General features: G+C 41.6%; 57 protein-coding genes and 3 other annotated features (1 of these 60 running past the window's edge). Of the genes, 51 read left to right on the top strand and 6 right to left on the bottom strand.

The features are described from left to right. Positions 1–280, top strand: partial view of a DUF421 domain-containing protein gene (locus EIZ39_RS18845; RefSeq protein ID WP_164985170.1) — the 3' end only. The gene continues 590 nt to the left of window position 1, outside the view; the window shows 280 of its 870 coding nt (coding positions 591–870); its start codon lies beyond the left edge, outside the window; its stop codon occupies positions 278–280. Between the two features lie 9 nt (positions 281–289). Continuing rightward, positions 290–640 (top strand): DUF4363 family protein, encoded by a 351-nt coding sequence (locus EIZ39_RS18840; protein ID WP_129201671.1) that lies wholly within the window; start codon positions 290–292, stop codon positions 638–640. A 28-nt stretch (positions 641–668) separates the two neighbouring features. On the opposite strand, the gene EIZ39_RS18835 is transcribed toward EIZ39_RS18840, so the two are convergent. Continuing rightward, a complete protein-coding gene (locus EIZ39_RS18835) occupies positions 669–875 on the bottom strand; it encodes a DUF1657 domain-containing protein (protein ID WP_129201669.1) in 207 nt (68 codons plus the stop codon). 115 nt (positions 876–990) lie between these two features. Between EIZ39_RS18835 and EIZ39_RS18830 the strand changes: the two genes are divergently transcribed. Continuing rightward, positions 991–1,224 carry a hypothetical protein gene (locus EIZ39_RS18830; RefSeq protein WP_129201667.1) on the top strand — a complete coding sequence of 78 codons (234 nt, stop codon included), beginning with the start codon at positions 991–993 and terminating at the stop codon, positions 1,222–1,224. Between the two features lie 43 nt (positions 1,225–1,267). Here EIZ39_RS18830 and ytvI read toward each other — a convergent pair whose 3' ends face one another. Continuing rightward, positions 1,268–2,395 (bottom strand): sporulation integral membrane protein YtvI, encoded by a 1,128-nt coding sequence (ytvI, locus tag EIZ39_RS18825; protein ID WP_129201665.1) that lies wholly within the window; start codon positions 2,393–2,395, stop codon positions 1,268–1,270. Between the two features lie 155 nt (positions 2,396–2,550). Here ytvI and EIZ39_RS18820 point away from each other — a divergent pair, with 155 nt between their 5' ends. The 7 genes from EIZ39_RS18820 (at position 2,551) to phoU (ending at position 9,329) form a co-directional block, all read left to right on the top strand. Continuing rightward, positions 2,551–3,027 carry a DUF441 domain-containing protein gene (locus EIZ39_RS18820; RefSeq protein WP_129201663.1) on the top strand — a complete coding sequence of 159 codons (477 nt, stop codon included), beginning with the start codon at positions 2,551–2,553 and terminating at the stop codon, positions 3,025–3,027. Positions 3,028–3,224: 197 nt separating this feature from the next. Next, complete coding sequence (gene icd / locus EIZ39_RS18815) at positions 3,225–4,496, top strand: NADP-dependent isocitrate dehydrogenase (RefSeq protein WP_129202017.1); 1,272 nt, start codon at positions 3,225–3,227, stop codon at positions 4,494–4,496. A 32-nt stretch (positions 4,497–4,528) separates the two neighbouring features. Further along, positions 4,529–5,467 (top strand): malate dehydrogenase, encoded by a 939-nt coding sequence (gene mdh / locus EIZ39_RS18810; RefSeq protein WP_129201661.1) that lies wholly within the window; start codon positions 4,529–4,531, stop codon positions 5,465–5,467. Between the two features lie 128 nt (positions 5,468–5,595). Further along, positions 5,596–6,072: a hypothetical protein gene (locus tag EIZ39_RS18805; RefSeq protein WP_129201659.1), complete on the top strand. Its 477-nt coding sequence runs from the start codon at positions 5,596–5,598 to the stop codon at positions 6,070–6,072. A gap of 14 nt (positions 6,073–6,086) precedes the next feature. Continuing rightward, positions 6,087–6,785: a response regulator transcription factor gene (locus EIZ39_RS18800; RefSeq protein ID WP_129201657.1), complete on the top strand. Its 699-nt coding sequence runs from the start codon at positions 6,087–6,089 to the stop codon at positions 6,783–6,785. A 6-nt stretch (positions 6,786–6,791) separates the two neighbouring features. Beyond that, complete coding sequence (gene pnpS / locus EIZ39_RS18795) at positions 6,792–8,567, top strand: two-component system histidine kinase PnpS (protein WP_129201655.1); 1,776 nt, start codon at positions 6,792–6,794, stop codon at positions 8,565–8,567. A gap of 105 nt (positions 8,568–8,672) precedes the next feature. Then, the gene (gene phoU / locus EIZ39_RS18790) at positions 8,673–9,329 is read left to right on the top strand and encodes a phosphate signaling complex protein PhoU (RefSeq protein ID WP_129201653.1); all 657 of its coding nucleotides are present in this window, start codon (positions 8,673–8,675) and stop codon (positions 9,327–9,329) included. A 342-nt stretch (positions 9,330–9,671) separates the two neighbouring features. On the opposite strand, the gene EIZ39_RS18785 is transcribed toward phoU, so the two are convergent. Next, positions 9,672–10,499: a prohibitin family protein gene (locus EIZ39_RS18785; RefSeq protein ID WP_129201651.1), complete on the bottom strand. Its 828-nt coding sequence runs from the start codon at positions 10,497–10,499 to the stop codon at positions 9,672–9,674. 200 nt (positions 10,500–10,699) lie between these two features. On the opposite strand from EIZ39_RS18785, the gene polA reads away from it, so the two are divergent. The 27 genes from polA to leuB all read left to right on the top strand — a co-directional run bounded on the left by polA (position 10,700) and on the right by leuB (position 39,209). Beyond that, complete coding sequence (gene polA / locus EIZ39_RS18780; protein ID WP_240675875.1) at positions 10,700–13,342, top strand: DNA polymerase I; 2,643 nt, start codon at positions 10,700–10,702, stop codon at positions 13,340–13,342. 13 nt (positions 13,343–13,355) lie between these two features. Next, on the top strand, positions 13,356–14,192 hold the full coding sequence (gene mutM, locus EIZ39_RS18775) for a DNA-formamidopyrimidine glycosylase (protein WP_129201647.1): 837 nt from the start codon (positions 13,356–13,358) through the stop codon (positions 14,190–14,192). Between the two features lie 73 nt (positions 14,193–14,265). Then, complete coding sequence (gene ytaF, locus EIZ39_RS18770; RefSeq protein ID WP_129201645.1) at positions 14,266–14,946, top strand: sporulation membrane protein YtaF; 681 nt, start codon at positions 14,266–14,268, stop codon at positions 14,944–14,946. A 25-nt stretch (positions 14,947–14,971) separates the two neighbouring features. Then, complete coding sequence (coaE, locus tag EIZ39_RS18765) at positions 14,972–15,589, top strand: dephospho-CoA kinase (RefSeq protein WP_129202015.1); 618 nt, start codon at positions 14,972–14,974, stop codon at positions 15,587–15,589. Beyond that, entirely contained in the window at positions 15,570–16,127 is a 558-nt protein-coding gene (locus tag EIZ39_RS18760) for a lytic transglycosylase domain-containing protein (RefSeq protein WP_240675874.1), read from the top strand. Before coaE ends, EIZ39_RS18760 begins: the two co-directional genes overlap by 20 nt. A gap of 192 nt (positions 16,128–16,319) precedes the next feature. Further along, positions 16,320–17,354, top strand: a complete 1,035-nt coding sequence (locus EIZ39_RS18755) for a glyceraldehyde-3-phosphate dehydrogenase (protein WP_129201642.1) — start codon at positions 16,320–16,322, stop codon at positions 17,352–17,354. A gap of 183 nt (positions 17,355–17,537) precedes the next feature. Then, positions 17,538–17,933 (top strand): adenosylmethionine decarboxylase, encoded by a 396-nt coding sequence (gene speD, locus EIZ39_RS18750; RefSeq protein WP_129202011.1) that lies wholly within the window; start codon positions 17,538–17,540, stop codon positions 17,931–17,933. A gap of 282 nt (positions 17,934–18,215) precedes the next feature. Continuing rightward, complete coding sequence (gene pstC, locus EIZ39_RS18745) at positions 18,216–19,100, top strand: phosphate ABC transporter permease subunit PstC (protein ID WP_129202009.1); 885 nt, start codon at positions 18,216–18,218, stop codon at positions 19,098–19,100. Next, positions 19,100–19,978 carry a phosphate ABC transporter permease PstA gene (pstA, locus tag EIZ39_RS18740; protein WP_129201640.1) on the top strand — a complete coding sequence of 293 codons (879 nt, stop codon included), beginning with the start codon at positions 19,100–19,102 and terminating at the stop codon, positions 19,976–19,978. The genes pstC and pstA overlap by 1 nt, the downstream gene beginning before the upstream one ends. Positions 19,979–19,993: 15 nt before the next feature. After that, entirely contained in the window at positions 19,994–20,761 is a 768-nt protein-coding gene (pstB, locus tag EIZ39_RS18735) for a phosphate ABC transporter ATP-binding protein PstB (RefSeq protein WP_129201638.1), read from the top strand. 153 nt (positions 20,762–20,914) lie between these two features. Further along, entirely contained in the window at positions 20,915–22,600 is a 1,686-nt protein-coding gene (locus EIZ39_RS18730; protein ID WP_129201636.1) for a methyl-accepting chemotaxis protein, read from the top strand. A gap of 127 nt (positions 22,601–22,727) precedes the next feature. Continuing rightward, complete coding sequence (locus tag EIZ39_RS18725; RefSeq protein ID WP_240675873.1) at positions 22,728–23,717, top strand: PstS family phosphate ABC transporter substrate-binding protein; 990 nt, start codon at positions 22,728–22,730, stop codon at positions 23,715–23,717. A 171-nt stretch (positions 23,718–23,888) separates the two neighbouring features. Then, positions 23,889–24,362, top strand: a complete 474-nt coding sequence (gene nrdR, locus EIZ39_RS18720; RefSeq protein ID WP_129201634.1) for a transcriptional regulator NrdR — start codon at positions 23,889–23,891, stop codon at positions 24,360–24,362. Between the two features lie 75 nt (positions 24,363–24,437). Next, the gene (locus EIZ39_RS18715; protein ID WP_129201632.1) at positions 24,438–25,892 is read left to right on the top strand and encodes a replication initiation and membrane attachment family protein; all 1,455 of its coding nucleotides are present in this window, start codon (positions 24,438–24,440) and stop codon (positions 25,890–25,892) included. A 19-nt stretch (positions 25,893–25,911) separates the two neighbouring features. Next, positions 25,912–26,883: a primosomal protein DnaI gene (gene dnaI / locus EIZ39_RS18710; protein ID WP_129201630.1), complete on the top strand. Its 972-nt coding sequence runs from the start codon at positions 25,912–25,914 to the stop codon at positions 26,881–26,883. Next, the gene (gene mqnC / locus EIZ39_RS18705) at positions 26,873–27,982 is read left to right on the top strand and encodes a cyclic dehypoxanthinyl futalosine synthase (protein WP_129201628.1); all 1,110 of its coding nucleotides are present in this window, start codon (positions 26,873–26,875) and stop codon (positions 27,980–27,982) included. The genes dnaI and mqnC overlap by 11 nt, the downstream gene beginning before the upstream one ends. Positions 27,983–28,338: 356 nt before the next feature. Next, entirely contained in the window at positions 28,339–29,262 is a 924-nt protein-coding gene (gene ytxC, locus EIZ39_RS18700) for a putative sporulation protein YtxC (protein WP_129201626.1), read from the top strand. A 60-nt stretch (positions 29,263–29,322) separates the two neighbouring features. Continuing rightward, positions 29,323–29,455 (top strand) — a sequence feature (ribosomal protein L20 leader region). Between the two features lie 60 nt (positions 29,456–29,515). After that, on the top strand, positions 29,516–30,049 hold the full coding sequence (gene infC, locus EIZ39_RS18695) for a translation initiation factor IF-3 (protein ID WP_240675881.1): 534 nt from the start codon (positions 29,516–29,518) through the stop codon (positions 30,047–30,049). Positions 30,050–30,078: 29 nt separating this feature from the next. Continuing rightward, a complete protein-coding gene (gene rpmI, locus EIZ39_RS18690) occupies positions 30,079–30,276 on the top strand; it encodes a 50S ribosomal protein L35 (protein WP_129201622.1) in 198 nt (65 codons plus the stop codon). Positions 30,277–30,327: 51 nt separating this feature from the next. Next, the gene (gene rplT, locus EIZ39_RS18685; protein ID WP_129201620.1) at positions 30,328–30,687 is read left to right on the top strand and encodes a 50S ribosomal protein L20; all 360 of its coding nucleotides are present in this window, start codon (positions 30,328–30,330) and stop codon (positions 30,685–30,687) included. A gap of 146 nt (positions 30,688–30,833) precedes the next feature. Continuing rightward, positions 30,834–31,529, top strand: a complete 696-nt coding sequence (locus EIZ39_RS18680) for a phosphoadenylyl-sulfate reductase (RefSeq protein WP_129201618.1) — start codon at positions 30,834–30,836, stop codon at positions 31,527–31,529. Between the two features lie 3 nt (positions 31,530–31,532). Next, positions 31,533–32,687 carry a sulfate adenylyltransferase gene (gene sat / locus EIZ39_RS18675; RefSeq protein ID WP_129201616.1) on the top strand — a complete coding sequence of 385 codons (1,155 nt, stop codon included), beginning with the start codon at positions 31,533–31,535 and terminating at the stop codon, positions 32,685–32,687. A 180-nt stretch (positions 32,688–32,867) separates the two neighbouring features. Next, positions 32,868–33,112: a binding site (T-box leader), on the top strand. Positions 33,113–33,222: 110 nt separating this feature from the next. Then, positions 33,223–34,959, top strand: a complete 1,737-nt coding sequence (gene ilvB, locus EIZ39_RS18670; protein ID WP_129201614.1) for a biosynthetic-type acetolactate synthase large subunit — start codon at positions 33,223–33,225, stop codon at positions 34,957–34,959. Beyond that, complete coding sequence (gene ilvN / locus EIZ39_RS18665; protein ID WP_129201612.1) at positions 34,960–35,454, top strand: acetolactate synthase small subunit; 495 nt, start codon at positions 34,960–34,962, stop codon at positions 35,452–35,454. 72 nt (positions 35,455–35,526) lie between these two features. Further along, positions 35,527–36,516 carry a ketol-acid reductoisomerase gene (gene ilvC, locus EIZ39_RS18660; RefSeq protein ID WP_129201610.1) on the top strand — a complete coding sequence of 330 codons (990 nt, stop codon included), beginning with the start codon at positions 35,527–35,529 and terminating at the stop codon, positions 36,514–36,516. A 28-nt stretch (positions 36,517–36,544) separates the two neighbouring features. Beyond that, entirely contained in the window at positions 36,545–38,104 is a 1,560-nt protein-coding gene (locus tag EIZ39_RS18655) for a 2-isopropylmalate synthase (RefSeq protein ID WP_129201609.1), read from the top strand. 25 nt (positions 38,105–38,129) lie between these two features. Beyond that, positions 38,130–39,209 carry a 3-isopropylmalate dehydrogenase gene (gene leuB, locus EIZ39_RS18650; protein WP_483296057.1) on the top strand — a complete coding sequence of 360 codons (1,080 nt, stop codon included), beginning with the start codon at positions 38,130–38,132 and terminating at the stop codon, positions 39,207–39,209. Positions 39,210–39,266: 57 nt separating this feature from the next. Here the strand turns inward: leuB and EIZ39_RS18645 are convergent, their stop codons facing one another. Then, positions 39,267–39,656, bottom strand: coding sequence for a sigma-w pathway protein ysdB (locus EIZ39_RS18645; protein ID WP_129201607.1), 390 nt, complete (start codon positions 39,654–39,656; stop codon positions 39,267–39,269). Positions 39,657–39,869: 213 nt separating this feature from the next. On the opposite strand from EIZ39_RS18645, the gene EIZ39_RS18640 reads away from it, so the two are divergent. Together EIZ39_RS18640 and EIZ39_RS18635 are read left to right on the top strand one after the other, a co-directional pair. Further along, on the top strand, positions 39,870–41,630 hold the full coding sequence (locus tag EIZ39_RS18640) for a B12-binding domain-containing radical SAM protein (RefSeq protein ID WP_129201606.1): 1,761 nt from the start codon (positions 39,870–39,872) through the stop codon (positions 41,628–41,630). Positions 41,631–41,693: 63 nt separating this feature from the next. Then, entirely contained in the window at positions 41,694–42,773 is a 1,080-nt protein-coding gene (locus EIZ39_RS18635; RefSeq protein WP_129201605.1) for a M42 family metallopeptidase, read from the top strand. A 56-nt stretch (positions 42,774–42,829) separates the two neighbouring features. Here the strand turns inward: EIZ39_RS18635 and sspI are convergent, their stop codons facing one another. Continuing rightward, the gene (sspI, locus tag EIZ39_RS18630; protein ID WP_129201604.1) at positions 42,830–43,051 is read right to left on the bottom strand and encodes a small acid-soluble spore protein SspI; all 222 of its coding nucleotides are present in this window, start codon (positions 43,049–43,051) and stop codon (positions 42,830–42,832) included. A 134-nt stretch (positions 43,052–43,185) separates the two neighbouring features. On the opposite strand from sspI, the gene EIZ39_RS18625 reads away from it, so the two are divergent. The 7 genes from EIZ39_RS18625 (at position 43,186) to EIZ39_RS18595 (ending at position 49,762) form a co-directional block, all read left to right on the top strand. Then, positions 43,186–43,845, top strand: a complete 660-nt coding sequence (locus tag EIZ39_RS18625; protein ID WP_255434002.1) for a potassium channel family protein — start codon at positions 43,186–43,188, stop codon at positions 43,843–43,845. A gap of 7 nt (positions 43,846–43,852) precedes the next feature. Next, positions 43,853–44,644 (top strand): TrmH family RNA methyltransferase, encoded by a 792-nt coding sequence (locus tag EIZ39_RS18620; protein WP_129201603.1) that lies wholly within the window; start codon positions 43,853–43,855, stop codon positions 44,642–44,644. Positions 44,645–44,699: 55 nt separating this feature from the next. Beyond that, positions 44,700–44,967: a binding site (T-box leader), on the top strand. A 48-nt stretch (positions 44,968–45,015) separates the two neighbouring features. Next, positions 45,016–46,050, top strand: coding sequence for a phenylalanine--tRNA ligase subunit alpha (gene pheS, locus EIZ39_RS18615; protein ID WP_129201602.1), 1,035 nt, complete (start codon positions 45,016–45,018; stop codon positions 46,048–46,050). 13 nt (positions 46,051–46,063) lie between these two features. Continuing rightward, positions 46,064–48,490 (top strand): phenylalanine--tRNA ligase subunit beta, encoded by a 2,427-nt coding sequence (pheT, locus tag EIZ39_RS18610; protein WP_129201601.1) that lies wholly within the window; start codon positions 46,064–46,066, stop codon positions 48,488–48,490. Positions 48,491–48,644: 154 nt separating this feature from the next. Next, the gene (gene zapA, locus EIZ39_RS18605) at positions 48,645–48,914 is read left to right on the top strand and encodes a cell division protein ZapA (RefSeq protein WP_129201600.1); all 270 of its coding nucleotides are present in this window, start codon (positions 48,645–48,647) and stop codon (positions 48,912–48,914) included. After that, a complete protein-coding gene (locus EIZ39_RS18600; RefSeq protein ID WP_129201599.1) occupies positions 48,911–49,474 on the top strand; it encodes a CvpA family protein in 564 nt (187 codons plus the stop codon). Before zapA ends, EIZ39_RS18600 begins: the two co-directional genes overlap by 4 nt. 87 nt (positions 49,475–49,561) lie before the next feature. Next, positions 49,562–49,762, top strand: coding sequence for an alpha/beta-type small acid-soluble spore protein (locus EIZ39_RS18595; protein ID WP_129201598.1), 201 nt, complete (start codon positions 49,562–49,564; stop codon positions 49,760–49,762). Positions 49,763–49,826: 64 nt separating this feature from the next. Here EIZ39_RS18595 and EIZ39_RS18590 read toward each other — a convergent pair whose 3' ends face one another. Beyond that, complete coding sequence (locus tag EIZ39_RS18590; RefSeq protein WP_129202003.1) at positions 49,827–50,174, bottom strand: phage holin family protein; 348 nt, start codon at positions 50,172–50,174, stop codon at positions 49,827–49,829. A 124-nt stretch (positions 50,175–50,298) separates the two neighbouring features. Here EIZ39_RS18590 and EIZ39_RS18585 point away from each other — a divergent pair, with 124 nt between their 5' ends. The 5 genes from EIZ39_RS18585 (at position 50,299) to EIZ39_RS18565 (ending at position 57,626) form a co-directional block, all read left to right on the top strand. Continuing rightward, a complete protein-coding gene (locus EIZ39_RS18585; RefSeq protein ID WP_129201597.1) occupies positions 50,299–52,653 on the top strand; it encodes an endonuclease MutS2 in 2,355 nt (784 codons plus the stop codon). A 77-nt stretch (positions 52,654–52,730) separates the two neighbouring features. After that, a complete protein-coding gene (locus tag EIZ39_RS18580; protein WP_129201596.1) occupies positions 52,731–53,138 on the top strand; it encodes a DUF350 domain-containing protein in 408 nt (135 codons plus the stop codon). Between the two features lie 313 nt (positions 53,139–53,451). Beyond that, on the top strand, positions 53,452–54,753 hold the full coding sequence (locus EIZ39_RS18575; protein ID WP_129201595.1) for a nucleotide sugar dehydrogenase: 1,302 nt from the start codon (positions 53,452–53,454) through the stop codon (positions 54,751–54,753). Positions 54,754–54,770: 17 nt separating this feature from the next. Next, positions 54,771–56,117, top strand: coding sequence for a glycosyltransferase family 4 protein (locus tag EIZ39_RS18570; RefSeq protein WP_129201594.1), 1,347 nt, complete (start codon positions 54,771–54,773; stop codon positions 56,115–56,117). A 102-nt stretch (positions 56,118–56,219) separates the two neighbouring features. After that, positions 56,220–57,626, top strand: a complete 1,407-nt coding sequence (locus tag EIZ39_RS18565) for a hypothetical protein (RefSeq protein ID WP_129201593.1) — start codon at positions 56,220–56,222, stop codon at positions 57,624–57,626. Positions 57,627–57,671 lie beyond the last annotated feature (45 nt).

The raw sequence follows: 57,671 nt of genomic DNA, 5'->3' as shown, positions 1-57,671 counted from the left end.
GCTTAGAGAACAAGGAATACAAGATGAAAAGGAAGTATTCCTTGCCCAACTTGATAGCCATGATCAATTCTTTGTTGACCGCAAGGAGGATTGGAGAGAAAACTTAAATCCTGGATATGAGCATATCTTAAGTCAATTTTATCAATTGCATGCAGACTTTCATCAATTCAGCTTACTTACGGAGGATGAAAAAGTGAAGAAGGATTATTATAAAATGAAACGGCAACTAGATAAAATGATTCGTCAAGTGGAAACTCATATTTCCAAAGTTAAGAGTTAGGTGATCACCTTGAGGAGATTAAGCATATTACTTGTTCTATTAATGTTGTTAGTGTCTTGTGTGAATCCATTTAAGGTACCTATGACCGAACAGCAAGATATAAAAAGTTGGATTTTAAAGGCTGAGAAAGAAATTTCAAAAGATAATTGGAGAGAAGCCCAAAAAATTGGCAATGAACTATCTGATGGGTGGGGGTCAATCCGAAAAAGAATTAGTCTAAATGCGAGCTCAGATGAAATGACACAGATGGACATTGCCATCGAACAATTTAAGGTCTATGTCAAGGAGGAAGATAAGACGGTGGCTTTAGCTGAAGTAGAAAGATTAAAACAGCTTTGGCAAACCCTTGCTAGTCTATAGCAAACTAGGGGCATGGGCCCCTAATTAATTATTGCTGTTTATATTGGGGTTCTTGTTGCTCCACGTAACTTACCCGATCCTTTAGAGTGGTAACGATATTTTCCATCGATTGGGCTAACTGACTATACATTTGTTTGGCCTGTTGATCATTGGTTTCTAGCGCAAATGAGGTAAGGTTGGCCTTAACTCCTTCTGCACTAGCAAGGGTTTGCTGAATTTTGGTACCTACTGTCATCTATGAACCACCTCCAGGATTAGTTTGCTTGTATCAGCGTATTTTTAGCATTGGAATAAACCAGCAATATAGACTCCTTCCTTGATAAGCAAACTAAGAGTCAGGAGGTGAGCATATGTTGCCTACAAGCTCAAAAATGGGGATGATGGTCTTTACCTTCCTACTCTTCGCAGTAAGTCTAACCTCATGCGGTTATGCGGACGGTCGAGCCACGACCCAAAATAATAATCAAACGTACACAGACCAACCCTATCAAAATCCTTATGATTACCGCACGGTAAATGACCCTGATCTAGATAACATTCATGATAGTCCTTTTATGAAGGCACAACAGTTGAGAGCCCGATAAATGCGCAAGGAGAATGGAGCTAATTGTCCATTCTCCTTATGCTTTATATAGGTTCACCTTTAATATACTTCCATAGATCTTCGAATACGTGCGCATTAATCAAGGCATTAAGAATGACAACCGTTACGGGGCCTAGGATTAAGCCAGCTACCCCAAATAATTTCAGACCGACAAAAAGTGAAATAAGAGTGACAAGGGGATCTAAGCCAATGTTTTCAGCGACGATTTTAGGTTCCATAATCTGCCTCTGAACGATAACGATTCCATACAAAATAGAGAGTCCGATGACAAGACTGAAGTTCCCTTTAATAAATAAATAGATGATCCAAGGGACAAACACAAAACCTGTACCAAGGAGGGGAAGCAAGTCCAATATTCCTGTGATGATTCCAATCGTAAAGGCATATTCCACCCTTAAGACAATTAAACCAATGACCACAATAAAGCCGGTAATGCTTACAAGTGTTACTTGAGCCTTTACAAAGCCAAACAAGGCCTTCTTCAAGTCATTGAAGATAACAGCAAGCCTGGCCTTAAAAACCTGAGGAAGCCAATTAGCAATTTTATGTTTTAGGCGATAAAAATCATTACTGATAAAGAAAGCAGCAAGCAATGAAATGACTAGAACAGTTGCTGCATTGGGCAGCGATGTGAGAAAAATTTGCAATCCATTTAGCAAAGAATTGACAAGAAATGTTCCTGCAGCAGCTATTTTTGTTAAACCAAGACCAATGTTTTCTCCGATTTTTTCTTTGTAACCCTCATCTAAAGACTGATAGTAATGTTGAATGTTATCGTAAAAATTAGTGACAATCTCTTGAGTAATAAACTGATTAAGGTAGTTTGTCGCATCTTGAATATAAACAGGCATAAGAGCAATTAGATGGGTAATCTCAATTACTAATTGCGTAATCAGCAGAGTGAAGGCTCCAAAAACAATAACGATTAAGAAGACTAAGACAATCGATACGGCTGCCCAACGTGGCAATTTTGTCTTTCCTTCGAGGGCATTAACAGGTCGGTTTATGATTAACGCAATAATGAGTCCTATAATAAAAGGATATATTAAGGGTATAACAAAACCTAATAACCAAATCGCAGCCACAATAAAAAATAGGACAATAAATAGTCGAATGAGTTGGAAAACTGTTGTTTTCCAATGTTGTTCCATAGAAACAACTCCTTTTCGTTTATTACTCATTTTGACCAAAAATGGTAAAATGAAGTCTTTCCAATCTTTCTACCCTTAGGTTATGATAAATAAGGTTAAGAAAGCAATATTTGGTGTAATGGAATTGGAAAATAGAAAGGAGGAGAGAATGAGCAGTGTTAAGCGTTCAACCTTATCTCCTTCTGCTGGTCTTATTAGTAATTGGGCTTATTGGAAAGAATCAATCCATAGTGATTGCCTCTTCTGTCCTTATTGCCATGAAGCTATTTCATCTAGATAAGTGGATATTCCCACCGTTGCAGAAGAATGGAATTAATTGGGGAGTGACCATTCTCATGATTGCTGTATTGGTTCCTATAGCCACTGGAGCGATAGGTTTCCAAGAATTATGGCAGTCGGTTACATCACCAGCCGGTGTTATTGCGTTAGTAGCAGGGATAGTTGCTGCGGTTATCCCTATTCCAGGGATCTCGCTCTTGAAGGATAATCCAACTATAACTACGGCCATTGTGGCGGGAACGATACTTAGTGTTTCATTGTTCAAGGGCATACCCGTAGGACCATTGATAGCTGCTGGGTTGGCTGCCTTTTTTATTCAAGGTTACAACCTGTTCAGTCAATTTTTTAGATAGTCATTCACAAAAGTAGCTAATTATTCTATAATTATGAAGTGCTTTATTTTAAATGAATAGCCATTCAGCAATACATTCACACCCGTAAAAGCCATTGTGGTGAATTTTCAGGAGTTCTTCACAATGCTTTAATATGCTTCAACAACAAGTATACATATTTAGGAGGGGTAAAGGTGTCATTATTTCAACGCTATGAGATGCCCACAAGTGGAGAGAAAATTACAGTTGAGAACGGAAAGTTAAATGTACCAAACAATCCTATCATTCCTTTCATTGAAGGGGATGGAACAGGCCCAGATATCTGGAACGCTTCTGTTCGAGTTCTAGATGCAGCAGTAGAAAAGGCATATAATGGTGAAAAGAAGATCGCTTGGTATGAAGTATTTGCTGGAGAAAAAGCCTATAACGCCTATGGTGAATGGTTGCCTCAAGATACTTTGACTGCGGTCACAGAATACTTGGTTGCTATTAAAGGACCTTTAACAACTCCGGTTGGTGGAGGAATCCGCTCTATTAACGTTGCTCTTCGTCAAGAGTTAGATCTATATGCATGCCTTCGTCCTGTTCAATACTTTGAAGGAGTTCCGTCTCCGGTGAAGCATCCTGAACTTACAGACATGGTGATCTTCCGTGAGAACACAGAGGATATCTATGCAGGTATCGAGTGGGCTGAAGGATCTGAAGAGGTGAAGAAAGTTCTTGCTTTCTTACAGAATGAGATGGGAGTCAAGAAAATTCGTTTCCCAGAAACTTCTGGTCTTGGTATCAAGCCTGTTTCTAAGGAAGGGACTAGCCGTTTAGTACGTGCAGCTATCCAGTATGCTATTGATAACAACCGTAAGAGTGTAACTCTTGTTCATAAAGGTAACATCATGAAGTTTACTGAAGGAGCTTTCAAGACTTGGGGTTATGAGCTAGCTGAAGCTGAGTTCGCCGACAAGGTATTCACTTGGGCTCAATATGACCGTATTAAGGATGAGCAGGGAACAGATGCGGCAAACAAGGCTCAATCTGATGCTGAAGCAGCAGGAAAGATCATTGTGAAGGATGTCATCGCTGACGCTTTCTTACAACAGATTCTTACTCGTCCTGCGGAATACGATGTTGTTGCCACTTTGAACTTGAACGGAGATTATATCTCTGATGCACTTGCAGCTCAAGTAGGTGGAATCGGTATTGCACCAGGTGCAAACGTAAACTATGTAACCGGGCATGCAATCTTCGAAGCGACTCATGGTACAGCTCCTAAATATGCTGGATTAGATAAAGTTAACCCTTCTTCTGTCATCTTATCTGGTGAGATGATGCTTCGTCACCTTGGTTGGACAGAGGCAGCTGACCTTATCATTAATTCTATCGAGAAGACAATCTCGAGCAAGCGAGTTACTTATGACTTCGCTCGTTTAATGGAAGGTGCCACTGAGTTGAAGGCCTCCGAGTTCGGAGATGAACTAATCAAGAATATGTAATTAGTAATTAAAATTGAGTGGGGGGTATTATAATGGCTTTCAAACGTAGAAAAGTTGCTGTTATCGGCGCCGGTTTTACTGGTGCAACTACCGCTTTAATGTTGGCTCAAAAGGAATTAGGGGATGTTGTGTTGTTGGATATCCCTCAACTTGAAAATCCAACAAAGGGTAAAGCTCTAGATATGCTTGAAGCAAGCCCCGTACAAGGTTTTGATTCTAACATCATTGGTACTTCTAGCTATGAGGATATCCAAGATGCAGACATGGTTATTATTACAGCTGGGATCGCTCGTAAGCCAGGAATGAGCCGTGATGACCTAGTCAACACAAACGCTGGCATTATGAAGTCTGTTGCTGAGAATGTAGCGAAATATGCCCCAAACAGCTATATCATCGTTCTTAGCAATCCTGTCGATGCAATGACTTATGTTTGTTATAAGACAACTGGATTCCCTAAGAACCGTGTAATCGGGCAATCGGGTGTACTCGACACGGCACGCTTTAACACATTTGTATCTCAAGAGTTGAACGTATCCGTTGAAGATGTGTCTGGATTTGTTCTAGGTGGACACGGAGACGATATGGTACCGCTTGTACGTTACTCTTATGCAGGAGGAATTCCTCTAGAGAAGTTAATTCCTGCTGATCGCTTAGAGGCGATCGTTGAGCGTACACGTAAGGGTGGCGGAGAGATCGTTAACCTATTGGGTAACGGAAGTGCTTATTATGCTCCAGCTGCTTCTCTTGTACAAATGGCAGAAGCTATACTTAAGGATAAGAAGCGCATCTTGCCATCTGTTGCCTACCTAGAAGGAGAATATGGCTACAACGACCTTTACCTCGGTGTACCTACTATCCTAGGTGGAGACGGTATTGAAAAGATTCTTGAACTAGAATTAACAGAACAAGAAAAGGCTGCACTTGATAAGTCAGCTGATTCTGTTAGAAATGTAATGTCTATCTTAAGATAAAGTTTGAAACATCTAAGCCCAGGAACTTCCTGGGCTTTTGTGTATTCATAAATAACATCTTAACATTAGGTTAACAATTAATTTACAAAAGTTATGATATCATTAGTAAGAATAGATAGGAGGCAACTATGAATAAAAGAAAAGGTCTGATAATCACCTTCCTAGTTTTATGGACGCTAACCGGCTGCAGCATATTCCAAGCTTCGCCTGAGGAGATTGAACAATATAAGAGTGAATTTATAGCCCTTGTAGATGAAGCAGCAATAGAAGCAGAAAATGGACAAAAGGTGTTAGAAGAAGTGAGAAATAAGGTGGACAAAGAAGGGTTAAAAAAGACGAAAGCGCAAAATACGATCCTGAATGGAGTTTCTATTAGTAAGGCGATAAAGGAAGATGTAATTAAAGCTCAGATTCCAGAGGAGATGGAGCCGGTTCGGGAGAAGCTTCTTGCTTCCTTGAATAAGAGGATAGAGGCTTATGATCAGTTGTTTAAGTACTATGATTTTTTGGATGAGAAGCATCGGGTAAGCGGAGATGCTTTACTTGAAGAATCGTTTGAGTTATTTAGTGAAGTTTTACAAGATATTCAACAATTTAAACAATAGGAGACCCTTTTAAGATGGAAAAAATCTTAGTGGTTGAAGACGAATTATCGATTTCTACCTTAATCAAGTTTAACTTAGAGAAAGCAGGCTACACAGTCACGACGGCTATGGATGGCAAAGAAGGACTAGAAATAGCGAGAAGAGAGCTTCCTGATCTGATCGTGCTGGACTTAATGCTTCCTTTGATGGATGGCATGGAAGTATGCAAGACGTTAAGAATGGAGAAGAATAATACGCCGATCTTGATGCTTACCGCAAAGGATGAAGAATTAGACAAGATTCTAGGATTAGAATTAGGTGCAGATGACTACATGACGAAGCCCTTTAGTCCGCGAGAGGTGTTAGCAAGGGTAAGGGCTATATTGAGAAGATCAAAACAAACTCCAAACATGGCTGCTGAAACGGTAGAAGAGCAAGTATTTAGTATGGGGCCGTTACAAATCTTTCCTGAAAAATATGAAGCTACCTTCCATAATGAGAAATTAGAGCTTACCCCTAAGGAATTTGAGCTGTTGCTTTACTTGGCAAAAAATCAGGGGAGAGTAATGACCAGGGATCAGTTGCTCAATGCTGTATGGAATTATGATTATGTAGGGGATTCGCGTATTGTGGATGTCCATATATCCCATTTGCGTGAAAAGATTGAAGAAGACACGAAGCAGCCTAAGCACATTAAGACGGTACGTGGATTAGGCTATAAGTTTGAAGGGTAACGAACTATGCAATCTTTTAGCGTACGCTTAAATACCATTATTATTTCTATTATGGCCCTTATTCTCTTTCTTGTAGGCTTTTATGTTGCTGGGCTTATGGAGAAGGTCTACATTGATACACTGTCTGATCGTCTATCAAGAGAAGCTGATATTATTGCAGCCTCAATTGAATCGCATAAGGATCTTACGGATTTCTCCCCTATGGAATTACAGTCATTAGTGAATCGGTTCGCTGATGCCGGAACTTCCAGAGTCACCATAGTGGATTTAACCGGTCGAGTCTTGGCTGATTCAGAGGCAAATGCAAATCGTATGGATAACCATGCGACACGGCCAGAGATTGTGGATGCTCTTACGAATGGGAGAGGCCAATCTGTCCGTTTCAGTCATACGATTAATACGGACATGATCTATGTTGCCCATGTGGTTGGATACTCTGAGGGACAACCACGTGGAGTAGTAAGATTAAGTCTTTCCATTGTGAAGATTAATGACTTTATTCATAACTTGTGGTTTAGCTTAGCTGTGGGTATGGGAGCAGCCCTTCTATTAACCGTTATCGTGAGTTTGCTTGTATCTCGGCATATAACCAGACCTATTGTGGAGATTACGTCCGTAGCAAGAGAAATAACGAAGAAAAAATATGAGAGCCGGGTTCATATTAAGACGGAAGGCGAAGTTGGCCAATTAGCAAGTGCTCTTAATTATATGGCCTCAAGCTTAGAATCACAAATGAATGAAATTAAAGAGAACGAAGAAAAATTATTTGGTGTCCTTAACAATATGGTGAGTGGAGTCATTCTGATTGGGGAATCTAGAAGAATCCTATTAGTCAACCCTGCAATTGAAGGGTTTCTTGGCTATTCTGAGAAGTCCTTGATAGGAAAACTGCATATTGAAGCCGGTCTTAATTTCGGTTTAAGTCAGCTTATTGACCGTTGTTTCAAGACAGGAGAAAAAATCCGGGATGAAGTCCATATCTACTACCCGCATGAGAAAATTGTAGATGCCAATCTAGCCCCTTATACAACTGTTCACGGTGAAGTGAAGGGTGTTGTTGTTGTATTACATGATATTACATCGATTCGTAGACTGGAGAATTTGCGAAGTGAGTTTGTTGCGAATGTTTCTCATGAGCTGAAGACCCCTATAACGTCTATTAAGGGCTTCTCTGAGACGCTTTTGGACGGGGCCATGGAAGATAAAGATATTCTAAAACAATTCCTTGAAATCATAAATTCGGAAAGTGAACGATTGCATCGTCTGATCAATGATATTTTAGATTTGTCAAAGATTGAACAGAAACGCCTTCCACTGCAGATCAATACGGTTGACATTGCAAGCTTACTGAATACGATTTATCAAAATCTGCAAGATAAAGTAACTAAGAAGCGTATAAAAGTAGAACTCCCGACGATTAAGGTTCTTGAAGTGGAAGCAGACCGTGATCGTCTGCAACAGGTAGTTATCAATTTAATTGATAATGCTATAACTTATACGCCAGAAGGAGGAGCGATTACGATTGATCTTCTAGATCATGGAGACAGTATCGAGCTTTCCGTAAAAGATAATGGAATTGGAATACCCGATAGTGAAATTCACCGCATTTTTGAACGGTTTTACCGAGTAGATAAGGGGCGGGCCAGAAACTCAGGCGGGACTGGTTTAGGGTTGGCCATCGTAAAGCATCTAGTTGAATCTCATCATGGGAAGGTTATGGTGACAAGTAAAGAAGGGCAGGGAAGTACGTTTACCCTTACCTTACCGAAGTGTCAACCTTAACATAAATTAAATATTTTATTCATGTCAGCTTAATAATGATCCTCTATAATTGTTGAGAATGGAATATTGGATGATTCCTTAAATAATATAAGGGGATGACTTTCAGTGAAAAGACAATCTTTTGATGATCATCTTGAACATTTGCATCGAACACTTTTATCAATGGCTACACTAGTGGAAGAAAATGTATTCAAGTCCGTTAAATCTTTAGTCGATCAAAATGATGTATTAGCACATCATGTTATTAAACAAGATGAAGTGATTAATTCACTTGAACTTGAGATAGAAATGGGTTGTTTCCGAACGATTGCCCTACAGCAACCAGTTGGTTCAGATTTAAGAAAGATTGGCTCCATGTTAAAAATATCGGCCGATCTTGAGCGAATGGGCGATTACGCAACGAGCATCTCAAAGACGGCCATCCGTTTGCGAAGTGAGGAGTATGTAAAACCTCTTATTGATATCCCAAAAATGGCAACATACGTAAGCGAAATGGTGCGTGACGCTCTGAATGCTTATGTTGCCAGTGATCAGGAAGAGGCGTTGAAAATTGCGAAGCGGGATGATGTGGTGGATAAGTACTACTCCACTATTTTTGATGATTTGATTATGGTTATGCAACAGGATTCGAAGAATATCCACCAAGGAAGTCACTTGCTGCTTGTCGCGCAATATTTAGAGCGTATTGCGGATCATGTGACCAATATATGTGAATGGATCGTTTATATGAAGACTGGGGAAATTAAAGCACTAAATATTTAAAAAAGGTATTGTCCGGGATGTAAACGGACAATACCTTTTTTTCTTTAAGATTGAAACCATTGGAACGTAAAATAACAGATTCGACCTATAATATAAATCAAAATAAGCGAGAAGAGAATCTTCTTAGGGGCGCTTAAATTTTTAATGTATTCTTTAAGATTAGGGGATTCCTCATTGGGATTCATCATTTTGGTTTCTAATTCCTTTCTTATTCGACAGTTTCCTGGGAAATGTTCATAAGTTCGACTGCGTTACTTTCATAATACAGGATAGAAAGAAAAACAAAAAGGCAATCACCTAAAGTCGTTCATATCAACTTTAGAGATCGCCTTTTTCGTATGATTATTGTCCTACATTAATGAATGGGGTTGCACCGCCTGTAACGTTTGGCAATTTACCATCCCATTTTTGTATAGCTTGTAGTTGAGCTTCAATTTGACGTAATTGAATCAATTCTTGAGTTACTTCTTGTTTCTGTAGTCTTAGAGCTTCAGCTTGTGCTTGTGCTCTTGTGATCTCTTGCTCTTTTTCAATCTTAATTCTTTCAAGGTCAAGTTTAGATTTTAACGCTTGTTGTTCAGCAATTTGTTTTGCTTCAATAGCTCGGTTGTAGTCTTCACTAAACTCAAATGTGGTAATATTAATTTCATCGAGAACCATGTTGTAGACGCCTAGTTTACCGGATAATACTTCTTTTACTTTAGCACTCACTTCAGAACGCTTAGAGATTAATTCTTCTGCTGTATATTGAGCTGTAACTGCTTTCAACGCTTCACCAATGGCTGGATCTACAATACGAGTTTGATATTGAAGACCTACACGTTGATAAAGACTATTTACTCCTTCAGGAGATAAGTGGTAGTTAACAGCGATCGTAGTTGAAACGGTTTGAAGATCTCGTGAAGCGGAAACCTGCGCCGATTCGGTCTTCTGTACACGTACTTCAACAGGTACTATGGTTTGGATAAAAGGAATTTTAAAGTGCAAACCCTCGTTTAGTACTTTTGGTTGTACGGCTCCTAACTGTAAAACTACGCCTCTGTGACCAGCTTCAACAATGACAAAGGATTGGAATGCAAGGATAACTAAAAGAGCTAAAATAACAATACCAGTTACACCTTTAGACAAGTTCTGAGGGTTCGGATATTGAACCACGTTTTTATCGTCCATCTATTGAATCTCCTTTCACTTATTTAGAATTTATTTTACACACGACTATATACGTAACCTCTAGGCAATAAGTTTCATTTTTTATTTCGAATTTTACTTACCTATTTAGGAAATTTAATGGTATTGAAGGTTTTTGCTAGCTTTACTTCGCTTATGTTAAGATGAGGAAATGGAATGAAAAAGCTTGGGGGAATGAAGCATTGGATAAAAAGTTGGTTGTTATTGATGGGAACAGTATTGCTAATCGGGCATTTTATGCGTTGCCTCCACTAAGTAATGCCAGTGGTATGCATACGAATGCAGTATATGGATTTACCACCATGTTGTTAAGAGTGCTCGAAGAACAAAAGCCTACACACCTGCTCGTCGCCTTCGATGCTGGCAAAGTTGTATTCCGTCACCAAGACTATCAAGATTATAAAGGCGGGAGACAAAAGACGCCGGGGGAACTATCGGAACAGTTTCCTTACATGAAGGAGCTCCTCGATGCGTTCGGTATTGTCCGATACGAACTTGCTGGATATGAGGCTGATGATATCATCGGGACTCTGACTAAGCAAGCTGATGAAGAGGACATTCCAGCTATCGTAGTAACAGGGGATAAGGATATGCTTCAGCTGGTCTCCGATCATGTGCACGTGGCACTAACACGTAAGGGTATAAGTGAAGTGGAATGGTTTACACCAGACAGTATAAAAGAAAAGTATGGATTGTCCCCAAGTCAAATTATTGATTTAAAAGGACTTATGGGAGACGCATCAGATAATATACCGGGAATTCCAGGTGTTGGTGAAAAAACGGCCCTCAAGCTTTTACATGAATACGGGAACGTAGAAAGTGTACTTGAACATGTGGATGATATATCAGGTAAGAAGCTAAAAGAAAAGATTAAGGAACATCGAGATGATGCAGTTAAAAGTAAGGAACTAGCGACCATTTTGCGAAGCGCTCCCATTGAAATTGATTTAGACTCCACCGAGTATAAAGATTATGACCAGAACAAGGTGTTAGATATATTCAAGAAGTTTGAGTTTAAGTCCCTTATGGAACGATTAGGTTCTGTAGAAGACACCCAAGAGATTTTAGAAGAAGATTTTGAGTTTACTATTGTCACTCTAGGTAACCTAGAATCGTATGAGCGGTACCTTACCGAGCCTTGCGCCCTCCATGTTGAATTAGACGGTGAAAATTACCACCGGAGTAGGATTATAGGCATAGGAGTAACATGTGGAGATACAAGCTTTTATGTACCCGAATCGGTAATTCATAAGTGGTCTGTTTTTCAAGATTGGCTGCAAGGATCGAGTCCTAAGGTAATCCATGATGTCAAAAGGGCTGCTGTCTCCTTAAAGTGGCATGACCTCATACTGAACGGTATTTCCTTTGATGTAAAGCTTGCTTCGTACCTATTGAATCCATCAGAAACGGACTTTAGCTTAAGAGAAGTAGCCAAGCGATCTATTGGTATGGCTTTACCTGCCGATGATTCCATCTACAAAAAATTGTCCGGGAAGAAGGGCCAATTGTCGGAAACCGAAGTGGCAGAACAGAACGCAAAGAGGTCTCTGGCTGTTCAGAAGTGTTCGGACAGACTGCGCTCTAAGATTGAAGAGGATCAAATGAGTTCCTTATATTATGAACTCGAACTTCCTTTGTCGTTTGTTCTAGGTGAGATGGAGCATACAGGCATATCCGTAGACAAGGATAAGTTAGAGAAGATGGGTCATGAGTTAGATGAACAACTCCGGAAGTTAACAAAGGAAATACATCTTCTTGCAGGAGTAGAGTTTAATATTAATTCGCCCAAACAATTAGGAGAAATTTTGTTTGATAAATTACAACTACCTGTCATAAAAAAGACGAAGACAGGTTATTCAACCAATGCAGAGGTTTTAGAGAAGCTTCATGACCGTCACGAGATCGTGCCTAAAATTCTTCACTTCAGACAACTAGGGAAGTTGTATTCTACTTATATTGAGGGGTTAATGAAGGAGATTAATCCTAAAACCCACAAGATTCATACTTCCTATAACCAAGCCACTACGGCTACGGGAAGATTGAGCAGTACAGAGCCTAATCTTCAAAACATTCCTATTCGACTAGAAGAGGGTAAAAGAATCCGCCAGGCTTTTATCCCAACGAATCCAGATTGGGTCATCCTAGCAGCAGACTATTCACAGATTGAATTGAGGGTGCTAGCTCATATTGCAGATGACGAAAATCTAAAAGAAGCTTTCTTACAAGGAGCAGATATTCATACCAAAACGGCAATGGATGTATTCGGTGTATCTGCTGACCAAGTTAATTCGGATATGAGAAGGCAGGCTAAGGCAGTTAACTTTGGGATTGTGTATGGGATTAGCGATTACGGCTTATCTCAGAACTTAAACATTACACGAAAAGAAGCAGCATCGTTTATTGAAAAATATTTCGATGTGTTCACGGGTGTACAGCATTATATGGACGACATCGTTAAAAAGGCGAGGAAAGACGGTTACGTCACTACTCTGTTAAACCGGAGGAGATATCTTCCCGAGATTAACCATAGTAATTTTAATATTAGGAGCTTTGCTGAGCGTACAGCCATGAATACTCCGATACAAGGAACAGCTGCCGATATTATTAAATTGGCTATGGTTAATATGAGAGCAGTTTTAAAGGACAAGCAACTAAAAAGCAAAATGCTCTTACAAGTACACGATGAATTAGTATTTGAGGTGCCAAAGGAAGAGCTTGAGCTTATGAGAAACCTTGTACCTGAAGTGATGGAACAGGCGATGGAACTGAATGTGCCACTTAAGGCTGATGTGAGCGATGGAGAAACATGGTATGATGCCAAATAGGGGGTAGCCGAAGGTGCCTGAACTTCCAGAGGTGGAAACAGTACGAAGAACGCTAAGCAAATTAGTAGCAGGAAAGAAAATTGGCAATGTAAGTGTATTCTTACCTCGAATTATTCGCAGACCACATGATATTTTCGAATTTAATTTATTATTAGAGGGACAAGTCATTGAGGATGTGGCACGCAGAGGGAAATTTCTTAAAATCGTGTTTCAAGATGTTGTGCTCGTTTCCCACTTGCGAATGGAAGGAAGATATGGAATATATCAACAGGATGAGCCCGTTGAAAAGCATACCCATGTGATTTTTCATTTCACAGATGGTACGGAACTGCGTTATCGAGACGTGCGGCAATTTGGAACTATGGAAATTTGGCCACGGGGGGAAGAGGAAGTTCATCCCCCATTGAGTAAGCTTGGTCCAGAACCATTAGATCAAGAATTCACCTTAGAACGATTCAAAGCTTTGATTAAAGGAAAAAAAACAAAAATCAAGCCTTTATTACTGAACCAGGAATTCATTGTAGGACTAGGGAATATTTATGTTGATGAAGCTCTTTATGAGTCGAAGATCCATCCTGAGACGGAAGCACACCAACTTTCTGCAAGAAGAATAGCAGACCTCTATAGAGCAATTAGAGAGACACTTGATGAAGCCGTTCAGCTTGGGGGAAGTTCCATTAAATCCTATGTCAACGGGCAAGGGGAAATGGGGATGTTCCAACAACAGCTTAAGGCTTATGGGCGAAACGGGCAACCATGTCTTCGTTGTGGAGAAGAGTTAAGGAAAACAGTTGTCGGAGGGAGAGGGACTCATTTTTGTCCCAAGTGCCAAAAGAGACCTAAAACTTAAATTCTAGGCACAGCCTATTTTCTTCGCCATATCATAGTTATATGTTGCTATGGTAAGGAGGGAAGACACGCAAATGGAGTTTTTTTCCCTATTTGCACTGGCTTTTGCAGTGAGTCTAGATAGTTTTGGAGTAGGGATTAGTTATGGACTAAGAAGAATAAAGATACCTATTCTCTCTATACTTATTATTACAAGCTGTTCTGCTGTTCTTGTGCTGGTTTCTATGCAGCTTGGCAAGTGGTTTTCAGGATTCATTAGTATGGGCACTGCCAATCTCATTGGGGCTTTCATATTGATTGGAATAGGATGCTGGGCGATATTTAATTTGTATCTTAATCGAGAAACGAATCAGATAGAACCCCCTTTAACATCATCAACAACTCAAGTAGATACGTTAGATTCTTCCGAGCCACGCCAAGTCTTAAATATTGAGATTAAGACTTTAGGTTTAGTAATTCATATACTAAAAAAGCCTACTGCAGCAGACGTCGACCGATCTGGGACGATTACTGGAGCGGAGGCAGCGGTGCTAGGTGTTGCCCTATCTTTAGATGGGTTTGGAGCAGGAATTGGTGCAGCTCTTATGGGGTATTCTCCATGGTTAACTGCGGTATTGTTTTCTGTATTATGTACAACTTTCATTCTTATGGGGTTGAGGCTTGGTTTTGTTTACTCGAATAGTCAATGGATTAAAAGAATGTCTTTTATCCCTGGAGTGATCTTAATATTGTTTGGAATATCAAAAATTTTGTAGAGAGATCGAGAGGAAAGATTTGGCCATGATCGTCGGTTTAACAGGTGGAATTGCTTGTGGTAAAAGTACTGTAGCTAGAATGTTTGAACAGCTTGGATGTGTTATTATTGATGCAGATCAAGTGGCTCGTGAGGTAGTGGCACCTGGGGAGGAAGGTCTTGAAGCGGTAGTTCGTCGCTTCGGACCCTCTGTCCTAAATGAAGATGGTACGCTAGATCGAAAATCTCTCGGAGATCTTGTCTTCAAGGAAGAAAAGGCTCGTCAAGACCTCAATGCCATTCTGCACCCTCTTATACGTAAGAGAATGAATCAGAAGAAAGAAAAAGCACTGAAGGATCATCCCCCGCTTATTATTATGGATATTCCTCTACTGTATGAATCCAAGCAGGAGCAGACGGTTGAGGCTGTCATAGTTGTCTATGTTTCTCCTGATGAGCAATTGAGGAGATTGATGGAAAGAGATCATCTTACATATGATGATGCCAAGAGACGGATCAACTCGCAATGGTCCATTGAAGAAAAAAAACAACGTGCAGATTATCTAGTTGACAACAGTGGATCATTATTCGAAACAAGGGAGCAGGTTGAATCGCTATTTTTTAAATTAGTTAAGGAAATTGGGAATGATGGAATTAAATCTTAATCGGAAGTTCACCTTGTTAGTTCTTCTACTAATATTGTTTTATCTGTTAAACAGCCCCCCATTCTGGAAGGCTATGTATCCCGTTTATTATGAAGACCTGGTAAATGATGCAACAGAACAATATCAGGTAGACCCAAACTTGGTGTATGCAATCATACAGATAGAAAGTAATTTTAAGCAGGAGCGAGTATCTAACAAGGGCGCCACAGGTTTAATGCAAATTATGCCGGACACAGCTGCTTGGGTTATTCAACAAGCTCAAATGCCCGAAGAGTACATTCATCGCATAAACGACCCTAAGATAAACATTCAGATTGGTTCATGGTATCTTGCTTTTCTAGAGAGAAAGTTTCATCGGAATCATTATGCAGTTATCGCGTCATATAATGCAGGACCAGGGAATGTAGAGAGATGGTTGCGTGAAAACACATGGGATGGAACGTATCAGAACTTAAGTGAAATTCCATTTGGAGAGACTAGACATTATATACAAAGGGTATTATATTTTTATGGTAAGTATCAAGAGGTATATCAATAAGACAAGTTGAAGTCATGATAAATGGCTTTTTTTTTTTTTGTATAGTAGCAAAAAGGGGGGCTAATTGACTTTGTCAATTAGCTGAAAATTTAGAATTAAGTTATTTTGTATTAACCGATTGAAAAATGTGTCATACTTATTATAATAAATAAGAGAAATAGTGTGTGATAAATCTGGAAGGGGAACGGATTAATGATAACAAAAATAGGGATAAATGGATTTGGGCGAATTGGCAGAATGGTGTTTCGGAAGGCCATCTCTGACCCGAATATTGAAGTTGTGGCAATTAATGCTAGTTACCCTGCAGAAACTCTAGCCCATCTTATAAAGTATGACACAATACACGGAACGATTGCAGATCAGATTGAAGTGAAAGACAATGCAATCATCGTAAATGGAAAAGAAACCAAACTTTTAAGTGATAGAGATCCTAGCCATCTTCCTTGGGGTGAGCTTGGGGTAGAGGTGGTTGTAGAAGCAACTGGTAAGTTCATTGATAAAGAAGGAGCTGGGAAGCATATTGCTGCCGGTGCTAAGAAAGTTGTTATTACAGCGCCAGGGAAAAATGAAGATGTTACAATCGTAATGGGAGTGAACGAGAACGACTTTGACTATGAGTCCCACACGGTTATCTCCAATGCTTCTTGTACAACGAATTGCTTAGCTCCTGTAGCTAAGGTGCTAGATGAAGCGTTTGGAATCGAGTATGGTATGATGACGACAGTCCATTCCTATACGAACGATCAGAAGAATCTAGATAACCCTCATAAGGACTTAAGAAGAGCTCGAGCTTGTGCTCAAGCGATCATCCCTACTTCTACAGGTGCTGCAAAAGCAGTAGGTAAGGTTCTTCCACACCTTAAGGGTAAGTTGAATGGATTAGCTCTACGTGTACCAACTCCTAATGTTTCTATTGTGGATCTTGTTGTGAACGTGAAGAAGTCCGTTACGTTAGAAGAAGTTAATCGTGTGCTTAAAGAAGCAGCAGAAGGCCCGATGAAGAATTATATTGAATACACTGAGGCTCCTCTTGTATCAAGCGATTTTAATGGAAACGAACATTCTTCCATTGTAGATGGTCTTTCCACTATGGTCATGAACGATCAACAAGTAAAAGTTCTTATCTGGTATGATAACGAGTGGGGATATTCTTGCCGTGTATTAGACTTGGTGAAGCATGTATCTCAAGCCGTAAATGAAAAGAAAAAGCAAGAAATGACCGTGTAGTCTAATATTATAAAGCTGTTCCTTTGGATTTTGTTAATCCTAATGGAACAGCTTTTTCCTTTTTATCCCTTATTGTGGTACTGTTTGGTATGCACTCCTAAATAGCATGAAACAAAGGAAATAGGAAACGATAAGTACAAGGCCAAAGGGGGGAATGTAATGAATCAGGTGGAACAGTATTCAATGGAAACCCTAGGAAAGCACGTCATCGCTGAATTATGGGGATGCAATCCAAACATGTTGGATAATCTCGAGATGACAGAAAAAGTGATGGTGGATGCCGCTCTTGAGGCTGGAGCCGAGGTAAGAGAAGTAACCTTTCATAAATTCAATCCTCAAGGAATTAGTGGTGTCGTTGTCATTTCTGAGTCCCATTTAACCATACACACGTTTCCAGAACATGGTTATGCAAGTGTAGACGTTTATACCTGTGGAGAAACTATTGACCCGAAGGTTGCGGCCCAAGCAATCGCTGAGTACTTAGAAGCCAAAACCATTGACAGCATTGAAATCCCAAGAGGTCAGGGTCCGCTTCCGAAATTGGTTCAATCTCCCGTAAGAGAGTATACACGAGTATAAAATAAATCATCGTCTTACTTTGTTTATCCCTAGGAGGAACAGGTGAGGCGTTTTTTTTGTATATTGGTGTCGAAAATCTTAACAATAAATTTACAATGTCTTAAAGTAAACTCAACATTCCTTCTATAAAATCAGTAATTGAGTTCCGAAATAAATCACAACAAGATTTGACAAGGTCGTTTATTTAAAGGAGGAAACCACGTGTTAGAAACTGCTCCTGTAGATGGGACAGCCACCCAGTTAAAGTCCCAAGCGTCGCATAACTTTGATCGTGTTTCAAACATAAAGAAGAAGCCGCCTATCAGTGAGAGGATTGTTCCGGCCATACTACTACTCTGTGCGCTTGTTTCAGTATTTACAACGATAGGTATTATAGGTACTTTATTGTTGGAAACCATAGAGTTCTTCAAAGTAGTTAGCGTTATTGAATTTTTTACAGGTACGAAATGGGCTCCATTATTTAAGCCACAGTATTTTGGTATTCTTCCTTTAATTACAGGTACCTTACTTATTGCTTTCATAGCCAGTTTAGTTGCCGTTCCAATTGGACTTGCTAGCGCGATATATTTAAGTGAATATGCACCACCAAAAGTAAGAAAGACAGTCAAGCCAATATTAGAGATCTTGGCTGGTATACCAACGATAGTTTATGGATTTTTTGCTCTTACCTTGGTCACCCCTTTAATACGATTTTTCTTACCTGGAACAGATTTTTTTAATGCACTAAGTGCAGGAATTGTTGTTGGGATTATGATTATTCCAATGGTGGCATCCCTTAGTGAAGATGCGATGACAGCTGTACCTCGCTCCTTGAGAGAAGGTGCTTTAGCTCTTGGTGCAACCAAGCTAGAAACTTCATTGAAGGTTGTTGTTCCTGCTGCGCTTTCGGGAATTGTTGCCTCTGTCGTGCTTTCTCTTTCTCGTGCGGTAGGGGAGACGATGATTGTAACTCTTGCTGCTGGTGCTACCCCTAAGATGGCCTTTAATCCATTAGAGAGTATTCAGACAATGACGGCATATATCGTTCAGATTAGTCATGGAGATGCTCCGTTTGGTACTATTGAATATTTATCTCTTTATGCTGTAGGATCTACATTGTTTGTCATGACATTGGTTATGAATATGCTAGCTCAATATATCAGTCGTAAATATAGGGAGGAATACTAATGAAATCTTCCTTCACAGCAGAAAACAAACAAATTGAAGCTAGAAAACGTAAAGATAAAGGTTATAAGTTACTATTTCTTTCTGCCACAATGTTCGGGGTAATAGTACTTGCTATATTAATTTTGGATGTATTACAGAAGGGCTCTGGGGCAATAAATATGAATTTTTTAAGTAATTTCCCATCCCGTTTTGCTGAGAAGGCTGGATTGAAATCTGCCTTGTTTGGGACGCTGTGGATGATCGGTCTTACAGCACCGATGGCCTTTATCTTAGGAGTAGGAACGGCGTTATATTTAGAGGAGTACGCTAAGAAGAACTGGCTGACTAGGTTAATTCAGACCAACATTTCTAATCTTGCTGGTGTTCCATCTATTGTATACGGACTTTTAGGTTTAACTATATTTGTTCGAATGTTTTCTTTAGACGGCAGTGTGATGGCTGGAGCACTTACAATGACCTTGCTCATCCTTCCAGTCATTATCGTTGCGTCACAAGAAGCATTGCGCAGTGTTTCTGATTCTCTTCGACATGCGTCGTTTGCATTAGGAGCCACAAAATGGCAGACCATCTTGCGCGTCATTTTACCTTCAGCGTTGCCTGGAATTATTACAGGAAATATCCTTGCTCTTTCTCGTGCTATTGGTGAAACCGCACCGTTAGTAGTTGTAGGGGCAGCAGCCTTTATTGCCTTTACACCGCAAAGCCCAATGGATCCTTTTACCGTGTTGCCTATTCAGATCTATAACTGGGTGTCGAGACCTCAAGAAGCTTTCCATGCGTTAGCAGCAGGTGGAATCATTGTATTATTAGTGGTTTTATTATCGATGAACGCAGTTGCTGTGATGATCCGTAATAAGTTTCAGAAAAAGATGGACTAGTGGGAGGGTACAAACATGATAGCTACTAATCAATATGTATTTAATATAGAAAACCTTAAGCTCTGGTATGGGGAAGATCTTGCGCTTAAGAATATCAATATGAATATAAAGAAAAATGAAGTAACAGCGATTATAGGACCGTCTGGCTGTGGGAAGTCAACCTTACTAAAAACGTTTAATAGAATGGTTGACCTAGTGCCTGGTGTAAAAGTAGAAGGAAAGATTAATTACCATGGTGTGAATATCTATGATAGAGACATCAATTTAGAGCAACTTAGAACGACAGTAGGTATGGTATTCCAAAAGCCTAATCCATTTCCAAAGTCCATTTATGAGAATGTAGTTTTTGGTCAGAGAATCCATGGAAATAATAAAAAGTCTGAGCTTGATGAAATTGTTGAAAAGAGCTTGAAGGGTGTAGCCCTTTGGGACGAGGTAAAGGATCGTCTACACGAACCGGCCACTGGTCTTTCTGGAGGACAACAACAAAGATTATGTATTGCTCGATGCATTGCTGTTGAACCGGATGTCATTCTCATGGATGAACCAACATCTGCACTTGATCCCATATCTACAATGAAGATTGAAGAATTGCTTCACGACCTAAAAGAAAGATTTAGTATTGTTATTGTAACTCATAATATGCAGCAAGCTGCTCGTTCCTCGGATCAGACGGCGTTTATGTTAACTGGTGAGCTTGTAGAATTTGAAAAGACGGAGAAGCTTTTCACTAACCCTACAGATAAAAGAACAGAAGATTACGTAATGGGTCGATTTGGTTGATTTTCTACAAATGCGAGATGGAGAATTACGCGAGGCAGGGTACTTACCCTGCTCTTTTTTTATATCTTTATACTTCCTTAAAACATAATTAATATTCGTTTGATAGCATTAAACCGAAAATACATAATCGTTTGGCGGAGCTGGAGGTAAAGGATGAATAGGAAAAATTCGATACAAAGAATTGTAGAATCTGTGGGACTTAGCTGGAGGATCATTTTCCCGTTTTCTCTACTAATTCTTTTATCTACTGCGATTGTTGGTGGAATCGCTTATCAACAAGCGACCACGAATACGAAGAGGCTGATTGAAAATCAGTTAATAGAAGAAGCAAGAAAAATGACGGAGAAAGTTTCGTTGCTGCATTTTGCCTTGGATGAGAAGCAATTTGAAAAAAGGTTTAAATATGAATTGAAACAGCAAAGAGCAGCTTTAGCTAATCAAGGTCTTCATATTGAGCAGTATGCTCTTAAGCAGGGGAGTGGGCAACGAGCCTATCCAGGAGTAACGATCGAGATGATTCCTCTTAGTGCGGAATTGGTTAATCGAATACTAGAGAATGAGGAAGGGGTTATTAGTCAACGGATTCAAGGGCTAAATTATACGATCTCCTTCGTAAAGTCCCATGAACGCCAAGAGATCTACACGATTGTTGTAGCTGATAAGGATTATATGACGCCTCTTAATAAAATAAAAAACACCGTGCTTTATTCTTTTTTAGGTTGCATTCTCATTTCGTTTTTATTAGGAACACTCATTGTTAGAATGATCCTTCTTCCTATTCGAAATCTGTTGGATGCCATGAAGGAAGTCCAGAGTGGAAACCTATCCAATCGGCTCGAATTGCCTTTTGCTAGTCCGGAACTTATTCGTCTTTCTCATCATTTCAATGACATGCTTGATGAAATGTCAAATATGATTCAACAGGTTAAAACATCAGTTACGCAACTAGGTGAAACGAGTAACCAGTTGCACCTTTCATCTGATGAATCAATGGAGTCCGCGTTCCACTTAAGGAAAGCTATTCAAATCGTGAGCGATGGCGCTGAAGAGACAGCGGTATCGACAGAAAAAACGAATCTAGCTTTTCAATCCATGAAAGAAGTAGTTACGTCTTTATTAAGCGAGATCCATGTATCCACAGAGTATAGTAATAAAATGGTAGTTACAGCAGAGAGTGGTCATCAGCATATAAACGATGTTCGAACAAGCAACGAATTATTACAAAGAGAAATGCAGCAAGTAAGTGATAGCATGCTCCAGCTTAGGAGACAATCAGATGATATCGAGAAGATCTTAGGAATGATTGGACAACTCTCTGAACAAACGAAATTACTGGCTTTGAATGCTGCCATTGAGGCTGCGCGTGCTGGTGAGGCGGGAAAAGGGTTCGCTGTAGTAGCGGATGAGGTTCGTAAACTTGCTGATGAATCTACCCAAGCGACAAGGGAGATTTCTTCCATGATTGTTGATATTCAAATGGTAACGAAAGAAACAAATAATAAGACGAGTATGGTTTCTGATCGTGTAGAGGAAGGAAGCAGGCTAGCCCTGAAGGCAGAAGAGGCCTTTACTGACATGATTCAAGGGATTCAATTTGCAGATCAAAGAATGAAAACAATGGCCCTAGATATAGATCAGATTTCATATGGGTTGAAAGAAGCAGAGGACAAGCTCGTCTTTTTTACAGGAATCGCTCAAGAAACAGCCGCGAGTACCGAGCAAATGGATGCTTCTGCACAGCAACAACTTGGTCTTTCTGAAAAGTCAAAAGAACTGTCTACTCAGATTTTGAATTTACAGCAAAAGCTAGGTCACATGGTTGAAAAATTTAAATGCTAGAGTCATAGTTTCTAGGAACTTTACATTTTCTTAACATTTATCACATAATGGCTCAATAAAAGCTTGTTATTATAATTCTTGTGAAGGAAACATATAAAACACAAAAATAGAGTTGGAGGGTTTAATCGTGAAGCTTCTAAAAAAATCTGGAATTCTAATGTCAACACTAGTGCTCGCAGCGTCCTTGATGACTGGATGTGGTGGAAATCAACAACCAAGTGCTGCACAACAGCCGAGTACAGATAAGCCTGCTGAACAACCTGCTAAGGAGAGTGCTCTTAGCGGTACCGTATTAGTAGATGGGTCTTCTACTGTATTCCCCATTACCGAAGCAGTAGCAGAAGAATTTCAAGCCGCAAATCCTGATGTTCGAGTGACTGTTGGAGTTTCTGGAACAAGTGGTGGATTTAAGAAGTTTATTCCAGGTGAAACTGATATCAATAACGCTTCCCGTAAGATTAAGGATAAAGAAGTAGAAACTATTAAGGCTAACGGTTTCGAAGCTATCGAGCTTCCAGTTGCTTATGATGGTATTACAGTTGTCGTAAACAAGGAGAATGATTGGGTTGACTTCTTGACTGTGGAAGAATTAAACAAGATTTGGGCGCCTGACAGCCAAGTGAAAACATGGGCTGAAGTACGTGAAGGCTGGCCAGCAGAACCAATTAAGTTATACGGACCAGGAACTGACTCTGGTACATTCGGATATTTTACTGAAGCCATCAATGGGGAAGAAGGAGCAAGTCGTTCTGACTATACAGCTTCCGAGGATGATAATGTATTGGTACAAGGTGTAGCTGGTGATAAGAGTGCTCTTGGATACTTTGGGTTTGCTTATTATATCGAAAACACAGACAAAATGAAGCCTGTGCCGATTAAAGAAAATGCCGATGCTCCTGCTATAGAGCCTACAATGGAAACTATTAATAACGGAACATACAAGCCATTGTCTCGTTACCTTTATATCTATGTTAGCAGCAAGGCTTTAGCTGAGAAGCCTGAGTTGAAAGCTTTCGCACAATATTATATTGATGTTGCTCCTGAGATGTCTGAAGCAGTAGGATATATTCCACTACCTGCAGATCAATACGAAGCTGCTAAAAAATTAATCCAATAATTAAATAGTGAATGTAGAGGGTATCCCTTAAAGGTTGGTAAAACCGACTCTAGGGGTACCCTCTTTTACTTTTCTTACTGGGTGATTGTAAGCAGGAGAAGCATAGGTTGTCTTATCTAATTCAGATTATGATAAAATAATACTAGTTAAAAAGAAAGGGAGCTGATAGTCATGCGTTGTCCTCTTTGTCAGCATAATGGGACTCGCGTGCTGGATTCTAGGCCGGTCAATGAGGCGAAATCCATTCGTCGCAGAAGAGAATGTGAAGCATGCAGTCATCGCTTTACCACATTTGAGATGGTAGAGGAAACTCCGCTTCTCGTCATTAAAAAGGACGGAGCTCGTGAAGAATTCAGCCGTGAGAAGATCTTAAGAGGTTTAGTAAGGGCCTGTGAGAAGAGACCCGTATCATTGGATACATTGGAAAAGATCGTAGAGAAAATTGGCCAGGAACTCAGAGGGTCAGGTAAAGTAGAAATTCCAAGCCAAGAGATCGGGGAACTAGTGATGAAGGCCATTTATGATGTGGATGAGGTCGCCTATGTTCGATTTGCCTCTGTGTATAGACAGTTTAAAGATATCAATGTCTTCATTAAGGAACTCGAGGAATTATTAAACTACAACAAAAACAAAACCATTCCTTGAAATTTTTTCGTATAGTTGGCTTTAGAGTCACAATGATATAATGGGGAGATCATGCAATAAGGGAGCTTAGATGCGATGGGGTTTGCTTGGAAAGAAATTGTTCCTGGGGACAATTATACACTTGGCATGACTGGGGAGATGTCTTTCATTGAGTTTACAGCGATTACGCATCTCTACCAGCCTTTAATTGGACCTCATTCCGTTAGTTTATATATGACTTTATATCATGAGTGGTTACTACATGCGAAGGAATCCTCTTGGAGCAGTCATCGGGGACTAATGAGTGTAATGGGATTGTCCCTCAAAGAGATTGTCCAGGCGAGAGAGGGTTTAGAAGCGATTGGCCTCCTTCGTACCCTTAAGGTTGAAGATGAACAAGGGAATCGACACTACGAATATATTTTACAACCCCCTATAAGTGCCTCTTCTTTTTTTGGGGATGATATGTTGAGCATTATTTTACTAAACCGTATAGGTAAGGTGAAGTATGAACATCTAAGGAGAAGCATGGTCGGACCTAGCTTAGAGGGGATAGTTTATGGAGAGCGAAACGAAATAACAAAGAGTTTTGATGAGGTATTTCGTCATATATCTTCATCAGAAATTATGGTTACCCCGGGATCTGAGACAGAGCAGTTCCTTCATCAGATGGACAGCCTCTATCCAGTAAGTAAAGGGGATTCTACGGAACCTCGACAACAGTTAAGCTTCAGTCATATTGAGCCGGATTTTGCTTTTCTTGAAGCCTCTTTACCGAAATCGGTTCAACGAAGAAGATTGTCTAAAGATCAACGGGATGCTATTAAGGAGTTAGTTTTCTATTATCAATTACAGGATATGCAATTATCTTATTTTCTACAGGATCCTTTTGTTTATTCTGATGACAATGAACTCGACCTAGACCGATTGAGGAAATTAGCGAAAGATTGGTATACTGCTCAACATAACGGACAGATGCCGGAGGTAATACGACCTACACCAACGAATCAAGCTGCGGGAGTTTCTCCGGCGCCATCTGCTAAACCATCCATAGAAGATGAGCATAGAGAAGCATTAGTACGTCTATCCCCGCTTGCCTTACTAGAGCAATATCAAGGGGGGAGTAAGGTTTCTCCTGCTGATATGAAAATTGTAGAAGAATTATCTCGAAATTATAGCTTGTCTCCAGGGGTCATAAACGTTTTATTAGAATATGTGATGCTAACGAATAATAAGCAGTTGCCACCAGCATTAATTTATAAAATCGCCACCCACTGGAAAAGGCTTGCAATTGGGTCCGTTGATCAGGCTCTAGAACAAGCAAAGAAACTCTATCAAGACTCGAAAACGAGAAGCAGTAGTCCGAAGCAGGATGGATCCGCGAAGTCTAACTCGAACACCAAGCGTAATGCATGGAACAATAAAAAAGACGAGTTACCTGAGTGGGTGGTAAAACAAATGAACGAAACGCCTAAACCTGCCGGAGAATTAGACGAGAAACAGAAAAAACAGGCACTTGAGCTATTGAAGGCGTTGGGGGAAATAGAATAGATAGAGAGGGAGGGTTTAAATGGAGCCGATTAGTAAAACCCTGTCTAATATAAGGTGGAAACAGCCATTAGGCATACCATCTCTTGATGTGATTAGAGATAACATTCTTCACCATCGATTGGTTGTAGAATTTTGTGAGAATCATCAGGATGTAACAGAAGAGATGCTTGATCGTTCCTTGGTAAAGTTAGATCAAGCGATTCTTGAGCATAAAAATTGCCAGGTATGCACAGAACTTCAAGCGTGTCCTAACTTAGTAAAAGGGCACCAGGGAAAGTTAACGATGGCTTTGTCATATATTGATATCGTTCATGTTCCATGTGCGAAATGGAATCAGCATCAAGAACAAAAGCGAAGAGAGAATCTTATCAAATCACACTATATACCTAAGGATGTGCTAGCGGGCAGCTTTCAGCAATTTGTTCAGGATCCGCAGAGATTTGAGGCTTTCCGTGCCTTGATGGAATTTTGTCTGAAGGTGGAGCCAGGCAGCAAGGATCGTAAGATGAAGGGGATTTATCTCTATGGTCCTTTAGGAGTAGGGAAGAGTTATCTATTAGCAGCTACTGCTAGGAAGTTATCTACTCGCGGAATATCCTCGCTGATGGTCTATACACCTGATTTCTTTAGAGAAGTGAAGGAATCTCTACAAGACCATTCCTTACAACAAAAACTAGAGACCTTGAAGAAGGTTCCTATTCTGATTTTAGATGATATTGGGGCTGAATCTTTGTCGCCTTGGGCCAGAGATGAAGTTTTAGGGGCTATTCTGCAGTATCGAATCTCCGAAAACTTGCCGACCTTATTTTCTTCTAATTATGATTATTCCATGCTTGAAGAACACTTGTCCCACTCAGCGAAAGGCGGAATGGAGACGATGAAAGCCAAGCGAATTATGGAAAGAATCATTCATTATACAGACGCTTATTTTGTTAGTGGTATAAATCGACGGATGCAGCAGAATGAAGGAGGAGACGTATATGAGTATTGATCATATTCTTGATCGGGCTCTTAAGGGAGAACGCTTAACGCTAGAAGATGGTATTCGATTGTATGAGAGTCCGGAACTGGAGAAAATTGGCCATGCAGCGAATGAGATAATGAAGAAGTGGCATCCTGAACCTATTACTACCTTTGTCATTGGCCGTAATATTAACTATACCAATGTATGTGATACGTATTGCCGTTTCTGCGCCTTCTATCGACCTCCAGGCCATGAAGAGGGCTATGTGTTGTCTGATGATGAGATTCTGCAAAAAATACAGGAAACTGTTGATGTCAAGGGGACGGAGATTCTCATGCAAGGAGGAACTCATCCCGGCCTTAAGTTAGATTACTATACCAACCTTCTGCGAAAAATAAAGGCCAGATTCCCTCAAATTCAAATGCATTCCTTATCTGTTGCTGAGATTGTTAGAATTGCAGAAGTTTCTGAGCTTCCTGTTGAAACAGTTTTACACGAGTTGCATGTAGCCGGCCTCGATTCTTTGCCTGGTGCAGGAGCTGAGATCTTAGATGACCGTACGAGAATGAAAATAAGCCGTAAGAAAGGTTCCTGGAAAGAATGGATCGAGGTCATGAAGGCGGCTAATCGCGAGGGATTGCATACAACAGCCACAATGGTTATTGGTTTCGGGGAGACGTATGAAGAAAGAATTCTGTCTTTACTTCGTATTCGGGAAGCGCAAGATGAAACCAAAGGTTTCAAGGCGTTTATTTCTTGGACTTTTCAACCAGATAACACCAACCTGAAAGCTGAAAAGGTGACTGCGGAGGAGTATCTAAAGACAGTGGCAATTAGTCGTCTCATGCTTGATAATATCGCTAATTTCCAATCTTCATGGGTAACAATGGGGCCGGTTGTTGGAAAACAGTCACTAAGCTATGGATGTAATGATTTTGGATCAACCATGATGGAAGAGAACGTAGTATCGGCCGCCGCATGTACGCACAAGGTAAATACGAATGAAATCTTACGATTGATCCGCGAAGCTGGGAAAATCCCAGCACAACGTAATACAAAATATGAGATCCTGCAAGTTTTCAACGAAGGAGAATGGGCAGAAACAGACTTTGTTATGCAAAATTAAGCAAGGGTAGGGTTTAAAAAATGGGCTGGGGATTTATTTTATTTACACAAATTGTTATCGCTCTAGTCGTACTTGTTTTACTAGGCTGGTCCTTGATCGTAGTGGTACGTTCTCTGACGAAAAAAAATAGAAAATAAGGTTTATTTTATAAAAAAATGGGTAATCATGATATTGAAGACTAGAGCTTCACTATTATGTTTCTCTCTCCCTTTTACCAACCACTTGACTTCAAGTGGTTTTTTTTATTGGCTTTGGAATTGAAGTATCATAATCTTACGTATAACCCCTACAAGTGTTCATATACTATGAAATAAAGGACATAATATCCATAAAATTCTAAGTAGGGGAGGTGGACCATGAAACTGATTCAAATTTCTGTGCCCAAAAGTGAAAAAAGCATATCCCCTTTTCGGGTTTTATTACATAGCAAGCTTAAGCCATTGCAGAAATTGCTGATTAACCACCAGGTAGTTGAGCTAGAGGATCAAGATAGACTCTATTTTCGTTGCCAATTCTGGCCGGTGTATGAACATACGGTGGATACATTTGATACAATTCGTGAACATATAAGCTTAGTATTAGCTGAGTTTATCGTGCAATATAAAGAAAAAGATATCCTGCGGGAAATCCTTGTTCAGGATTTTAGTATAGAGTGTGAGCGAGAAATCGAGGACATTTCAAATTACACTTTTTTCTTGCTGAATATAGATGAACATGGAGAAGAGGTAGAAGAGGGAAGAAAGGATCTTCTTAAAGATGCGATTATGGAAAAAGCAATGGACTATTTTATGTTGGAGAACCAGTTGTCCCTAGAGGGGTTCATTCGATTTCGGTTAAAAGATCAGTGGGAAGCTTGGAGATTAGTCATCGAGCATGCTATTGATGAATACTGGATGGAAAGAGAGAATAAGGAGTTTATCTGCTTATTGAGGCATTTCTTGTCTACAAAAGAAAAACTGCATCCGCTTATTCATCTCGTTCATATTGATGATCGAAATTTATTATTGTATGATGAGCATTGGTCTGAGATTTCTCCTACTGCGGTTGAGGGAATTCCTATAGAGATGGCAAGGCAGCAGGTTAGTTACGAAGACGTCCTATTGCATGCTTTAATTGCTTTGGCTCCACAGAAAGTCATCCTACATACGGAACAGCAGAATCACCACATTATCTACATGATAAAACGAATCTTTGATCCACATGCTCATGTTTGTTCTCAATGCAAGCATTGTGAAGGATGGCTGGCGAATGGCCAACCTTCGTTTACAAATAAATATTAAAGGTGTTGACTTTTCTTTTTACTTTGCTATAATTAGAAATTGTTAAGCTTGAATAACGGGTAATCAAAGCAGAAGCGTCCGCTTCTCACCTGATTCGACGCCTCTACAGGTTGTTGACAGGTCAATGAAATGAGTTCTTACTTACGAGGACTATTAATGCGGACGCCTATGGTGTCTGCATTTTTGCTTTGTTTCCGTTGGCTTGATTCTTATGTAATGAGGAATAGCAAGATTCACACATCTTGCAAAAAAACTGTGGAGGTGGCAGGCAATTAGTAAGGAACATTTAATCAATGAGGCGATTCGCGCAAGGGAAGTTCGGGTTGTTGGTGCTAATGGTGAACAAGTTGGTATTATTCCTTTAAGAGAAGCTTTGCAAATGGCTCAAGAGGCTAATCTTGATTTGGTTGCAGTGGCGCCGACGGCAAAACCGCCTGTATGTCGCGTTATGGACTACGGAAAATTCAGATATGAGCAGAGCAAGAAAGATAAGGAAGCACGTAAAAACCAAAAGGTGATCAGCATCAAAGAAGTCCGCTTGTCGCCAACAATTGAAGAACATGACTTTCAAACTAAATTGCGCCATGTTCAGAAGTTCTTGGAACAAGGTGATAAAGTGAAGCTAAGCATCCGTTTTCGTGGACGCGCGATTACTCATTCTGAAATAGGCAAGAACGTTTTGGAAAAGCTGGCCGAGCAGGTGAAGGAACTCTGTATCGTGGAGCGTTCACCTAAGATGGAAGGACGCAGCATGCTTATGATTCTAGCACCAAAGGCCGATAAATAGGTTCATCTGTAGACGGGAGGATATTTCAAATGCCAAAGATGAAAACCCATAAGGGAGCTCAAAAACGCTTTAAGAAGACCGGATCTGGTAAACTTCGTCGTCATCATGCTTACACTAGCCACTTGTTAGAGAGCAAGACTTCTAAGCGCAAGCGTAAGCTTCGCAAGGGCGCATTGGTAAGCAAGGGCGACCAAAAACGCATTGAACAAATGTTAACTTATCTTTAATTAACCATTGATCGATCCTTTTTCATGTATAGATTCTAGGAGGGAAATGTTATGCCAAGAGTTAAAGGTGGTACCGTTACTCGTAAACGCCGCAAAAAGGTCCTTAAATTAGCTAAAGGATACTTCGGTTCTAAACACCGTTTATTTAAAACTGCAAAAGCTCAAGTCATGAAGTCTTTGCTATATGCATACCGTGACCGTCGTCAGCGCAAGCGTGATTTCCGCAAATTGTGGATCACTCGTATTAACGCTGCTGCTCGCATCAACGGATTGTCTTATAGCAAGATGATGCACGGATTGAAAGAAGCGGGTGTTGATGTTAACCGTAAGATGCTTGCTGATCTTGCTGTAAACGATAAGGCTGCTTTTGCTGAACTTGCAACTGTTGCTAAGCAAAAAGTAAATGCTTAAATGTTGAATTAAGAAGAGGAGACGAATTTTCGTCTCCTCTTTTTTGGGCTTATCTTCCCTAAAAATCGACAAGGTGATGGGTATCAACCCACCGGTACCTATGCATAGAATAGGTACGGATAAGACGATAACAGGGGAGGGGTCTTATGGAAACCCTTGATTTTTCGATAAAGGAAATGAATTTGGCTATGAGGGATGAATCTCCTCATAAATTGCTGAAATGGGCCTACCAACAGTTTGGCGAGAAGATGATCCTTGCTTGTAGTTTTGGAGCGGAAGACGTAGCGTTGGTGGATATGCTGTGCAAGGTTGTGGAGAAACCTAGAATCTTTTATCTGGATACAAATAAGCATTTTCATGAGACGTACGAGACGAGAGATCGGCTCTCGGAGAAATACAGAATCGATTTTATTCAGATGTTGCCTGCCCTGACTTTAGAACAACAGGCTGACAAGTTTGGCGATGAATTGTGGTTAACGGATCCTAATCAATGCTGTGCGATTAGAAAAGTTGAGCCTTTGACCAGAGTTCTGAAGAATGAAGGGGCATGGATCACGGGGATACGTCGTCAACAATCTGCAACCCGAGCGCACTCAGAACAGATTGAGTGGGATGAGAAATTTCAATTGGTTAAGATTAATCCTCTGGTTTATTGGACACTCGAAGATGTATGGAATTATATTCATCTTTTCGAGGTCCCGTATAATTCACTTCATGACCAGAACTACCCTAGTATTGGCTGCGCTGTCTGTACGAAACCGGTTAAGCCCGGGGAGGACCCACGCTCAGGTAGGTGGACTGGATTCTCTAAAACCGAATGCGGCTTGCACAAGGGGGATTAGAGTATGGTTACTACTGCTTCTCATGGAGGAGACTTGGTGAATCGAATACTTCCTGAAGAAGATAGGGAATTCTACAGAAAGAAGGCTAAGAGTTTAGCTAGCGTTAGTTTAGACTCGTGGGCAATATCAGATATACAATGTATCGGTATTGGTGCTTTTTCCCCGATAACCGGATTTTTGAACGAACGAGATTATCATAGTGTAGTCAAGCGAATGCGCTTAGAGGATGGCACAGTATGGAGTTTGCCGATTACCCTTGCGATAGATGTAGAGGAAGCAAAACATATACGACTGGGAGATCGGATTGCCCTTAAGAGTAAGCATGGGGAACTCCAGGCCCTGATGGATGTAGAAAGTATGTATGAAGCTGATAAACAGACGGAAGCAAAAGAAGTATATAAAACAACAGAGGATGCCCACCCAGGAGTAGCTAATCTATATCGACGCCCGAGCATTTATTTGGGGGGGACAGTGAGCGTTCTTGAAAGCCCGTCAGGAGGCGAATTTAAGCGTTACTATTATACTCCTGTACAGACGCGTGAAATCTTTGCGAGGAACGGCTGGAAGACCATTGTAGGCTTTCAAACACGCAATCCGGTTCATCGTGCTCATGAATATATTCAAAAGGCAGCAATGGAAGTCGTAGATGGGTTATTTCTTAACCCATTAGTAGGAGAAACAAAACCGGACGACATTCCTGCACAGGTGAGGATGGAAAGCTATGAGGTCATGCTGCAAAACTACTACCCTAAGAACCGTACATTCCTAGGTGTATTCCCCGCTGCCATGCGCTATGCAGGACCGCGTGAAGCTGTTTTTCATGCTATGGTAAGGAAAAACTATGGTTGTACCCATTTTATAGTAGGGAGAGATCATGCGGGAGTAGGCGATTACTACGGAACCTACGAAGCTCAAGAGATCTTTCGACAGTTTTCTCCTGAGGAATTGGGAATAAACTTGTTATTCTTTGAACATAGTTTTTATTGCCGGAAATGTGCGGGGATGGCCTCGTATAAAACTTGCCCGCATAGTGCGCAAGAGCATATTATTTTATCCGGTACAAAAGTTCGAAAAATGTTAAGTGAAGGAATTATGCCCCCACCAGAATTTTCCCGCCCCGAAGTTGTTCGAGTGCTGATCAACGGACTTCGAAAATAGCATATAATTAGACAAATAGCTACGAAATTCAAATTTTCGTGGCTATTTTTTTGTGAATGTATAAAAGGTAAGAAAAAGCAAAACAATAATTCTGAAAATGGTTGACGAATCACGTCCGTATTACTATAATAACTCCTAACATCATAATTTTTTGTTTTGAGTTTTTTGACTTATTTGTTTATACAGGCACTGATGAGGACATAGATTAAGAGTCTTTGCTTACAGAGAGTCCGGGATGGTGGAAACCGGATAGCGATCCCTTTATCTGCTCACCTCTGAGCCGCTTCTCTGAACGATCATTTTAGTAGGAGAAGACGTCTAGCACGCGTTAAGTGCGATGGTGCATGTTGGTAATGCACCTACTGAGGCTGTCACCGCGAGGTGATAGTGAATTTGGGTGGTACGCGAACCTTTTCGCCCCAAGAAATGCGCCAAACGGTGCAGGGGTGAAAAGGCTTTCTTTTTGTTTAAAACTTTTTACCCGTCAGCTTGTTTGGATTTGAAATTACGACTTTTATATCCAGGAGGAGAGAACATGAGCAGAGATGTGGCTATGGTTGTAGGCAGACCTGAAATTCCCCCGATTGAACAAGGGGAAGTCATTACAGGATCCGATGCTTTGTTAAGATGTTTGCTGCTGGAAAACGTTGAGTATGTATTCGGCTATCCAGGAGGAGCAGTACTGCCTATTTACGATTCTCTTTACAGCAGCCATCTTAAGCACATTTTAACTAGACATGAACAAGGAGCAATTCACGCGGCTGACGGTTTTGCAAGATCCACTGGTAAGCCTGGGGTCGTTATTGCTACATCTGGTCCAGGGGCTACCAATTTAGTAACTGGAATTGCAACAGCTTATATGGATTCTATCCCCATGGTTATCATTACGGGTAACGTTGCACAGTCACTCATCGGAACGGACGCCTTCCAAGAAGCAGATATCACAGGGATTACGTTGCCTATTACGAAACACAACTTCTTCGTTCGTGATGTATTGGAACTTCCTCGCATCATTAAGGAAGCTTTCCATATTGCTACGACGGGTCGTCCGGGTCCAGTGCTGATTGATATTCCTAAGGATGTCAACAATGCAACTGCTCCGTTCTTCTATCCGGAGACAGTAAACTTAAGAGGCTATAATCCAGCGGTTAAACCAAACAAGATGCAGGTTGATCGCTTGATTAAGGCGATTTCCGAAGCGAAGAAGCCTGTGATCATGGCTGGTGGGGGGGTCATCTCAGCTAGTGCTGAAAAGGAGCTCATTGCCTTCGCCGAGAAGACACAAATTCCTGTTATCTGCACATTGATGGGACTAGGGAGCTTTCCGGGAACTCATCCACTCGCTTTAGGGTGGCCGGGGATGCACGGAAACTTTGTATCCAACCAGGCGATACTCAATTGCGATCTTCTTATTGGGATCGGTAATCGTTTTGATGATCGTATTACGATGGGGAGAACAAAGGAATTCGCACCTAATGCTAAGATTATTCATATTGACGTCGATCCAGCTGAAATTGGAAAAAATGTCGAAACCATGATTCCGTTGGTTGGAGATGTGAAACTAGTGTTAGAAGCAGCATTGCCTAAGGCAGCTCAAGCGGACACATCAGACTGGTTAATCCAGTTGAATGAGTGGAAGGAGAAGCATCCATTCTCCTACAAGAAGAATGGAAACCTCAAGCCTCAAGCGGTGATTGAGATGATCTATGAAACAACAGCTGGAGAAGCTATAGTAACTACGGATGTTGGCCAGCATCAGATGTGGGCTGCACAGTATTACAAGTTTAAGCATCCTCGCTCTCTCATTTCATCCGGCGGGTTAGGGACGATGGGCTTTGGATTCCCTTCAGCGATCGGTGCACAATTTGCTCATCCGGATCGCACAGTCGTATCCATTAACGGTGATGGTGGATTCCAGATGAATTCACAAGAGTTAGCGGTAGTTTCTCAGCACAATGTTCCAGTGAAAATCGTCATCATCAATAACAAGTGTCTGGGGATGGTGAGACAGTGGCAAGAGATCTTCTATGATAACCGTTATAGCCATATTGACTTATCTCACAGCCCTGACTTTGTTAAATTAGCCGAAGCCTACGGGGTGAAAGGCCTTCGCGCCCAGTCCGAGAGCGAAGCTCGCCAAGTATGGCAAGAAGCATTAGAACATAATGGACCAGTTGTGGTTGAATTTGTCGTAGAGCCGGAGGAAAACGTCTATCCGATGGTTGCGTCCGGTTGTACATTGGATCAGATGACAATGGGAGATGAGGAGTAGATGCAAAAACATACCATATCCGTATTGGTAAATGATCAGCCAGGGGTCTTAGCCCGGGTAGCGAATTTATTTGGACGTCGTGGCTTCAATATTGACAGCATCACTGTAGGGAACTCGGAAGAAAAAGGGCTCTCCCGCATGGTCATCGTTACCACGGGTGATGAGAAGACACTTGAGCAAGTCATGAAACAGCTTCATAAGCTCATAGACGTTATTAAAGTTCAACATCTTAGCACTGGTTCTATGGTTGCTCGTGAAATTGTTCTCATCAAGGTGGATGCAGGACCTACAACTCGAATGGAGATCTCCGGGATTGTAGAACCATTCCGTGCTGCCATTGTTGATGTTGGACCACAGTCCGTTATTGTTCAAGCAACAGGGGACTCTGATAAGATTGATGCTCTAACAGAACTGCTTCGCCCTTATGGGATACGAGAGTTGACTCGTACAGGTCTTACAGCGATGGCTAGAAGTATGGCCGCAGTGAAAGTATAAAAAACTGGAATGCAATTTATCCATCAATGCGAAAGAAAATCTAACAATAAAATTTCCTAGGAGGAATAAATCATGGTAACTATGTACTACGAAAAGGATGTAAATCGTCAGGTATTGGAAGGAAAAACAATCGCTGTAATCGGATACGGAAGTCAAGGTCATTCTCAAGCTCAAAACTTAAGAGATAGCGGATTTAAGGTTATCATCGGACTTCGTCCAGGACGTTCTTGGAATCAAGCTGAACAAGACGGATTTCAAGTATATCCAGTAGCTGAAGCTGTAGCTCAAGCTGACCTAGTTCAAATCCTTCTTCCAGATGAAACACAAGCTAAAGTCTACAAAGAAGACATCGAACCAAACTTAAAGAAGGGTGCAGCTCTATTCTTCTCTCACGGATTCAACATCCACTTCGGGCAGATCAAGCCTCCTGCAGATGTAGACGTAGTTATGGTAGCGCCAAAGGGACCTGGTCACCTTGTACGCCGCGTTTATGTGGAAGGATTCGGAGTACCTGGATTAATCGCAATCGAACAAAACGCATCTGGTCAAGCTAAAGAAATCGGATTGGCTTATGCGAGCGGAGTAGGTGCAACACGTGCAGGGGTTATCGAAACGACTTTCCGTGAGGAAACAGAAACCGATCTTTTCGGAGAGCAAGCTGTACTTTGCGGAGGAACAGCTGAATTGGTGAAGGCTGGTTTCGAAACATTGGTTGAAGCCGGCTATAAGCCAGAGATTGCTTATTTCGAGTGTCTGCATGAATTAAAGTTAATCGTTGACTTAATGTATGAAGGCGGATTGGAGTATATGAGATATTCCATCAGTGATACTGCAGAGTTCGGAGATTACAGCACAGGTAAAAGAATCGTAAACGAGAATACAAAAGCTGAAATGAAGAAAGTACTTGCAGAGATTCAAGATGGTACGTTTGCTCGCAACTGGATCTTAGAAAACCAATCTAATCGTGCAGCTTTCACTGCTCGTCGTCGCATTGAAGGGGAACATCAATTAGAGCAAGTAGGTAAGCAATTAAGAGAAATGATGGCTTGGATCAAGAAGTAATAAAATTAACCGTGGAGGGGGTAGCAATATGCGAAAAATTGAGATCTTTGATACAACCTTACGTGACGGAGAGCAATCTCCGGGCGTAAATTTAAGTACGGACGAGAAGATCGAAATTGCTCTGCAACTAGAAAGACTAGGTGTCACAAGGATGGAAGCAGGATTTGCTGCTGCTTCCCCCGGTGATTTAAAGTCTGTACAAGAAATCGCGAGAAGAATTAAGAATTCAACCGTGGTCAGTCTTTCTCGCTCCGTTCAGAGCGATATTGATAAAGCTTGGGAAGCTTTACGAGAAGCTGAGAGTGCTTGTCTGCACGTTTTCTTAGCTACGTCTCCCATCCATAGGCAACATAAGCTCCGCTTGAGCAAAGAACAAGTGATTGAACAGGCTGTAGCAGCCATTCAATACGGCAAGAAGTACTTCTCGCAGATTGAGTTCTCAGCAGAAGATGCTGCACGGACAGAAATTGATTACTTATGTGAAGTTGTTGAAGCTGCTATTAAAGCTGGTGCGAATATCATCAATATTCCTGATACAGTAGGCTACATGACTCCAGAAGGGTATGGCAATATTTTCAGACAGCTAAGAGCGAACGTACAGGGCATTGAAGATGTGAAACTAAGCTGCCATTGTCACGATGATTTAGGTATGGCTGTTGCCAATAGCATGGCTGCTATTGAAGCCGGGGCTACCCAAGTTGAAGGGACGATTAACGGAATCGGTGAGCGGGCAGGGAATGCTGCGATAGAAGAAGTTGCTTTGGCACTTGAAACGCGGAAGGACTTTTACCAAGCGACGACTGACCTTCGTTTAGTCGAGATCGCCCGTACGAGTAAGCTCGTAAGCCGCCTGACAGGGATGATTGTTCCTGCTAATAAGGCTATTGTGGGAGCTAATGCTTTTGCACACGAATCAGGCATCCACCAAGACGGAGTCTTAAAAGAGATTACGACCTATGAAATTATCCGTCCAGAAACGGTTGGAATTAAGTCCAATAAATTGGTTATGGGTAAACACTCGGGTCGCCATGCTTTTAAAGATAAACTATCTGAGCTTGGCTATAGCCTTGATCAAGCACAGTTGGATGAAGCATTCAAGAAGTTCAAGGATTTATGTGATAAGAAGAAGGAAGTATCCGACGAGGATATCGTGGCGTTATTAGATTCCAAAATCGTTGAAATTCCTGAAACGTATGTACTTGAGTCTTTGCAGCTTTCTTATGGGAATCTATCTGTACCAACAGCAAGTGTACGAGTGAGACTTGCAGACGGTGAATTGAAAGAAGAGGCTTCCGTAGGTAATGGTTCCGTTGATTCAATTTACAAAGCCATCGATCGTGTAACTGGGGAAGAAGTAACATTAGATGATTATAAAATTGTTTCGGTTACGCACGGTAAGGACGCTCTCGGGGAAGTCTACGTCAGACTAAGTCAGAACGGGGTTACAGTTCAAGGACGTGGAGTCAGCACAGACGTGTTAGAAGCAAGTGCGAAGGCTTATATCCGTGCCATTAATAAGATTATTGCCAAGCGTGGGGATGCCGCTGCGATCTCTGACGTAGAGCCGGTAAGCACTACATTAAGCTAGGTATAAGAGAGGCTGGAAAAGAGTGATGAGAGAATTTAAAATTGCTGTCCTACCGGGAGACGGAATTGGACCAGAGGTTATCGAGCAAGCGATTAAGGTCTTAGATGTTATTGCTGAACAAGAACAGGTTACATTTAATTATGAGTACGGTCGTCTTGGAGGATGTGCAATTGATGAGGACGGTACGCCTCTTCCTCAAGCTACCCTTGACATTTCCAAGAATGCTGATGCGGTTTTACTCGGAGCCGTTGGCGGACCTAAATGGGATAATAATCCTGGACATCTTCGCCCAGAGACCGGATTACTCGGCATCCGTAAAGCGCTAGGACTCTACGCTAATTTACGTCCTGCTATGATGTTTGAATGTATGGCTAAGGCTTCTTCATTGAAAGAGGAAGTCGTAGCAGGGGTAGATTTAATGGTTGTTCGCGAACTAACGGGGGGTATCTATTTCGGAGAGAAAAAGAGATACCAAGACGAGAACGGTCGCGATGTAGCTGTTGATACCCTTATCTACAATGAAGATGAAGTGGAACGTATTGCAAGAACAGCTTTTGAGATTGCACGTAAGCGCAGCAATCGACTTGTATCCGTTGATAAGGCCAATGTTTTGGAGAGTTCCCGTTTATGGAGAAGTGTCGTTGAGCGTGTTGCTGTAGATTATCCAGATGTAGAGCTTAGCCATATGCTAGTAGATGCATGTGCCATGCAACTAGTTCGCGCTCCTAAACAATTTGATGTCATCGTTACAGAAAATATGTTTGGAGATATCCTAAGCGATGAGGCTGCCATGCTTACGGGCTCTATTGGAATGTTAGCGTCAGCTAGCTTAAGTGATGGCCGTCTAGGGTTGTATGAACCGGTTCATGGTTCAGCCCCTGATATCGCAGGAAAAGGAATCGCCAACCCAATTGCTACCATCCTATCTACTGCCCTCATGCTTCGCTATTCTCTAGGCTTAGATGCCGCTGCGAAGAGAATTGAAGATGCTGTAGAGACTGTTTTGAATAACGGTTTGAGAACAGGGGATATTGCTGAAGAGAAGGAAACAGCGATTGGAACGCAAGAGATGACTAATGCTATTATTGAAGTTATTAAGCAATAATAACTCATCTTATTCAAAACAGGCTGACTCGTAATAGAGTCAGCCTGTTTCTTTAGTTTATGGTAATCGATCTTGCAGAAACTCTTTAATAGGGCTTTTCCAGGTTATCTCCGCAAAAGGATATCTTCCCTGGACAATTTGTTTTAATTCCTCAAAATCTTTTTTCTCCAACCCCACAAGCCGCTGATGATCTCTGGGCCAAATATGAATTTTTATGATCTGAAAAGCATCTGGTGTAGTGCCCATATACTTCTCACCTTCAAACAGAACTCCTTTATAAGCAATCAATATATTTCGATGGACGCTGCTCTTATCGTCCATGATTAATGTGCGCTTTTCTTCTAAGGCTTGAGCCAATTTCCGCTGGGGATTGAGAAAGAATCGAAAGCACCAATAGAACGCAATGGCAATGAGAATAAACAGAAGCGCGCGAAAAATAAGAACCATGAATCTTCCTCCAAACGTGAAGATATTTAACATAATATATATACGTAATGAAGACCAAAATGGATTCATTGAATTTTATCTTCAAAGTAGGATAAAATGAAATGATTGTTACCTGGTTACTTAACTAGTGCTAACTTGCACTTAGGGTAAAAAATTTATACGATTATAGGCAACAATAATAGGAAGAAGCATACAGGAAGGAGGTCAACCTAAATGAATACCGTGATTGCAACGTTGAATGCAAAGTACATTCATATGTCATTAGCTCTTCGTTATCTGAAGTCCTACTGTGAAAAGGATTTTCCAATTGAGATAAGGGAGTTCACGATAAAGGATACACCAATGAATATTGTCACGGATATCTTTTTACATCAGCCAGATGTAGTCGGTTTTTCCTGCTATATATGGAATATAGAAGAAACGATCATTGTGATAGATATGTTAAAAAAGATAAAGCCAGACATTCAAATCGTATTAGGGGGACCGGAGGTTTCCTACGATGTAGAGTACTGGATGAATCGCTTGTCTGGTGTGGATTTTATTGTCGTGGGTGAAGGAGAGGAGACGTTTCATCATTTATTACAGGAAATCTCCGGTGACAAGAAGTATCACCTGGTTTTTGGCGTCGCCTATCGGAAAGATGGGGTTCCCGTCATCAATCCCCCACGTCCCAAGTTAGATCTAAACAATATTCCCTCTCCGTTCCAAGACTTTCCTGATCTTCCCGAACTGAGAAACCGAGTGGTCTATTTTGAAACCTCAAGAGGATGTCCTTTCTCCTGTAGCTTCTGTCTCTCATCTATTGAGGTCGGAGTACGTTATTTTGACATTGAACGGACCAAACAGGAATTGAAGTATCTCATCGACAATGGGGTTAAGCTTATTAAGTTTGTAGATCGCACCTTTAATATTAAGAGGGACTATGCATTAGAAATCTTTGAATTCCTTATTCAAAACCATAAGGGCACCGTTTTCCAGTTTGAGATTACGGCTGATATCATGCGTCCGGAGGTGTTAGATTACTTAGCGAAGCATGCACCACCTGGAGTATTTCGATTTGAAATTGGTGTCCAATCCACGAGAGATGAAACCAACCTGATTGTGAACCGGAGACAAAATTTCGAAAAATTAAGCTATACGGTACGAACGATTAAGGAAGCCAAAAATATTGATCAACACCTAGATTTAATTGCAGGATTACCAGAGGAGGATTATTTATCCTTCCGCAAAACCTTTAATGATGTTTTTGCCCTGCGTCCAGAAGAGCTTCAGTTAGGTTTCTTAAAGATGTTGAGAGGAACTGGGGTAAGGTTGAATGCTGAGAAATACGGCTATGTTTGGATGGAACATTCCCCCTATGAAATACTAGGAAATAATGTTCTCCCCTTCAGCGACATTGTCAAGATAAAAAGGGTAGAGGATGTATTAGAAAAGTACTGGAACGCTCATCGGATGGATCACACGTTAGAATTCCTTGTCTCTCGTGTGTTTGAAACTCCTTTTGACTTCTTCCAGCAATTCGGAGACTATTGGGAAGAACGTGGGTGGCAAAGAATTGGACATCAGCTCGAGGATTTATTTGTAAGATTGTATGATTTTCTAGAACAATCAAAAGTGGATCAGTTGCCTGTTATCAAGGGGTTAATGCAACTCGATTATTTCCTTACTCAGAAGAATAAGCCAAGAAAAACTTGGTGGACATTCGATATGGGCAAACAAGAACAACAAAGATATATGCGTCTAGTTGCAGAGAATCCAGCTTGGTTAGGGAACGACTTTGCTGCACTAAGGCTGGATGAAAAGGATCTTCATAAACATGCGGTCCTAGAAGTGATTCCTTTTGATTTGTCCTTGTATATTCAAAAAGGAGAAATTCAGGAAGAGCCCAGCATGTTAATTGTCTATTATGAAGTAGGGAAGGGTCCTGCCTATTTTTCTGGGCCGCTTGCTAAAGTGAAAATTTTGGAATTTTAAGTTATAATAAACGAAATGGGGGCATATAATGCCCCAACACTCACTGATAAGGAGGGACACAAGATGGAAGACAAAACCTTAGAGATGTTTAAAGAACTAACCGAGACACCAGGAGCCCCTGGACACGAAGGGCCAGTAAGGGAAGTCATGAAAAAATACATAGCTCCTTATGCGGATGAGGTTTATACCGATAATCTAGGGAGTTTGATCGCCAAGCGTACAGGAAATGTTGAAGGTCCTAAGGTTATGGTTGCAGGACACTTAGATGAAGTGGCCTTCATGATTACGATGATTACGGATAAAGGCTTCTTGCGTTTTCAACCACTAGGTGGCTGGTGGGAGCAAGTGATGCTAGCGCAAAGAGTAACGATATTAACGCGGAAAGGTCCAATTGAAGGAGTCATTGGTTCTACGCCTCCTCATATCCTTTCTCCAGAAGCTAGAAGAAAACCAGTGGATAAGAAGAATATGTTTATCGATATCGGAGCTTCAAGTAGGGAGGAAGCCGAAGATTTCGGAGTCAGACCGGGAGATACGGTTGTACCGATTTGTCCTTTCACCGTTATGAAAAATGAAAAGCTGATGATGGCTAAGGCTTGGGATAATCGAATTGGTTGTGCGATTGCGATCGAGGTTCTAAGACGTCTTAAAGAAGAAGAGCATCCGAATGTAGTTTTTGGAGTCGGAACCGTGCAAGAAGAAGTGGGACTGCGTGGTGCGCAGACTTCGGTTCATGCGGTTGGACCCGATATCGCTTTTGCTGTAGATGTCGGTATTGCAGGGGATACACCAGGTATTAAGAAGGAAGATGCGCAATCAAGGCTTGGGGGCGGACCGCAGCTCTTGCTGTTTGATGCGTCTATGATTCCTCATCGAGGATTACGGGACTTTGTCATTGATACAGCTGATGAATTAGGAATTCCTTATCAGTTTGATACAGTTGCTGGCGGAGGTACTGATGCTGGAAGACTTCACCTTCATAATAAGGGAGTCCCGTCGATGGTTGTGAGTATAGCTACACGATACATTCATAGCCATGCTGCAATCCTACATCGAGATGACTTCGAGAACGCAGTGAAACTTTTGGTCGAAGTCATCAAGCGATTGGATCAAGCAAAGTTAGAAGAAATTAAACAAGTGTAATAGAAAGACGATATAAAAAGCTTCCTTGAATGTCATTTCAGGGAAGCTTTTTTTCCTCACTTTTGTCCCAATCCCTGATGTAACAGTTGAAGAATCTCTCCCTGTTTGGAAGGATCTGCTTGATTCCAGAGAACTTCGAATAAAACCCCGAGGCCGGGAAGAGTCTTGTCCTCTCTGCTTTCAATCGCGTCCATAATGGTGCTTCGCAATTCACCTAGGGAAGAATCAGAAACATTGGCCATAACCGCTTCCCGTAAATTAACCTGGCTGATATTCATGTGCAACGCTCCTCCTCAATTAAAGGGTTATTTTCTTTGGTATTGTTTGCGGAGAGGATCATTTTTACCCAAACTTGAAATGGATATACTATGTTATAATGGATGGAAAAATCGGGTACTGGGGGAGACAAGCATTGGCTGCGAGAACGTTTGCGGTTATAGGAATGGGGCGGTTTGGCTCAAGTGTCGCGAAGACGCTTTATGAGATGGGATATGATGTAATGGCCATCGACTCCAATGAAGAGAAGATTCAGGAGCATATCCAATATGTTACCTACGCGGTTCAAGCGGATTCAACGGATGAACATGCACTGAAGGAACTGGGGATACGGAATTTTGATGTGGTAGTCGTAGCTATTGGGGAAGATATTCAAGCGAGCATCCTTACATCCTTGATCCTTAAGGAACTGGGTGTAAAGCAGATCGTTGTAAAAGCTCAAAATGAACGTCATGGTAAAGTACTTTATAAGGTTGGGGCTGACCGTGTGGTATTCCCGGAGAGGGACATGGGAAGTCGTGTCGCTAACAATTTAATCTCCCCAGGTATACTCGATTTCATTGAGTTAGCTGAAGATTACAGCGTAGCGGAGATTGCAGCAACGGACCGCATGGTAGGCAAGAATTTAATTGAACTCAATGTTCGTGCTAAGTTTGGTGTGAACGTGATGGCGATTAAGAGCGGACCGAATATTAACATAGCACCTAAGGCAGAAGACACGATTTCTGAGGGCGATATTCTCGTTGTTATCGGTCATAACGTTGATTTGAAGCGTATGGAGGAGAAGACAAAATAGGAGTGATATGTTCGTGTGGGAAACCATTCAATCTGTTCAGAATTCCAAGGTCAAAGAATGGGCCAAGCTGAATAGTAAAAAAGGTAGAGATAAGGAGCAGCTTTTTCTTATCGAAGGTCTTCATTTGGTAGAGGAAGCACTTAAAAGTAAAGCGGGTATTCGAACGGTTCTGATTATGGAGGGGTTTCATTTACAGTCGAAGCTAGAACAGTCCTTACAGAATAGTTTAGCTACGGTTTATTGGATCACCGAGCCTATCGCGCATAAATTATCAGAAACCGAGAACCCTCAAGGGATTTTTGCTATCGTAGATATACCAGTGAACCAGGTGGACGAGCTGATTCAAGACTCTCCTGTACTCTTACTCCTAGATGCTATCCAGGATCCTGGTAATCTTGGTACCATGATTCGAACTGCAGATGCTGCAGGAATTCAAGGTGTCATCCTAGGGAAGGGTACCGTTGATGTATACAACCCAAAAACCATTCGGTCTACGATGGGTTCTATTTTTCATCTGCCCATAGTTCAAACCGATTTAAATGAGATTTGTCATGAGCTTTCTGAGCGAGGATTTAGAATCCTGGCGACGAGCTTGGAGGGAGCAGTACCGTACGACGAGGCTCTCTATGATGGCCCTGTTGCCATTGTGATTGGTAATGAGGCCAACGGTGTATCAGCGTCTATTCTTAAACAGTGTGATAAGTTCGTAAAGATCCCGATCTATGGTCAGGCTGAGTCCTTGAATGCCGCGATGGCTGCGGGGATTATCATGTACGAAGCCATTCGCCAGCGAAAGTAAGTTGCAACCTATGCTCAGATTGATTATAATAAATTCTGAAAATCAAAAGCTGAAAGTAAAAGCTGTGAAAGAGACCAGTATATAGGAACAATCTATGATTGCTTGCACGATCTGCAAGCGTTAAGACAGGGAGAGTTGGCCGTGACTGAAAGCCAACTTAGGGTAGTAGAAGCCTATAGAATTCACTCTTGAGCTGTCCCCTGAACCTTATAGTAGGGGGTACCGGAGTCATAATCTCCGTTAACAATTACTAAGTGAGAACTAAGGGAGATAATAGTCCTTTGGTTCTAATAAGGGTGGTACCGCGACCTCTCGTCCCTTGCAGACGGAGGTCTTTTTTTATTTATTTAAGCAAGCAAGGAGGAAAGAATGTGCGTGAACAATTAGTGGAAGTGAAAGAAAAAGCACTTAGTCAGCTTCAAGAGGCAGGCAATTTGAACGAGCTTAACGACCTAAGAGTGAAATATTTAGGTAAAAAAGGTGAGCTCACAGAGATCTTGAAAGGAATGGGGAAGCTCTCTGCAGAAGAGCGACCGCTTATTGGTCAGCTGGCTAACGAAGTTCGAAATGCTATTGAAGGGTTATTGGCTCAGAAGAAGGAGTCACTAGAGGCTGCAGCGTTAATAGAACAACTTAAGAGTCAACGATTGGATGTTACTCTTCCAGGAAAGCAGTTGCCTAAAGGAAATAAGCATCCTCTTACACAAATCATCGAGCAAATTGAAGATATCTTTATTGGATTAGGCTTTGAGATTGCTGAAGGGCCCGAGTTAGAGACAGATTATTACAACTTTGAAGCTCTCAACCTGCCTAAGGACCATCCCGCACGAGATATGCAAGATACCTTTTATATTACAGAAGATTTGTTAATGCGTACCCATACCTCTCCTAATCAAGCGCGAGTAATGGAGAATAAGCAAGGGGAAGTACCAGTAAAAATCATTTGTCCTGGACGAGTGTATCGCAGGGATGATGACGATGCTACACATTCCCATGTCTTTACTCAGATTGAAGGTCTTGTCATCGGCAAGGACATTCGCATGAGCGATCTAAAAGGAATTCTTCTTGCTTTCTCTCGTGAGATGTTTGGTGAAGATGTGAGCATTCGATTAAGACCTAGCTTCTTCCCGTTCACCGAACCAAGCGCAGAAGTCGATGTAACCTGTGCTGTTTGTAAAGGTCATGGTTGTCGAGTATGCAAAGATACAGGATGGCTCGAAATCTTAGGTTCAGGAATGGTTCATCCTAAGGTCCTCGAAATGTCGGGCTATGATTCGGAAAAATATACTGGTTTTGCCTTTGGAATGGGTGTAGAGCGTATTGCCATGCTTAAGTACGGTATAGAAGATATTAGACATTTCTATAACAATGACATTCGATTCTTAAAACAATTCAATCGTAAGTAGGTGGTGAAAAGTCATGAAAGTTTCCTATAACTGGTTAAAGCAATATGTGGATTTAGAAGGGATTACACCGGAGGATCTAGCGGAAAGACTGACGCGCAGCGGGATTGAAGTAGAAAGTGTGGAAGCTCGAAATAAAGGAGTATCCAAAGTCGTAATCGGTCATGTGGTGGAGAGAAGCAAACATCCAGACGCTGATAAACTTAATGTGTGCCAAGTCGATGTAGGTGAGACCGTTCGATTGCAGATTGTCTGTGGAGCAGCTAACGTTGATGCTGGCCAAAAGGTTGTCGTGTCCGTTGTAGGGGCAGAGCTGCCAGGAGGACTTAAGATCAAGAAAGCCAAGCTTAGAGGGGTGGAGTCTCAAGGGATGATTTGCTCCGCAAAGGAATTAGGGCTTAATGATAAGCTTCTCCCTAAGGCTCAACAGGAAGGAATTATGGTATTACCGGAAGAGACCGAAGTGGGTCAAGACGCTATTACTTACCTTGGATTAGATGATTATATTCTAGAACTAGGTCTAACCCCTAATCGTTCCGATTGTTTAAGCATGCTAGGAGTGGCATATGAGGTCGGTGCCATCCTCGACCGCCCAGTACAGCTGCCTGATGCCGTGGTTGAAGAAGCGGCTGAATCAATTAATGGGAAAGTGGAGGTATCCATCGAAGCAGCGGAGCACTGCACACATTATGCTACTCGTCTTATTTCTAATATTAAACTTGGTTCCTCTCCTTTGTGGATGCAAAGCCGATTAATGGCTGCAGGTATCCGTCCTATTAGCAATATTGTAGATATTACGAACTACGTGATGCTTGAGATGGGGCAGCCGCTTCATGCCTTCGATTATGATGAAGTTCATCAAGGACGTATTGTCGTGCGTCTTGCAAAAGACGGAGAAAAATTGACAACTCTAGATGATATAGAGCGAACGCTTGATGGGGAGATGCTTCTCATCACAGATGAATTGAAGCCTATCGGGATCGCTGGTGTAATGGGAGGAGCGAACTCTGAGGTCTCAGATAAAACAACCACAATCCTTCTTGAATCAGCACTTTTTAGCGGGAAGTCCATTCGTAAGACAGCTAAAAAGTTAGGTCTGCGTTCGGAAGCAAGCCTCCGGTTTGAGAAAGAAGTAGATCCGGAAGCAGTAGACCGTGCCCTTGATCGTGCTGCTCAGCTTATGGTTGAGTTGGCTGGTGGTACAGTGGCCCAAGGAAAGGCCGTTGACATGACTAGTGAACACAAGAGAGCACAGGTATCTCTACGTTTATCTAGACTTAACTTGCTGTTAGGGACAACACTAGAGGCTGAACAAGTAGAGGCGATACTCGGTCGTTTGCAATTCAGGTATACTCGCAATGGTGAAGTGTTTGAAGTTGAAGTTCCATCTCGTAGGCAGGATATTACAAGAGAGGTGGATCTAGTGGAGGAAGTCGCCCGTCTTCACGGCTACGATCACATTCCAACTACTCTTCCTATTGGACCTACAACTAGAGGAGGACTAACAGATTATCAATCCTTCCAGCGTAACCTTCGGAATATGTTAACAGGTGCTGGGTTATATGAGGTCTCCACTTACTCTTTTACCAACGAGCAGATTATGTATGACTTTGCTACCTTGTATAAAGAGACCAAGGGAATTCCTCTTTCCATGCCGATGAGTGAAGAGCGAAGCCATCTTAGAGTAAATCTTCTTCCTCATATGTTGGAAACAGCCTCTTACAATCGGAACAGACAGAACCTTGATGTTGCCATCTTTGAGATGGGTCGTGTGTTTATAAGCGAAGAGGAAAGATTAACCGTTCTTCCTGAAGAAAAATTAGGCCTAGCCGGCTTATTAACGGGTAATTGGACGGGAGATCATTGGAACTCTTCCGCTGAGAAGGCCGATTTCTATTTGGTTAAGGGTGTCGTCGAACTTGTTTTAGACAATTTAGGAATTCAGCAGGTATCTTACAGACAGGCAGAAAACCTGAAGGGAATGCATCCAGGCCGAACAGCTGGGCTTTATGTACAGGATGAATGTGTTGGTTATCTCGGACAGGTACATCCAGAACTTCAAAAGAAATACGATCTAGATGAAACGTTTGTCTTCCAAATCGATTTGGAAAAGCTCTACAGTTACGTAGCAACCATGAACCAATACAAGTTCTTACCTAAATATCCGGCGAGTACACGTGATTTAAGCATCGTGGTAGAAGAAGGAACCTCTGCAGCTGCGCTGCAACAAGTGATTGAAGAGCAAGCAGGAGCAATCCTTGAAAAAGTTGAGCTATTCGATGTGTATACGGGTGAAAAAATTGGAGCAGGGAAGAAGAGTATGGCTTTCTCCTTAGTTTACCGCAGTGCGGAAACCACCTTGACCGATCAAGAAGTTAATGAAGCTCATGACAGAGTCGTTCAGGGACTGGCGAAGGCATATAAAGCAGAACTGCGTGGATAGTAGATATTGTAAGGTCTGACCTAATCGGGGGGTCAGACCTCTTTTTCTAGATATTGCTCATAATTAGGTGGAACATAGAGTTCCACAGCCCTTGCAAAAAATGTATAATATTAATTTGTAAGGACAAGCTTATATTGGGAAGGGGAAATAAGTGGTGCGAGAAGATGAAAAAATAAAAATAACAGTTGATATATATGGACATCAATATCGTATGGTTGGAAAGGCAAGTGCTTCGCATTTACGCTCTGTGGCTCATTACGTGGATGAGAAAATGAGACATATTGCTAATGGGAATGCCAGGCTAGATACGGCTAAAATTGCTGTGCTTTCCGCTGTAAATATTGCAGATGAATTTTTTCAGCTCAAAAAGGAATATGAGGAGTTGCTCCGGATTTTAGAAGAGGAGGAAAAGCGTAAGGAATGAACATTGTCGATATAGGTCTTATCGGCCTTTTTATGATAAGTCTTTTTTATGGTCATCATAGGGGATTTGTCAAGCTTGCCATCGGTTTAGTGGGCCTGATTGTCTCTCTTGTTGTTGCATACTCCTTTTCTTTGGATACTGCTGTATTTCTACAAGAGCAATTTCCTCTCCCGGCAGAAAGCACCAATCCTCTTTTACAGATGTTGCTTAGTATGAGTTCTCTTCATTCATTCATTTATTCAGCGCTGGCGTTTATCCTCTTATTTTTTATTGTTCGGTTTCTTTGCAATATCATGGGAAGGGTACTTCAATCTTTTGCAGAGCTGCCTATTATCTCAATACTCAATCGCAGTCTTGGAGCTATCCTGGGTGGCTTGCTCATGCTCCTGTTCTTGATGGTCTCCATCCACTTGCTTGACATGGCTCCGAGTGGAAAGTGGAAGAAAACTTATTACCAGTCTGCCATTACACAATATCTGTTCGATCTATCCCCTTTTATTTCAGAACATATCCGGAATGTTCCTACTCCCCGTCCTCATGATCGAAGCGATATCCTATAGAACCCATCAACTCCTTATTTTACAGGGCATGAAGAAACACATCCTATGGCATGATAAAGGTACACTCAATTAAAGGAGGTTAGCTTCATGGCCAACCGAAACAAATTGATTGTTCCCCAGTCTGCTTCATTGATTGATGAAATAAAATATGAGATTGCCAATGAATTTGGTGTCTACGATTTTGGTGCTTATGCCACTGCTCGCGGTAACGGTTCAGTCGGTGGGGAGATTACTAAGCGTTTAGTAAAGATGGCAGAGAGTGCATTAGCCGGTCAACAACAGCAATAAAAACTTCATAACTGGAAGAAAAGGCTGATCCAGGTCGGTAACCGACTTAACGGATCAGCCTTTTTCAACTTTTTCCCCAGAACCTTGACTTTGCAGGGAGAAAAAGGTCAATGATTCCAACTAAAAGTGAGGCAAGTAAAGCGCCAATTAAAGTTACTTCCACTCCGTATACGATGAACTTCGTCAGATATATGATCAGTGCTGTTGACAAGAACCCGGCAATGCCCCTGCCATAGGGAGAGAGCTCTCCACCAAAGAAGGCTTCGAAAATCCAGCCTAATGCAGCGATGACCGCTGCAGTAACGATTGCGGTTGTTAACCCGCGGATAGTAAAACCCGGTACAAGGAAGCCTACAAAGTAGAGTACGATGGTCGCTACAAAAAAACGGATAATATGGCTAATCCATGCCATCCATACCATTCCTTCCCGTAAAGAAGTACAAATAGTTTTTCCCACGATGACTGGGCCTATACTTTTCTGTTAGGCAAAGAATGATATATAATAGATCAGATATTGTGTGAAAGGGGATTCCGTAGTGGAAGAACGCTTGTATCGAACACTTGAGTTTACCAAGGTGATTCATCAACTAATGGACAATGCCTCTTCCTCTTTGGGAAGAGAAAAAATAGAACAACTCGTACCAACGACAGAACTAGAAGAAGCTAAATTAAGACAGCAATTAACCTTTGAAGGATATACGGTTCTCCGCTTGAAGGGAAGCGTCCCTTTTGGTGGGATTCGCGATATCCGACGATCTCTCGCTCGAGCCAAGCTTGGAGCTTCTTTGAATCCTGGGGAGCTTCTTGATGTGGCGGGTACCGTTTATGGAGGCTGGAGGTTAAGAAGGTTTATTGAAGCTCTCTTGGAACAACAGGAGCTGCCTTTACTTGAGGAATTAATCCTCCAGATCGAGAGACTGCAGAGGGTGGAAGAAGATATTAATGATGCTATTGATGAGCATGGCGAAGTAATGGACAGTGCTAGTCCAGCCCTTGCGCAAGTACGTTCACAAATCCGAGCGACTGAAGGCCGGATTAAAGACCGACTAGAAAATATTATTCGATCCACCTCTTATCAAAAGATGCTTCAAGAAAGTATTGTTACCATTCGTGGTGATCGTTATGTCATTCCGGTGAAGCAGGAATATCGACACGTTTTTGGCGGGATGATCCATGATCAATCCGCTTCAGGAGCGACCCTTTTTATCGAACCGGAAGCTGTAGTCCAAGCTAATAATCAATTAAGGGAGCTTCGTTTTAAGGAAGAACGAGAAGTAGAACGAATTCTGCAGATTCTAACAGGAATTGTGGCAGAGCATGCTGATGTGTTAGATCATAATGTGAAGGTCCTGGCCGAACTTGATTTCACCTTTGCTAAGGCTTCCTATGCTCATCGAATGAAGGCCGTTCAACCCAAACTTAACAATCAAGGATACATGAAGTTGAAAAAGGGGAGGCATCCCTTGATTCCTCTCCAGGAAGTGGTCCCGATTGATGTGGAAATTGGGAAGAAATGCACTTCCTTAGTTGTCACAGGACCAAACACAGGAGGAAAAACTGTAACCTTGAAGACGATAGGTCTTCACGCCTTGATGGCTGCTTCCGGACTTCATCTTCCTGCTGAAGAAGATAGTGAGATGGCCATTTTCTCCGGTGTGTATGCTGATATTGGAGATGAGCAGAGTATTGAGCAAAGTCTAAGTACATTCTCTGGTCATATGACGAATATTATTCGAATTCTTGGTGAAATGGATGGGAACAGCTTAGTGTTACTCGATGAGCTAGGAGCAGGTACGGACCCGACGGAAGGGGCGGCCTTAGCGATGGCGATTCTAGATCATATGTATCAGATTGGTGCACGGGTCATTGCCACCACTCACTACAGTGAGCTGAAGGAGTTTGCTTATAATCGTCCACAAGTGCTTAACGCAAGTGTAGAGTTTGATGTGGAGACGCTTCGACCAACCTATCGTTTATTGGTCGGGGTGCCAGGACGAAGCAACGCGTTTGCTATAGCAAATCGACTAGGGTTGCCTGAAGAGATCATTGAAGATGCAAAACAGCATGTCAGCCTTGAGGATACAAAGGTGGAAAACATGATTGCCTCCCTAGAAGAGGATCGGTTAGCAGCAGAACAGGATCGAGCAAAAACCGAATCGCTTCGACTAGAGATGGAGAACTTACGTGATCAATTGGAGCAAGAAAGAGCCGCATTTGCCAAGGAAAAGAATATGCTCCTACAGAAGGCCGAAGAGGAAGCTTCTCGCTCTGTTGCGAAAGCAAGAAAAGAGGCCGATGAGATCATCTCCGAACTTCGGAAGATGGCTCAAGAAGAGCAGGTAGGAATAAAAGAGCACCGACTTATTGAGGCGAAGAAAAGGTTAGAGGAAAGTGTACCTTCTTTTGAACGGGAAAAAGAAAAGAAAAAAGCAACTCGTGACAAGGAAACATTCAAAGTAGGGGATGAAGTCAAAGTTTTATCCCTCGGGCAAAAAGGAGAAATTATTTCCGACTTAGGCAATCAAGAGTATCAAGTTCAATTAGGGATCATTAAGATGACCATCAAGGCTTCTGACATGAATCTGATTAAGGCAAGTAAAAAGAAAGAAATTGTACCTTATACACGGGTGAAAATGTCGAGGGAAACCGTTAGACCCGAATTGGACTTGCGTGGGTTTACGATTGAGGATGCCATTCCGGAGATAGATAAGTATCTAGATAATGCCGTGATGTCCAATCTTCATCAAGTATCCTTGATTCATGGAAAAGGAACGGGAGCCTTGCGTGTGGGGGTTCATAACTTCTTAAAAAAGCATCGAAGTGTCAAATCCTACCGACTTGGCGGCCAAGGGGAAGGCGGCCTTGGAGCGACCATTGTGGAATTAAAGTAGATCATCTGTAACTAATAGGACTTCATTTCCGTATATAAGAGAGTAAGTGCGTTCGAACTGGGAGGAGGAGGTTTGCCGTGTCTGGATTACTAGAGAATCCTTATATTTCAACAACAGCCTTTTTTGCAGTTGCGATTCTAGCCCTGATTTTATTCTTAACCCTATTCGAGATGGTGACACGCTATAACGATTGGGAGGAAATAAAAAAAGGCAATATATCTGTAGCGATGGCTGTTGGCGGAAAGATTATTGGAATTACGAATATCTTTCGCTTCTCGATTGAAAGCAATGATACGATTGGACAGGCACTGATTTGGGGGGCTTTTGGTTTTATTCTATTACTCATTGCTTATTTTATTTTTGAATTTATGACACCGAAATTCAAGATTGATGATGAAATTGCCAAGGATAATCGAGCTGTTGGTCTATTGTCTATGTCAATCTCAATTGGACTGTCTTATGTGATTGGTGCCAGTATAGTATAATATTATATTTCATGGGAATATTTCTTTATTTACGTAAGACGGTTAAATCAGTAATATGAAGGTAACAAACAACCTACAGTTTAGGTTGAGAGTCCACTGGCAGCCATAATGTTTGGCTGCTTTTTTTGTATCATTAGCCTAGTTGGAGAAAACAGTCGAATAGTGTATAATTCATGAATAGTTGACATTTGGAGGATACTCATGTTAGTGCGGTTAACTCTTATATTAGTTTTCTTTTCTATTCTTTTTTTAGTTAGCGGTGCAGCTTATTGGTATATGACCACGTAAATAGATCACTCTCGGAGGAATACATATGCATTCAACGAAACACCCGCAGGTTGCAGTAATAGGCATGGGGTTTATTGGTCTCCCCTTGTCTCTAAGCTATGCCATGAAAGGAGCAAACGTCTTCGGTATAGACGTCTTGCCTCATCTGGTAGAAGAAATTAACGAGGGCAAGTCTCACCATCTTGAATACTATCAAGGGAAATCTTTGTCTGAAATCTTAAAGGAACAACTCCAGGCTGGAAGGTTTCAAGCCACGATTGATTATGCAGAAGCGGCAAAAGAAGTGGATACCTATATCATTACAGTAGGCATCCCAGTCGTTCAAGGAGATCCCAACCTGTCCTACCTTACGAGTGCCTGTGAACAATTAGCGAAGGTCCTGAAAAAAGGAGATACGGTGATCTTAAGAAGTACGGTAGTGCCAGGAACTACGGAAGATATTGTCCTTCCTTTATTAGAAAAAAGTGGACTTAAGGCTGGAACGGATTTTTATTTAGCTTATTCTTCTGAGCGGATCGCCGAAGGGAAAGCCTTTGAAGAATTCATTCACATGCCACTAGCCTTGGGTGGAGTAAACGAAGCAAGTGCAAAGCGGGCGAAAGAAATCTTAAGCTTTGTGACGGAAGCGGAAATCACCATTTCAGAAATAAAAATTGTAGAGACGGCTAAAGTCATTGAGAATATCCAACGGGATGTTAATATCGCTATGGTACAGCAGTTCGCTCGTTTTTCTGAGCGCATGGGGATGGATACCTTCGAGTTAATTAAGGTAGCTAATACACATAAGCGAGTTAACCTGCTCGTGCCGGGACCTGGAGTAGGTGGGTACTGTCTTCCTAATGCCCTATACTATCTACTACCGAAAGCTAGAGAATTAGACGTAAATATTGAAATGCTGGAAATAGCCAGAAAGATTAATGACTCTGTTCCATCCATTCTTGTTGATATGGTGGAGAAAGAGCTTGTACAGCAAGGAAGAACCCTAATGGGCAGCCAAGTGGCTGTACTAGGCCTTGCCATGAAGGATTTCTCCAACGATGACCGGATTAGTCCAGCGCATCATGTGGTAGAAATACTTCTGCAGCGTGGAGCTACGGTAAAAGCCTATGACCCAGCTGTACCGAGCAGCTATCCTTATAAGGTGGGAAGCTTAGAAGAGGCTGTTACTGGTTCAGCCGTACTCATCTATCTCAATGCACAGGAAGAGTTTTTAGAGATCGATTGGAATCAAGTATTACATCTCATGACAGATTCTCCTATATTGTTAGATGCCAAGCATCGCATCCCTAGCAGGATCTCTAATCAAGCTAAGTTAGTCCGAATCTAATATAAGTAGTGATATCTATGTCAAAAACGAAAAAAGTGCTGATTATTGCTTATTTATTCCCTCCTATTGGGGGCGGAGGCGTACAACGTGCCTTAAAGATGGCAAGATACCTTAGGGAGTTTGGTTGGGAGCCTCATGTATTAACCGTTGATCCTAATTATCATGTCTCTTTGGACCATTCGTTGTTGAAGCAGCTTCCGGATGGAGTACAGATTCACCGTTCTAAGGAGATCTTTCTAGGGGCTCCACCGGCAGCCGCAAAGGAGAAGTCAGGTGATCAGGGGGGAGTAGAGAAGAGGAGTATAGTCACTCGTCTGAAGCAACAGGTATTCCCTACCTTAAAGAAATTAAAAAAGCATGTCTTGGTACCCGATGACCAAATTCTTTGGTTTCCCTACGCAGCCAAGATGGGACTCGAGCTGATGAAGGAGCATCAATATGATGCCATTTTTTCTACGTCTGGTCCCTATACGAATCACCTAGTAGGTATTTATCTCAAGCGACAAACAGGAGTGCCTTGGATCGCAGATTTCCGTGACCCGTGGACGCAGAATATGCATCGTCCTGGTATCCCATGGAGAGAATGGCTAGAGGAAAGACTGGAACGGATGGTCTTGCGGGAATCAGATATTCTCTTAACTGTGACAAGGTCCTTCGCGAATAACTTCCAGCAAAAATTTAACGATGAGATTCAGCGTCTCGAGGTCATCCACAACGGATTCGATCCGGAGGATTATAAGCAGCTAGAGAAGGTAAAGATGGATTATCCTGATCAATGCAGCTTTATTTATACTGGGATATTCTATAAAGAGCGAAATCCAAGACTTTTCTTGCAAGCTATTAAGGAGTTGCTTGATGAGGGAGTCTTGGACCGAAAGCAAATTCGATTAAACTTCGCTGGTGTCTTCGATTATCCGGGATACACAGAGAATGCAGATTGGGTGAATAAGCTAGGGTTGAATGATCTTGTTCATGTTCTAGGCCATTTACCTCATCAGGCTGCACTTTCGGAGTTAAAGAAGTCCGATATCCTCTTACTAATAGGAGACACGGCCCCAGGTTCCGGAGATTATATCCCTGGGAAGCTCTTTGAATATATGGCCATCGGCAAACCAATGCTTGCGCTAAGTCTGAAAGGCGAGTCTACCCACATCATTGAGAAGTACCAATTGGGTCAAGTGGTCGATCCCGGGTCACTCGAAGAAATTAAACAGGGAATTATAAACTTATATGAGGAGTGGCTCGAGGCCAAAGAGGGAAAAGACAGAAATCAAGAGGTCAACCGTCCTTCTACACTCATTTATGAGCGGAAGGAACAAGCCAAGATGCTTGCTTCCTTACTAAATGATTTACAGAGAAACTGACTGGTACTTTAGTCAGTTTTTTTGTTGTATCTAGCTGTGGTATAATATCCCAGCTTAAACTTATTATGAGAATTATATAATATCAATACTTAGGAGGTGCCAATGGGTAAAAAAGTATTAATTCTACTCGCACTATGTTTTTTATGTATTAGTGAATCTGCGTACATGGAAGTGGATACCATACTGCCTCATCCAATGGAGTCTGTGAAGGAATGGGCAGAAGAGCATGGAATGGCTAAGGAAAGAACGGTTGCTTTCCCCAATGGAGATCAGTATTGGATGAAGAGAGTAGAGTTTACAAAGACGGCCAATCAACCTATAAGCAGCGAATTTCGGATACCTGGACGTGAAGGTACCTTTAAATATGTTGCAATAGAAGAGGGACAAAGAGTGTGGAAGCAGATTCCCCTCGAGGGGACGTTGCCACTTACAGCCGGGTTTATCGATACCACAGAAGCTCATTGGTATATCAGTTATCCCACCTTATTTACCGTTAATGATCAGTATGCCACAATAAACGAGATAGCGCGTGCCATACCCATTAAGGTAAGGGCAGAAGAGGATGAGTACGTCATTACTTATTCCTTTCAACAGCAGGCAGGAACGGTAGGGGAAATGTGGGCAGTGGAGTCTACTGAGGTATTAGTTCCATGGGAGGACAATCCTTATCTAGAGCCGGTGTGGTCCTTACTTGATATGACGACCTCTTCTAAGTGGTCTTGGGATGGAATGCATGTTAAAACGCCTAGCACTTATGAGCCTGCAGGAAACTTGGTTTATTATCGATTTCCCGATAACTACATTGCGAGGTCCCTTATCCGAACAGGCGGAAGTCGATTAGCCGAAAACTTGGGCTGGGTAATGCTAGACCAAGGGATAAAGAATCAAACAGAACATGGGTTTTGGGCGACAGGGCCTAGATCCTCATGGCTTTGGAAAGATTATAAGATTGGTTCACATTTTTATGACACTCGGTTTAACACCGATTTTGCCCGTTTGTTACTAGATGGTTACGCTAAATATGGAGATGAAAGATTTCTCGAATCGAGCCTGAATTATGCGGTATGGCTTATGGAGCATGCGAATAAGAGAGGAATCTTCATGAGGCGTGGGGAAGAGATTGGCGTGCTTGTTCCGGACTATGCCCACATTAATCCGCACCTGAAGACTCACGTTTCTCTTAATCATCAGCTATGCGAAATTAATTATTTCTTTGACTTGTACAGGCTCACCAAGATTAACTATTACCAAACCTATGCTAAGAATATGATGAACGGCATTAAGTGGACGAAAGAGAAATGGTTAAAGAGCAATGGTGACTTAGAATACGGTTTGTTAAATGGCAAGCCCATGGGACAGGATTATCCATATCTAACTTATAATGATCTGTGGGAAACGCAAAAGATATTAGAAGAGATTTATGGCAGCAGAGATGCTGACTTAGACTTTCTGATGCAGGTGAAAAAGATTTGGATGGATAAGAATAATGTTAGTGGTTATCGAGAATAGGGGATTGAGGACATACCTCTAAAGCCCCCTAACAGGATTGGACAC

The organism is Ammoniphilus sp. CFH 90114, assembly GCF_004123195.1.
In the GTDB taxonomy this organism is placed as follows: domain Bacteria; phylum Bacillota; class Bacilli; order Aneurinibacillales; family RAOX-1; genus YIM-78166.
This window is presented reverse-complemented; position numbering and strand designations above follow the sequence as displayed.

Excerpts from the sequence above, each read along its gene's own strand:
- pnpS (WP_129201655.1), top strand. The coding sequence starts at position 6,792 with ATGCAATCTTTTAGCGTACGCTTAAATACCATTATTATTTCTATTATG.
- EIZ39_RS18755 (WP_129201642.1), top strand. The coding sequence starts at position 16,320 with ATGATAACAAAAATAGGGATAAATGGATTTGGGCGAATTGGCAGAATG.
- leuB (WP_483296057.1), top strand. The coding sequence starts at position 38,130 with ATGAGAGAATTTAAAATTGCTGTCCTACCGGGAGACGGAATTGGACCA.
- EIZ39_RS18565 (WP_129201593.1), top strand. The coding sequence starts at position 56,220 with ATGGGTAAAAAAGTATTAATTCTACTCGCACTATGTTTTTTATGTATT.
- EIZ39_RS18645 (WP_129201607.1), bottom strand. The coding sequence starts at position 39,656 with ATGGTTCTTATTTTTCGCGCGCTTCTGTTTATTCTCATTGCCATTGCG.
- EIZ39_RS18640 (WP_129201606.1), top strand. The coding sequence starts at position 39,870 with ATGAATACCGTGATTGCAACGTTGAATGCAAAGTACATTCATATGTCA.
- pheT (WP_129201601.1), top strand. The coding sequence starts at position 46,064 with ATGAAAGTTTCCTATAACTGGTTAAAGCAATATGTGGATTTAGAAGGG.
- EIZ39_RS18635 (WP_129201605.1), top strand. The coding sequence starts at position 41,694 with ATGGAAGACAAAACCTTAGAGATGTTTAAAGAACTAACCGAGACACCA.
- EIZ39_RS18835 (WP_129201669.1), bottom strand. The coding sequence starts at position 875 with ATGACAGTAGGTACCAAAATTCAGCAAACCCTTGCTAGTGCAGAAGGA.
- EIZ39_RS18600 (WP_129201599.1), top strand. The coding sequence starts at position 48,911 with ATGAACATTGTCGATATAGGTCTTATCGGCCTTTTTATGATAAGTCTT.
- EIZ39_RS18620 (WP_129201603.1), top strand. The coding sequence starts at position 43,853 with ATGTTCGTGTGGGAAACCATTCAATCTGTTCAGAATTCCAAGGTCAAA.
- speD (WP_129202011.1), top strand. The coding sequence starts at position 17,538 with ATGGAAACCCTAGGAAAGCACGTCATCGCTGAATTATGGGGATGCAAT.
- EIZ39_RS18830 (WP_129201667.1), top strand. The coding sequence starts at position 991 with ATGTTGCCTACAAGCTCAAAAATGGGGATGATGGTCTTTACCTTCCTA.
- ilvC (WP_129201610.1), top strand. The coding sequence starts at position 35,527 with ATGGTAACTATGTACTACGAAAAGGATGTAAATCGTCAGGTATTGGAA.
- EIZ39_RS18680 (WP_129201618.1), top strand. The coding sequence starts at position 30,834 with ATGGAAACCCTTGATTTTTCGATAAAGGAAATGAATTTGGCTATGAGG.
- icd (WP_129202017.1), top strand. The coding sequence starts at position 3,225 with ATGCCCACAAGTGGAGAGAAAATTACAGTTGAGAACGGAAAGTTAAAT.
- ytxC (WP_129201626.1), top strand. The coding sequence starts at position 28,339 with ATGAAACTGATTCAAATTTCTGTGCCCAAAAGTGAAAAAAGCATATCC.
- EIZ39_RS18655 (WP_129201609.1), top strand. The coding sequence starts at position 36,545 with ATGCGAAAAATTGAGATCTTTGATACAACCTTACGTGACGGAGAGCAA.
- pstB (WP_129201638.1), top strand. The coding sequence starts at position 19,994 with ATGATAGCTACTAATCAATATGTATTTAATATAGAAAACCTTAAGCTC.
- EIZ39_RS18595 (WP_129201598.1), top strand. The coding sequence starts at position 49,562 with ATGGCCAACCGAAACAAATTGATTGTTCCCCAGTCTGCTTCATTGATT.
- EIZ39_RS18785 (WP_129201651.1), bottom strand. The coding sequence starts at position 10,499 with ATGGACGATAAAAACGTGGTTCAATATCCGAACCCTCAGAACTTGTCT.
- dnaI (WP_129201630.1), top strand. The coding sequence starts at position 25,912 with ATGGAGCCGATTAGTAAAACCCTGTCTAATATAAGGTGGAAACAGCCA.
- pstA (WP_129201640.1), top strand. The coding sequence starts at position 19,100 with ATGAAATCTTCCTTCACAGCAGAAAACAAACAAATTGAAGCTAGAAAA.
- mqnC (WP_129201628.1), top strand. The coding sequence starts at position 26,873 with ATGAGTATTGATCATATTCTTGATCGGGCTCTTAAGGGAGAACGCTTA.
- EIZ39_RS18570 (WP_129201594.1), top strand. The coding sequence starts at position 54,771 with ATGTCAAAAACGAAAAAAGTGCTGATTATTGCTTATTTATTCCCTCCT.
- ytvI (WP_129201665.1), bottom strand. The coding sequence starts at position 2,395 with ATGGAACAACATTGGAAAACAACAGTTTTCCAACTCATTCGACTATTT.
- rpmI (WP_129201622.1), top strand. The coding sequence starts at position 30,079 with ATGCCAAAGATGAAAACCCATAAGGGAGCTCAAAAACGCTTTAAGAAG.
- EIZ39_RS18805 (WP_129201659.1), top strand. The coding sequence starts at position 5,596 with ATGAATAAAAGAAAAGGTCTGATAATCACCTTCCTAGTTTTATGGACG.
- mdh (WP_129201661.1), top strand. The coding sequence starts at position 4,529 with ATGGCTTTCAAACGTAGAAAAGTTGCTGTTATCGGCGCCGGTTTTACT.
- EIZ39_RS18590 (WP_129202003.1), bottom strand. The coding sequence starts at position 50,174 with ATGGCATGGATTAGCCATATTATCCGTTTTTTTGTAGCGACCATCGTA.
- EIZ39_RS18715 (WP_129201632.1), top strand. The coding sequence starts at position 24,438 with ATGGGGTTTGCTTGGAAAGAAATTGTTCCTGGGGACAATTATACACTT.
- sspI (WP_129201604.1), bottom strand. The coding sequence starts at position 43,051 with ATGAATATCAGCCAGGTTAATTTACGGGAAGCGGTTATGGCCAATGTT.
- coaE (WP_129202015.1), top strand. The coding sequence starts at position 14,972 with ATGATCGTCGGTTTAACAGGTGGAATTGCTTGTGGTAAAAGTACTGTA.
- rplT (WP_129201620.1), top strand. The coding sequence starts at position 30,328 with ATGCCAAGAGTTAAAGGTGGTACCGTTACTCGTAAACGCCGCAAAAAG.
- EIZ39_RS18730 (WP_129201636.1), top strand. The coding sequence starts at position 20,915 with ATGAATAGGAAAAATTCGATACAAAGAATTGTAGAATCTGTGGGACTT.
- ilvB (WP_129201614.1), top strand. The coding sequence starts at position 33,223 with ATGAGCAGAGATGTGGCTATGGTTGTAGGCAGACCTGAAATTCCCCCG.
- EIZ39_RS18760 (WP_240675874.1), top strand. The coding sequence starts at position 15,570 with ATGATGGAATTAAATCTTAATCGGAAGTTCACCTTGTTAGTTCTTCTA.
- EIZ39_RS18800 (WP_129201657.1), top strand. The coding sequence starts at position 6,087 with ATGGAAAAAATCTTAGTGGTTGAAGACGAATTATCGATTTCTACCTTA.
- sat (WP_129201616.1), top strand. The coding sequence starts at position 31,533 with ATGGTTACTACTGCTTCTCATGGAGGAGACTTGGTGAATCGAATACTT.
- ilvN (WP_129201612.1), top strand. The coding sequence starts at position 34,960 with ATGCAAAAACATACCATATCCGTATTGGTAAATGATCAGCCAGGGGTC.
- EIZ39_RS18575 (WP_129201595.1), top strand. The coding sequence starts at position 53,452 with ATGCATTCAACGAAACACCCGCAGGTTGCAGTAATAGGCATGGGGTTT.
- ytaF (WP_129201645.1), top strand. The coding sequence starts at position 14,266 with ATGGAGTTTTTTTCCCTATTTGCACTGGCTTTTGCAGTGAGTCTAGAT.
- nrdR (WP_129201634.1), top strand. The coding sequence starts at position 23,889 with ATGCGTTGTCCTCTTTGTCAGCATAATGGGACTCGCGTGCTGGATTCT.